At 56.3% G+C, this 56,905-nt stretch carries 54 protein-coding genes and 2 pseudogenes (2 of these 56 cut by a window edge); 22 read left to right on the plus strand and 34 right to left on the minus strand.

Translation table 11 applies throughout. The features are described 5' to 3' along the window. Positions 1 to 787, minus strand: the start of a protein-coding gene (locus JEM67_RS12855; RefSeq protein ID WP_199639195.1) for a ribulokinase. 899 nt of this gene lie to the left of the window's left edge; 787 of the gene's 1,686 nt are visible here — the first part of the coding sequence; it begins with the start codon at positions 785 to 787; its stop codon lies beyond the left edge, outside the window. A 362-nt stretch (positions 788 to 1,149) separates the two neighbouring features. On the opposite strand from JEM67_RS12855, the gene JEM67_RS12860 reads away from it, so the two are divergent. The 4 genes from JEM67_RS12860 to araC all read left to right on the plus strand — a co-directional run bounded on the left by JEM67_RS12860 (position 1,150) and on the right by araC (position 5,744). Next, the gene (locus JEM67_RS12860; RefSeq protein WP_013812725.1) at positions 1,150 to 2,133 is read left to right on the plus strand and encodes an arabinose ABC transporter substrate-binding protein; all 984 of its coding nucleotides are present in this window, start codon (positions 1,150 to 1,152) and stop codon (positions 2,131 to 2,133) included. 60 nt (positions 2,134 to 2,193) lie between these two features. Continuing rightward, on the plus strand, positions 2,194 to 3,729 hold the full coding sequence (gene araG, locus JEM67_RS12865) for an L-arabinose ABC transporter ATP-binding protein AraG (RefSeq protein WP_199639197.1): 1,536 nt from the start codon (positions 2,194 to 2,196) through the stop codon (positions 3,727 to 3,729). Positions 3,730 to 3,746: 17 nt separating this feature from the next. Further along, positions 3,747 to 4,730, plus strand: a complete 984-nt coding sequence (gene araH / locus JEM67_RS12870; RefSeq protein WP_199639199.1) for an L-arabinose ABC transporter permease AraH — start codon at positions 3,747 to 3,749, stop codon at positions 4,728 to 4,730. Positions 4,731 to 4,826: 96 nt separating this feature from the next. Continuing rightward, positions 4,827 to 5,744: an arabinose operon transcriptional regulator AraC gene (gene araC, locus JEM67_RS12875; RefSeq protein WP_013812728.1), complete on the plus strand. Its 918-nt coding sequence runs from the start codon at positions 4,827 to 4,829 to the stop codon at positions 5,742 to 5,744. Between the two features lie 132 nt (positions 5,745 to 5,876). Here araC and sodD read toward each other — a convergent pair whose 3' ends face one another. Genes sodD through idi form a run of 4 tightly spaced genes read right to left on the minus strand, consistent with a single transcriptional unit; the run spans position 5,877 to position 10,451 of the window. Next, on the minus strand, positions 5,877 to 7,031 hold the full coding sequence (gene sodD, locus JEM67_RS12880) for a sodorifen biosynthesis terpene cyclase SodD (RefSeq protein WP_013812729.1): 1,155 nt from the start codon (positions 7,029 to 7,031) through the stop codon (positions 5,877 to 5,879). 41 nt (positions 7,032 to 7,072) lie between these two features. Continuing rightward, a complete protein-coding gene (sodC, locus tag JEM67_RS12885; RefSeq protein ID WP_199639201.1) occupies positions 7,073 to 8,044 on the minus strand; it encodes a sodorifen biosynthesis class I SAM-dependent methyltransferase SodC in 972 nt (323 codons plus the stop codon). Next, positions 8,041 to 9,885, minus strand: coding sequence for a sodorifen biosynthesis 1-deoxy-D-xylulose-5-phosphate synthase SodB (gene sodB, locus JEM67_RS12890; protein WP_199639203.1), 1,845 nt, complete (start codon positions 9,883 to 9,885; stop codon positions 8,041 to 8,043). Before sodB ends, sodC begins: the two co-directional genes overlap by 4 nt. Before the next feature lie 26 nt (positions 9,886 to 9,911). Next, positions 9,912 to 10,451 (minus strand): isopentenyl-diphosphate Delta-isomerase, encoded by a 540-nt coding sequence (gene idi / locus JEM67_RS12895; protein WP_199639205.1) that lies wholly within the window; start codon positions 10,449 to 10,451, stop codon positions 9,912 to 9,914. A 447-nt stretch (positions 10,452 to 10,898) separates the two neighbouring features. On the opposite strand from idi, the gene JEM67_RS12900 reads away from it, so the two are divergent. After that, positions 10,899 to 11,939: an oxidoreductase gene (locus tag JEM67_RS12900; RefSeq protein ID WP_199639207.1), complete on the plus strand. Its 1,041-nt coding sequence runs from the start codon at positions 10,899 to 10,901 to the stop codon at positions 11,937 to 11,939. A 75-nt stretch (positions 11,940 to 12,014) separates the two neighbouring features. Continuing rightward, entirely contained in the window at positions 12,015 to 13,010 is a 996-nt protein-coding gene (locus JEM67_RS12905; RefSeq protein WP_199639209.1) for a bile acid:sodium symporter family protein, read from the plus strand. A 32-nt stretch (positions 13,011 to 13,042) separates the two neighbouring features. Here the strand turns inward: JEM67_RS12905 and add are convergent, their stop codons facing one another. Then, positions 13,043 to 14,041, minus strand: a complete 999-nt coding sequence (gene add, locus JEM67_RS12910; RefSeq protein ID WP_199639211.1) for an adenosine deaminase — start codon at positions 14,039 to 14,041, stop codon at positions 13,043 to 13,045. Between the two features lie 57 nt (positions 14,042 to 14,098). Between add and JEM67_RS12915 the strand changes: the two genes are divergently transcribed. Further along, on the plus strand, positions 14,099 to 14,230 hold the full coding sequence (locus tag JEM67_RS12915; protein ID WP_255520027.1) for a hypothetical protein: 132 nt from the start codon (positions 14,099 to 14,101) through the stop codon (positions 14,228 to 14,230). Here JEM67_RS12915 and JEM67_RS12920 read toward each other — a convergent pair. From JEM67_RS12920 to JEM67_RS12955, 8 genes are all read right to left on the minus strand, one after another. Then, positions 14,227 to 14,805 (minus strand): AAA family ATPase, encoded by a 579-nt coding sequence (locus tag JEM67_RS12920; protein ID WP_199639213.1) that lies wholly within the window; start codon positions 14,803 to 14,805, stop codon positions 14,227 to 14,229. The genes JEM67_RS12915 and JEM67_RS12920 overlap by 4 nt on opposite strands. Further along, a complete protein-coding gene (locus JEM67_RS12925; RefSeq protein ID WP_199639381.1) occupies positions 14,802 to 15,239 on the minus strand; it encodes a PTS sugar transporter subunit IIA in 438 nt (145 codons plus the stop codon). Before JEM67_RS12925 ends, JEM67_RS12920 begins: the two co-directional genes overlap by 4 nt. Positions 15,240 to 15,248: 9 nt before the next feature. Next, the gene (locus JEM67_RS12930) at positions 15,249 to 15,518 is read right to left on the minus strand and encodes a hypothetical protein (RefSeq protein ID WP_199639215.1); all 270 of its coding nucleotides are present in this window, start codon (positions 15,516 to 15,518) and stop codon (positions 15,249 to 15,251) included. 141 nt (positions 15,519 to 15,659) lie between these two features. After that, entirely contained in the window at positions 15,660 to 16,502 is an 843-nt protein-coding gene (locus JEM67_RS12935) for a class II fructose-bisphosphate aldolase (protein WP_199639217.1), read from the minus strand. After that, positions 16,489 to 17,856, minus strand: a complete 1,368-nt coding sequence (locus JEM67_RS12940) for a PTS sugar transporter subunit IIC (protein WP_013812740.1) — start codon at positions 17,854 to 17,856, stop codon at positions 16,489 to 16,491. Before JEM67_RS12940 ends, JEM67_RS12935 begins: the two co-directional genes overlap by 14 nt. Next, positions 17,849 to 18,163 carry a PTS sugar transporter subunit IIB gene (locus JEM67_RS12945; RefSeq protein WP_006324987.1) on the minus strand — a complete coding sequence of 105 codons (315 nt, stop codon included), beginning with the start codon at positions 18,161 to 18,163 and terminating at the stop codon, positions 17,849 to 17,851. Before JEM67_RS12945 ends, JEM67_RS12940 begins: the two co-directional genes overlap by 8 nt. A 10-nt stretch (positions 18,164 to 18,173) precedes the next feature. Continuing rightward, the gene (locus JEM67_RS12950; protein ID WP_199639219.1) at positions 18,174 to 19,154 is read right to left on the minus strand and encodes a 6-phosphofructokinase; all 981 of its coding nucleotides are present in this window, start codon (positions 19,152 to 19,154) and stop codon (positions 18,174 to 18,176) included. 395 nt (positions 19,155 to 19,549) lie between these two features. Next, on the minus strand, positions 19,550 to 20,305 hold the full coding sequence (locus tag JEM67_RS12955; protein ID WP_199639221.1) for a DeoR/GlpR family DNA-binding transcription regulator: 756 nt from the start codon (positions 20,303 to 20,305) through the stop codon (positions 19,550 to 19,552). A gap of 101 nt (positions 20,306 to 20,406) precedes the next feature. Here JEM67_RS12955 and JEM67_RS12960 point away from each other — a divergent pair, with 101 nt between their 5' ends. Both JEM67_RS12960 and JEM67_RS12965 read left to right on the plus strand, forming a co-directional pair. After that, on the plus strand, positions 20,407 to 21,003 hold the full coding sequence (locus JEM67_RS12960; RefSeq protein WP_199639223.1) for an NUDIX domain-containing protein: 597 nt from the start codon (positions 20,407 to 20,409) through the stop codon (positions 21,001 to 21,003). Then, positions 21,000 to 21,365, plus strand: coding sequence for an NUDIX hydrolase (locus JEM67_RS12965; protein WP_126482459.1), 366 nt, complete (start codon positions 21,000 to 21,002; stop codon positions 21,363 to 21,365). The genes JEM67_RS12960 and JEM67_RS12965 overlap by 4 nt, the downstream gene beginning before the upstream one ends. A gap of 96 nt (positions 21,366 to 21,461) precedes the next feature. On the opposite strand, the gene JEM67_RS12970 is transcribed toward JEM67_RS12965, so the two are convergent. The 9 genes and pseudogenes from JEM67_RS12970 to JEM67_RS13010 all read right to left on the minus strand — a co-directional run bounded on the left by JEM67_RS12970 (position 21,462) and on the right by JEM67_RS13010 (position 33,263). Continuing rightward, positions 21,462 to 22,643: a MalY/PatB family protein gene (locus JEM67_RS12970; protein WP_199639225.1), complete on the minus strand. Its 1,182-nt coding sequence runs from the start codon at positions 22,641 to 22,643 to the stop codon at positions 21,462 to 21,464. Then, positions 22,636 to 22,842 (minus strand): annotated as a pseudogene (locus JEM67_RS12975) (PTS sugar transporter subunit IIBC); the annotation flags it as partial. The gene JEM67_RS12970 and the pseudogene JEM67_RS12975, both read right to left, overlap by 8 nt. Before the next feature lie 559 nt (positions 22,843 to 23,401). Further along, complete coding sequence (locus tag JEM67_RS12980) at positions 23,402 to 24,001, minus strand: fucose-binding lectin II (RefSeq protein ID WP_370576193.1); 600 nt, start codon at positions 23,999 to 24,001, stop codon at positions 23,402 to 23,404. Positions 24,002 to 24,265: 264 nt separating this feature from the next. Further along, positions 24,266 to 29,437 carry an RHS repeat domain-containing protein gene (locus JEM67_RS12985; RefSeq protein ID WP_199639227.1) on the minus strand — a complete coding sequence of 1,724 codons (5,172 nt, stop codon included), beginning with the start codon at positions 29,435 to 29,437 and terminating at the stop codon, positions 24,266 to 24,268. Positions 29,438 to 29,601: 164 nt separating this feature from the next. Beyond that, positions 29,602 to 30,585, minus strand: a complete 984-nt coding sequence (locus JEM67_RS12990) for a hypothetical protein (RefSeq protein WP_199639229.1) — start codon at positions 30,583 to 30,585, stop codon at positions 29,602 to 29,604. Positions 30,586 to 30,721: 136 nt separating this feature from the next. Then, positions 30,722 to 31,234: a hypothetical protein gene (locus tag JEM67_RS12995; RefSeq protein WP_199639231.1), complete on the minus strand. Its 513-nt coding sequence runs from the start codon at positions 31,232 to 31,234 to the stop codon at positions 30,722 to 30,724. A gap of 322 nt (positions 31,235 to 31,556) precedes the next feature. Continuing rightward, entirely contained in the window at positions 31,557 to 31,934 is a 378-nt protein-coding gene (locus tag JEM67_RS13000) for an AAA family ATPase (RefSeq protein ID WP_199639233.1), read from the minus strand. 163 nt (positions 31,935 to 32,097) lie between these two features. Then, complete coding sequence (locus tag JEM67_RS13005; RefSeq protein ID WP_199639235.1) at positions 32,098 to 32,418, minus strand: hypothetical protein; 321 nt, start codon at positions 32,416 to 32,418, stop codon at positions 32,098 to 32,100. Between the two features lie 5 nt (positions 32,419 to 32,423). Next, a complete protein-coding gene (locus JEM67_RS13010; protein ID WP_199639237.1) occupies positions 32,424 to 33,263 on the minus strand; it encodes a hypothetical protein in 840 nt (279 codons plus the stop codon). A 37-nt stretch (positions 33,264 to 33,300) separates the two neighbouring features. On the opposite strand from JEM67_RS13010, the pseudogene malI reads away from it, so the two are divergent. Continuing rightward, positions 33,301 to 33,933 (plus strand): annotated as a pseudogene (malI, locus tag JEM67_RS13015) (Mal regulon transcriptional regulator MalI); the annotation flags it as partial. Here malI and JEM67_RS13020 read toward each other — a convergent pair. Then, complete coding sequence (locus tag JEM67_RS13020) at positions 33,930 to 34,805, minus strand: LysR family transcriptional regulator (protein WP_199639239.1); 876 nt, start codon at positions 34,803 to 34,805, stop codon at positions 33,930 to 33,932. The pseudogene malI and the gene JEM67_RS13020 sit on opposite strands and share 4 nt — an antisense overlap. 257 nt (positions 34,806 to 35,062) lie before the next feature. On the opposite strand from JEM67_RS13020, the gene ampC reads away from it, so the two are divergent. Further along, positions 35,063 to 36,199: a class C beta-lactamase gene (gene ampC, locus JEM67_RS13025; protein WP_199639241.1), complete on the plus strand. Its 1,137-nt coding sequence runs from the start codon at positions 35,063 to 35,065 to the stop codon at positions 36,197 to 36,199. Positions 36,200 to 36,208: 9 nt separating this feature from the next. On the opposite strand, the gene JEM67_RS13030 is transcribed toward ampC, so the two are convergent. After that, a complete protein-coding gene (locus JEM67_RS13030) occupies positions 36,209 to 37,138 on the minus strand; it encodes a LysR family transcriptional regulator (protein ID WP_199639243.1) in 930 nt (309 codons plus the stop codon). Between the two features lie 101 nt (positions 37,139 to 37,239). Between JEM67_RS13030 and JEM67_RS13035 the strand changes: the two genes are divergently transcribed. Continuing rightward, entirely contained in the window at positions 37,240 to 38,397 is a 1,158-nt protein-coding gene (locus JEM67_RS13035; protein ID WP_199639245.1) for a serine hydrolase domain-containing protein, read from the plus strand. A 45-nt stretch (positions 38,398 to 38,442) separates the two neighbouring features. Here the strand turns inward: JEM67_RS13035 and JEM67_RS13040 are convergent, their stop codons facing one another. Next, positions 38,443 to 39,966: a YdgA family protein gene (locus tag JEM67_RS13040; RefSeq protein ID WP_199639247.1), complete on the minus strand. Its 1,524-nt coding sequence runs from the start codon at positions 39,964 to 39,966 to the stop codon at positions 38,443 to 38,445. Between the two features lie 143 nt (positions 39,967 to 40,109). Then, positions 40,110 to 41,288 (minus strand): mannose-6-phosphate isomerase, encoded by a 1,179-nt coding sequence (gene manA, locus JEM67_RS13045; protein ID WP_199639249.1) that lies wholly within the window; start codon positions 41,286 to 41,288, stop codon positions 40,110 to 40,112. Positions 41,289 to 41,839: 551 nt separating this feature from the next. On the opposite strand from manA, the gene JEM67_RS13050 reads away from it, so the two are divergent. Together JEM67_RS13050 and fumC are read left to right on the plus strand one after the other, a co-directional pair. Next, on the plus strand, positions 41,840 to 42,160 hold the full coding sequence (locus tag JEM67_RS13050; protein ID WP_199639251.1) for a hypothetical protein: 321 nt from the start codon (positions 41,840 to 41,842) through the stop codon (positions 42,158 to 42,160). 274 nt (positions 42,161 to 42,434) lie between these two features. Next, positions 42,435 to 43,832 carry a class II fumarate hydratase gene (gene fumC / locus JEM67_RS13055; protein WP_199639253.1) on the plus strand — a complete coding sequence of 466 codons (1,398 nt, stop codon included), beginning with the start codon at positions 42,435 to 42,437 and terminating at the stop codon, positions 43,830 to 43,832. Positions 43,833 to 43,892: 60 nt separating this feature from the next. Here fumC and JEM67_RS13060 read toward each other — a convergent pair whose 3' ends face one another. Further along, entirely contained in the window at positions 43,893 to 44,561 is a 669-nt protein-coding gene (locus JEM67_RS13060; RefSeq protein ID WP_233527868.1) for a peroxiredoxin-like family protein, read from the minus strand. A gap of 100 nt (positions 44,562 to 44,661) precedes the next feature. Between JEM67_RS13060 and JEM67_RS13065 the strand changes: the two genes are divergently transcribed. The 3 genes from JEM67_RS13065 to JEM67_RS13075 all read left to right on the plus strand — a co-directional run bounded on the left by JEM67_RS13065 (position 44,662) and on the right by JEM67_RS13075 (position 46,705). Beyond that, on the plus strand, positions 44,662 to 45,552 hold the full coding sequence (locus JEM67_RS13065; RefSeq protein WP_199639255.1) for a LysR family transcriptional regulator: 891 nt from the start codon (positions 44,662 to 44,664) through the stop codon (positions 45,550 to 45,552). A gap of 1 nt (position 45,553) precedes the next feature. Next, the gene (locus JEM67_RS13070) at positions 45,554 to 46,243 is read left to right on the plus strand and encodes a helix-turn-helix transcriptional regulator (RefSeq protein ID WP_013812757.1); all 690 of its coding nucleotides are present in this window, start codon (positions 45,554 to 45,556) and stop codon (positions 46,241 to 46,243) included. A gap of 93 nt (positions 46,244 to 46,336) precedes the next feature. Then, positions 46,337 to 46,705, plus strand: a complete 369-nt coding sequence (locus tag JEM67_RS13075) for a VOC family protein (RefSeq protein WP_199639257.1) — start codon at positions 46,337 to 46,339, stop codon at positions 46,703 to 46,705. Here the strand turns inward: JEM67_RS13075 and tus are convergent. Continuing rightward, entirely contained in the window at positions 46,695 to 47,633 is a 939-nt protein-coding gene (gene tus, locus JEM67_RS13080; RefSeq protein WP_199639385.1) for a DNA replication terminus site-binding protein, read from the minus strand. The two genes, JEM67_RS13075 and tus, sit on opposite strands and share 11 nt — an antisense overlap. 156 nt (positions 47,634 to 47,789) lie before the next feature. Continuing rightward, complete coding sequence (locus tag JEM67_RS13085) at positions 47,790 to 49,055, minus strand: MFS transporter (protein WP_199639387.1); 1,266 nt, start codon at positions 49,053 to 49,055, stop codon at positions 47,790 to 47,792. 149 nt (positions 49,056 to 49,204) lie between these two features. Here JEM67_RS13085 and JEM67_RS13090 point away from each other — a divergent pair, with 149 nt between their 5' ends. From JEM67_RS13090 to bioD, 3 genes are all read left to right on the plus strand, one after another. Then, positions 49,205 to 50,095: a LysR family transcriptional regulator gene (locus JEM67_RS13090; RefSeq protein ID WP_013812761.1), complete on the plus strand. Its 891-nt coding sequence runs from the start codon at positions 49,205 to 49,207 to the stop codon at positions 50,093 to 50,095. A 158-nt stretch (positions 50,096 to 50,253) separates the two neighbouring features. Then, a complete protein-coding gene (gene mlc / locus JEM67_RS13095) occupies positions 50,254 to 51,471 on the plus strand; it encodes a sugar metabolism global transcriptional regulator Mlc (RefSeq protein WP_199639259.1) in 1,218 nt (405 codons plus the stop codon). Between the two features lie 146 nt (positions 51,472 to 51,617). After that, positions 51,618 to 52,289 (plus strand): dethiobiotin synthase, encoded by a 672-nt coding sequence (gene bioD / locus JEM67_RS13100; RefSeq protein ID WP_013812763.1) that lies wholly within the window; start codon positions 51,618 to 51,620, stop codon positions 52,287 to 52,289. Here bioD and clcB read toward each other — a convergent pair. After that, the gene (gene clcB, locus JEM67_RS13105) at positions 52,286 to 53,566 is read right to left on the minus strand and encodes a voltage-gated ClC-type chloride channel ClcB (RefSeq protein ID WP_199639261.1); all 1,281 of its coding nucleotides are present in this window, start codon (positions 53,564 to 53,566) and stop codon (positions 52,286 to 52,288) included. The two genes, bioD and clcB, sit on opposite strands and share 4 nt — an antisense overlap. 274 nt (positions 53,567 to 53,840) lie before the next feature. Here clcB and JEM67_RS13110 point away from each other — a divergent pair, with 274 nt between their 5' ends. Continuing rightward, positions 53,841 to 55,328 carry an MDR family MFS transporter gene (locus JEM67_RS13110; RefSeq protein WP_199639263.1) on the plus strand — a complete coding sequence of 496 codons (1,488 nt, stop codon included), beginning with the start codon at positions 53,841 to 53,843 and terminating at the stop codon, positions 55,326 to 55,328. 36 nt (positions 55,329 to 55,364) lie between these two features. On the opposite strand, the gene JEM67_RS13115 is transcribed toward JEM67_RS13110, so the two are convergent. Both JEM67_RS13115 and JEM67_RS13120 read right to left on the minus strand, forming a co-directional pair. Further along, positions 55,365 to 55,664, minus strand: coding sequence for a DUF1161 domain-containing protein (locus JEM67_RS13115; protein WP_013812766.1), 300 nt, complete (start codon positions 55,662 to 55,664; stop codon positions 55,365 to 55,367). Positions 55,665 to 55,753: 89 nt separating this feature from the next. Then, on the minus strand, positions 55,754 to 56,122 hold the full coding sequence (locus tag JEM67_RS13120) for a DUF1283 family protein (RefSeq protein ID WP_199639265.1): 369 nt from the start codon (positions 56,120 to 56,122) through the stop codon (positions 55,754 to 55,756). A 149-nt stretch (positions 56,123 to 56,271) separates the two neighbouring features. Between JEM67_RS13120 and JEM67_RS13125 the strand changes: the two genes are divergently transcribed. Next, entirely contained in the window at positions 56,272 to 56,601 is a 330-nt protein-coding gene (locus JEM67_RS13125) for a YnfA family protein (protein WP_004944027.1), read from the plus strand. Between the two features lie 19 nt (positions 56,602 to 56,620). On the opposite strand, the gene ydfG is transcribed toward JEM67_RS13125, so the two are convergent. Beyond that, positions 56,621 to 56,905, minus strand: the 3' end of a protein-coding gene (gene ydfG / locus JEM67_RS13130) for a bifunctional NADP-dependent 3-hydroxy acid dehydrogenase/3-hydroxypropionate dehydrogenase YdfG (RefSeq protein WP_006325026.1). The gene runs 465 nt beyond the window's last position; only the last 285 of its 750 coding nucleotides appear in the window; its start codon lies off the right edge, out of view — the gene reads right to left on this strand; it ends in the stop codon at positions 56,621 to 56,623.

Genomic DNA, 56,905 nt, shown 5'->3' on the forward strand with positions numbered 1-56,905 from the left:
GGCGTGCGGCCCACTCGGCGGTGAGCGTGCCGACCGGCAAATCGGCGGTGTGGGAGTCTTCGAACAAAGGCCAGGGCAAGTCTTCGACCAGCAGGGGATCGAGAGCGGCGAAAAACGCCTTCGGCGGCAGGCCGCCCCAGTCGGGGTGCCATAGCGTTTTATGTCCGACGCTACAGCGCCCGCGTTTCAATCGCTGCGGGGCGGTGGTGCCGGACAGCAGCGCCGGCACCCAGTCGCACAGTTCCACCCAAGAGGCGGCGGCCTGGCGCACTCCGGCGTCCTGACGCGAAACGTGCAGGATCTTGGCCCAGAACCATTCGGATGAATAGACGCCGCCGATATAGCGAGAATAGTCGGGGAAGTCGCCGCTGCGGCAAAGCCGGTTGATGGCGTCGGCTTCCTCGATGGCGGTGTGATCTTTCCACAACACAAACATGGCGTTTGGGTTGTCGGCAAACTCCGGCCGCAGCGCCAGCACCTTGCCCTGCGCGTCAATCGGCGCAGGCGTGGAACCGGTCGAATCGACACCGATGCCGATCACCTGCAGCCGTTGCTGCGGGGACATGCGCTGTACCAGGCTGACGATCGCCTGTTCCATGGCTTCTATATAGTCGAGTGGGTGGTGGCGGAATCGGTTCTCTGCAGCGTTGCAGAATTCGCCGCGCTGCCAGCGAGGGTAGTAAACCACTTCGGTATCCAGCTCCTGGCCGTTATGGCAGTCAACCGCCAATACCCGCACCGAATCGCTGCCGAAGTCCAATCCCAGGGCAATAGCGCCTGCCGTCATGATGTTGACTCCTGATGTGTAAATACGCTGTGACAACCATAGGAGCGGGAGCGGTGGGCAGGTGAGGAGCCATTAGCTGGAAGTATGCACTTTTCTGCTTCGCACAGTGATTTTGTGACGGTTGTCATAAGTTAATGTTTGGCGGAATTCGCTAAATATATGCACATATCTGCTGTAATCCACGGATGTGATAGCGCTCCACATTTCGGCAACAAATACCCGCTAAAACTTAATCCGTCTTACAGCTGGTGTTGGGAGATGCCGCGCAAACAAGCGGCGCACCGACAACAGGCACCCTAATGATAACGTTTTCACGGCGAGCGAATTTATTCGCCGAAGAGAACAACACTGCGGAGAGTATCATGCATAAATTCACTAAGGCGCTGGCGGCACTGGGTCTGGCGGCCGTTATGTCACATTCGGCTGTCGCCGAGACCATGAAGCTGGGCTTTTTGGTCAAGCAACCAGAGGAACCCTGGTTCCAGACCGAATGGAAATTTGCCGACAAGGCCGGTAAGGATCTCGGTTTCGACGTGATCAAAATCGCCGTGCCGGACGGGGAAAAAACCCTTAACGCCATCGACAGCCTGGCGGCCAGCGGAGCCAAGGGCTTTGTCATCTGCACGCCGGATCCGAAGCTCGGTTCGGCGATCATGGCCAAGGCGCGCAGTTACAACCTGAAAGTGATCGCCGTGGACGATCAGTTTGTCACCGCCAAGGGCAAACCTATGGACAGCGTGCCGCTGGTGATGATGGCGGCCACCAAAATCGGTGAACGTCAGGGCCAGGAGCTGTGGAAAGAGATGAACAAACGCGGCTGGAAGCCGACGGACACCGCCGTGATGGCGATCACCGCCGATGAGCTGGATACCGCCCGTCGCCGCACCGGCGGTTCGATTGCCGCGCTGAAAGCGGCCGGCTTCCCGGAAAAACAAATCTACTCGGTACCGACCAAGTCCAACGATATCCCGGGGGCGTTCGACGCCGCCAACTCAATGCTGGTGCAGCATCCTGAAGTGAAAAACTGGCTGATTGTCGGCATGAACGACAACACCGTACTGGGCGGCGTGCGCGCCACCGAAGGCCAGGGCTTCAAGGCACCTAACGTGATCGGCATCGGCATCAACGGCGTGGACGCGGTCAGCGAGCTGTCCAAGGCGCAGGCTACCGGTTTCTACGGGTCGCTGCTGCCAAGCCCGGACATTCACGGCTACAAGAGCATTCAGATGCTGCATGACTGGGTAGAAAAGGGTGTGGAGCCGCAGAAATTTACCGAAGTGACCGACGTGGTGCTGATCACCCGCGACAATTTTAAAACCGAACTGCAGAAAAAAGGCCTGATGTAATCACCGAGCCGCCCGCAGCGTAACGCCGGGCGGCATTTTTGACCGCAGGAGGATCGCATTATGACCGCCGCATTGCCGTATCTGACGTTTAAAGGCATCGGTAAAACCTTCCCGGGCGTGAAGGCGCTGGACGATATCAGTTTCAGCTGCCAGGCCGGGCAGATCCACGCGTTGATGGGAGAAAACGGCGCCGGGAAATCCACGCTGCTGAAAATTCTCAGCGGTAACTACGCGCCGACCCAGGGTGAAATTCAGCTGAAAGGCCAGCCGGTTCAGTTCGCCAACACCACCGATGCCTTGAACGCCGGGGTAGCGATTATCTACCAGGAGCTGCATCTGGTGCCGGAAATGACGGTGGCTGAGAACATTTATCTTGGCCAGTTGCCGACCAAACTCGGGCTGGTGGATCGCAAGCTGTTGCGTTACGAATCCCGCTTGCAACTGGAACATCTCGGGCTGGATATCGACCCGGATACGCCGCTGAAATACTTGTCGATCGGCCAGTGGCAGATGGTGGAAATCGCCAAGGCGCTGGCGCGCAACGCTAAGGTGATCGCGTTTGACGAGCCGACCAGTTCGCTGTCCGCCAGAGAGATTGAGCAATTGTTCCGGGTGATCCGCGAACTGCGCGCCGAAGGGCGGGTGATCCTCTACGTTTCGCACCGTATGGAGGAGATCTTTGCCCTCAGCGATGCCATCACGGTATTCAAAGACGGCCGCTATGTGCGCACCTTTGACGACATGAACCAGGTCAATAACGCGCAGTTGGTGCAGGCGATGGTGGGCCGCGATCTCGGTGACGTCTACGGTTATCAGCCGCGTGAGTTGGGGCCGGTGAGATTGGCGCTACAGGGATTGCAGGCACCGGGCGTCAAAACCCCTATCGATCTGAGCGTGCGCGCCGGGGAGATTGTCGGGCTGTTTGGCCTGGTGGGCGCCGGGCGCAGCGAACTGATGAAGGGCATTTTCGGCGCCACGCGGGTCAGCAGCGGACAACTGACGTTGGATGGCCAGCGGTTGGACATCCGTTCGCCGATAGACGCTATCCGCGCAGGCATCATGCTGTGCCCGGAAGACCGCAAGGCGGACGGCATCATTCCGGTGCATTCGGTGCGAGACAACATCAACATCAGCGCGCGGCGTAAGAGCATCCGCGCAGGCTGCCTGATCAATAACGGCTGGGAAGTCAGCAATGCCGACCACCACATTCGCGCGCTGAATATCAAAACCCCAAGTGCCGGTCAGCTGATTATGAATTTATCCGGCGGTAACCAGCAGAAGGCGATTCTGGGCCGCTGGCTGTCGGAAGAAATGAAAGTGATCCTGCTGGATGAGCCGACGCGCGGTATCGACGTCGGCGCCAAGCATGAAATTTACCATGTGATTTACCAACTGGCGCAGCAGGGCATCGCGGTGCTGTTCGCTTCCAGCGATTTGCCCGAAGTGCTGGGGCTGGCGGACCGCATCATCGTGATGCGCGAAGGCGCCATTTCCGGCGAATTATTGCATGACGCTGCCAGCGAGGAAAAAGCCCTCAGCCTGGCGATGCTGCGCACCCCCGATATTGCCCCTGATGCCGCTGTGGCGGTGGCTTGATTGTGAAGGAGAAAGAGATGTCGACCATAACGACCCATTCTGTGAAAAGCCGCAGCGGCCGGGGGCTGGCGCGTATCTGGGACAGCTACGGCATGCTGGTGGTGTTCGCGGTGCTGTTTATCGCCTGCGTAGTGTTTGTGCCTAACTTCGGATCTTTCATCAACATGAAAGGGCTGGGGCTGGCGATATCCATGTCCGGCATGGTGGCCTGCGGCATGCTGTTTTGCCTGGCCTCCGGCGACTTCGATCTGTCTGTCGCTTCGGTTATCGCCTGTGCCGGGGTTGCCACGGCGGTGGTGATCAACCTGACCGAAAGCCTGTGGATCGGCGTAGGCGCCGGCCTGCTGTTGGGCGTGGCGTCGGGGTTGATCAACGGTTTTGTCATCGCCCGACTGAAAATCAACGCCCTGATCACCACGTTGGCCACCATGCAGATCTTGCGCGGGCTGGCCTACATCATTTCCGACGGCAAAGCGGTGGGCATTGAAGACGAGCGCTTCTTCACCCTGGGTTACGCCAACTGGCTGGGGCTGCCTGCGCCGATCTGGATCACCGTCGCCTGTCTGATCCTGTTCGGTTTCCTGCTCAACAAAACCACCTTTGGCCGCAATACGCTGGCGATCGGCGGCAACGAAGAGGCGGCGCGGCTGGCCGGGGTGCCGGTGGTGCGCACGAAAATCATCATCTTTGTGTTGTCCGGGCTGGTTTCGGCCGCCGCCGGCATCATTCTGGCTTCGCGCATGACCAGCGGCCAGCCGATGACCTCGATCGGCTATGAGCTGATCGTGATCTCGGCCTGCGTGCTGGGCGGGGTATCGCTGAAGGGCGGTATCGGCAAGATTTCCTACGTTATCGCCGGCATCTTGATCCTAGGGACGGTAGAGAATGCGATGAATTTGCTGAATATTTCGCCGTTCTCGCAATATGTGGTGCGCGGCGTGATCCTGCTGGCAGCGGTGATTTTCGACCGCTACAAACAGCAGGCCAAACGCACGGCGTAGAAAATCGCTAACCCTGCTCACAGTTCTGCCATCGGTTCAGGCAGTAATCTGCCGGGCCGATACACTGGTAATAGACAAGTTGTTTGAGGAGGACCGATGTATCATCGCATGGCACAGGAACCGCAACCGAACCCGCTGTTACCGGGTTACACCTTCAATGCCTATCTGGTGGCCGGGTTGACGCCGATCATGGCGGACGGCCCGCTGGATTTCTTTATCGACCGCCCTGGCGGCATGAAGGGTTATATTCTCAACCTGACTATCAAGGGCCAGGGAAAAGTGTTCGACGGCGAGGACACCTTTTACTGCAACCCCGGTGATCTGTTGCTGTTTCCTCCCAAGGCATCCCATTACTACGGCCGTTCACCGGACAGCGACTGTTGGTATCACCGCTGGGTCTATTTCCGCCCGCGCGCCTACTGGGCCGATTGGCTGGAATGGCACAGCAAAACCCATGAGGTGGGGCGGCTGACGCTGCCAAACAACAACCTGCTGCTGGAATTCGACCGGCTGTTCGCCAATATCGAACAGACCCAGCGCTCCGGCCGCCGTTTCGCGGAAGAACTGGGCATGAACCTGCTGGAACGCCTGTTGCTGCGCGCGATGGAAGAAGATCCGCTCAGCCCGCAGAAAATCATGGATCCGCGGGTCATCGAAGCCTGTCAGTTCATCACCGGCAACCTGGCGGGCGAGTTGCGCATTGACGAGGTGGCGCGCCATGTCTGCCTGTCGCCGTCGCGGCTGGCGCACCTGTTCCGTGAGCAGGTAGGCATCAATATCCTGCGCTGGCGCGAGGACCAGCGGGTGATCCGCGCCAAGCTGCTGTTGCAAACTACGCAGGAGTCGATCGCCACCATCGGTCGGGTGGTGGGCTATGACGATCAACTCTATTTCTCTCGCGTATTCCGCAAGCGGGTGGGGGTCAGCCCAAGCGATTTCCGCCGCCGCAGCCTGGAGATTAACTACCCGGCGAAAAGCGAGCGCCAAACGCCTTACGCGGCGGTTACCGGTTAACTGCGTTGAGGACATGCGCGGTAACCGGGCTGCCAGGGGGAGAGGGAACCCGGTTACCGCGCATACGACCATTCCCCGATCACGCTCATCGCCGAACAAGCGTCCATGAACAAATTCTGTGTTGAAAGCCGCCTAGCGCCGCCCGTGCTGATCTGCTCTTTCCCCCACCTGCCACCACCAGGCGATGGTCGGGATGTCGATCGGCTCTGACAGCTCGCTTCCCCGAGCTTGCCGAGTAAACCCTGACGCGGTATAAGCCAGCCTGCCTGATGTCGTCCCATCAATAAATCGATAACGTTGGGTTTGTTGACACCACAAGATCCCGCCAATGGTATATTCTTCCAGCGCATCAATATAAATTTCGGCTCCTTTGTCATGCGGCCCATTTAATACTTCATCACGGAGCTCGACAAAACGCATCAGCATACGGTCCTGCATATTGAAAGCCATTGCCATTGCGGCTTCGACAGAAAGGTTATGGGTGTCCATCAGAACATCGATGATGTTATACCCATCGGCAGTACGTTCCGCCTCCTTGAAGTAGGAATAGCAATCACTTGACCAGTTGACCACGGTACGGGCCAGTTCCATCAACGCATTGACGCGTCTGTCGAACAGCAAACCCGGCCCCAACTCCAACCCGTTGGCGATCTGCGTATTGAGCATAAATGTGGGGGTGGCACCAGTATGCATGCGGGTCACCACATAATCACTCAGGTTGGGGCGTATCCCGCGCGCCACGTTAGATGCTTTCTGGATCTCGATGAAAAACCAATGTCGGACCGAATCCACCCACTGGTTGGCAAGATAGTCAGGTGACAATTGGCGAACGCGTTGCAGAATATCCCGCATGGCCACTGCATAGCGGTCATTTTTATCGACAATGATGTCGTGGCATTCCAGTGCGCGAATAGTTCTGAAAGCGCTGTCTGCCATTTCCATCGGCTTGTCACGAGTTGGGCCTTCATCGCAAAATTCATCGTCCCAGGTAAAAGCAATCATCGCCAGATCGGCCCCCAATTGCAGTTGCTCGGCATTGGGGGCCAAGGTATAGACATAGCCTGCAATCCCTCCGCAATCCTGTCCGTACAGACGCTGGCGCTGTTCTTCAGTCCAGTAAAGACGGTAACGCTCCATGAAATCGAGCGCTTTCTTTTCAACTTCGGCTTTCAGGGGGTGCACTTTGTACTGCCGGTTGAAGGGATTATAGTCAGGCACAATATGCATGACGGGTTGGGACGTAAGCGTCGGTTGGGCCTCGGGAGACAAAAAATCATTTGTGTTCATACTGTTCCCCATCATTGAATAGATATGACGTTAACGGATGATTATTTTTTGCAAGCAATCACGCTGTAAGTAGAAACCTTGTTCTTCAGCAGCGCCACCGACCAGTTTTCCGCCAGCACCCGCAGCTCCTCCAGCGCGCCGTCAACCCCGGTGGGGAAATGACGCTCGATATTGGCTTTGGAGTCCATCAGCCAGTGCGCTACGTCGACGTTTGACGGCAATACGCGAAAATCCTTTATGGTGAAACCGCTGTCTTCCAGCACCTGGCTAAAGTAAACCGGCGTTTTTTGATGGCGGCAGGCCAGGCGATCAACAATATCCGGCGTATCGGACTGGTAGCGATCCGGTTCGACGTTGTACAGATTGTCGGAAATGATCACCTTGCCACCGGGCCGCACCCGGCTGAATAACGCGCGCATGGCTTTCTCATACAGCTCGTTGGGGAAGTGAGAGATGACACCGCGGATGATCACCAGATCGTAAAGATCACCCGGATCCGGCAACAGTCCGATGTCCTGCGCGTTGCACAAAAACAGATTGATGCGGCCGCTCAACCCTTGCTCGGCATGGAAGCGGGCGCAGTAGTTGAGCTGCTGGGCGCTGACGTTAACGCCGTCCAACCGTTGGCATTCCGGATAGCGCTCCGCCAGATGCTTGAGGATGTAACCCCAGCCGCAGCCGATATCCAGGATACGGCGCATTGCCGGCCGATCGCTGCCGGTTACCCCGGCCAGAAACAACTGCTGCTCGAAATAACGGACACTGGACTCATCCAGTCCCGCGGTAGGTTTCAGTTTCGACGTCGGCGTCAGGGTAGGAGCCGTATCCTCATACACCCCAAATTGAAACAACAGCGTCTCGCCGATGGCCTTGCGCCAATGTTCCGGTTCTTCGCAGTAGGTCTGTACCACCTTCTCCTCATAGCTGTCGGTATGGCTATCCCGGATCACCTGATACGGCAGGTTTTGCAAATACACCGGGTCGGGTGACATCATTTCAGACAGATTGCTCATGGTCGCTCTCCTCGATAAATGCGCGTGTTTTCGTGCAAAAAAGCTTCACTTTCATCGGTAAAACTCCCCACGTCGGCAACAAACCTCGCCACCGGCGGTGTAACAAAGCTGACAATGGCGTTTTCGATGCCGTCGGCGTCCAGACCGCAAGTTGCCAGCAGCTCTGCCGGCTCGCCGTGCTCGACAAAATTATCCGGAAAGCCCAGCAACAAACTGTTTATCGCGATCCCGGCGGCGGACAGGCATTCCAGGCAGGCGCTACCCGCGCCGCCGGCGATGCAGCCTTCTTCCACCGTGACCAGCGTTTCATGGGTACGCGCCAGGCGTTGCAGCAGCTCAGCGTCGAGCGGTTTGACGAAGCGCATATTGACCACGGTCGCATCCAGTCGGACACCGGCTTCCAGCGCCGGCGCAACCATCGAGCCGAAGGCCAGAATGGCGATCCGCCGCCCAATGCGGCGAACCTGAGCTTTTCCCAACGGCAACGCCGCCATCTCGCGCTGCGGCAGCACGCCGGGGCCACTGCCGCGCGGATAACGCACCGCCGCCGGGCCATGATGATTCAGCGCGGTATGCAGCATTTGCCGGCACTCATTTTCATCCGCCGGGCACATCAGCAGCAGATTGGGAATGCAGCGCAGATAAGCCAGATCGAACATGCCCATATGGGTCGCGCCATCGGCGCCTACCACGCCGGCGCGATCGATGGCGAAGGTTACCGGCAGTTTCTGGATGGCGACGTCGTGGATAAGTTGGTCATAACCGCGCTGCAGGAAGGTGGAGTAAATCGCCACTACCGGCCGCATGCCTTCGGCGGCCAGGCCGCCGGCAAAGGTCACCGCATGCTGTTCGGCGATGCCGACGTCGAAATAGCGATCGGGAAAGCGCTGCTGAAAGGCCACCAGGCCGGAACCTTCACGCATCGCCGGGGTAATGCCGACCACGCGCGCGTCGCACTCTGCCTCGTCGCACAACCAGTCGCCGAATACCCGCGTATAGGTCAGCTTACCGGCGGCGGTGGGCAATATTCCGGCCTGCGGACAAAATTTGGCCGGCGCATGGTAGTTCACGGGGTCGGCTTCCGCGTGCGAAAAGCCTTGGCCCTTACGGGTGATGACATGCAGCAACTGCACCCCGCGCCGATCGCGCAGCCGTTCCAGTGCCGGGATCAGCGTAGCCAGATCGTGGCCGTCAACCGGCCCCGAGTAGTCAAAACCCAGGGTGCTGAACAGTGACGCAGATTCACCGCCTTGCAGAGCGACGAGATGCTGTTGCAGCGCGCCGACCGATGGCGAGATCGACATATCGTTATCGTTGAGGATCACCAGTAGGGGCAGGTCCGGATCGAGCGTGGCGTTGTTCATCGCCTCAAAGGCCAGACCGGCACTGAGCGCGCCGTCGCCAATGACCGCGATGCAGCGCCGGGCCTGCCGCTGCAGCCGGACGGCGTGCGCCATTCCCAACGCGGCGGAGATTGACGTGCTGGAATGGGCGGTGCCGAAGCTGTCATAGGGGGATTCATCCCGTCTTGGAAAGCCGGAAATGCCGCCCTTTTTGCGCAGGTTGCTCATCTGTCCGCGTCTGCCGGTAATCGCTTTGTGCGGGTAGCATTGATGACCGACGTCCCAGACAATGCGATCGTTTGGCGTATCAAAGACATAGTGCAGCGCCAGGGTTAATTCCACCACGCCGAGATTAGAGGCTAAATGGCCACCGCTTTTTGCAATGCTGGATAATAAAAATGCCCGGAGTTCATTTGCTGCCTGTGCTAATTTCTCACGGGATAATTTTCGTAGATCGGCCGGAAAATTAATTAATTCCAATAAGGTATCCATCGCCATTCACCAGTCGTTTAATGTGGATAGCATTAACGGGATGCAAGCTTTTCCCATCGTGTTATTTCATTGGTATCAAAACTGTTTATTATTAACCTGAACCAGGCGGTGAATTTTTCTGGATGTAATTCAACCTCATGCAATAACGGGATCACATCAAACCATCGCCAATTTTCGACTTCGTCAGGATTAATATCAGGTTCACCTTCAAACAAGCCAACATAAATATGGTCGAACTCGTGTTCAGTCAAATTTCCAGGTACTTCAGCATGATAGATAAAGCTGGAGACCTTTTTCAATGGGGTGCAAAACCCCATTTCTTCCTGTAAACGCCGCTGGGCGGCAGCATCGGTAGCCTCGCCCCAGCGCGGATGCCCGCAGCAACTGTTGGTCCACAATCCGGCCGAATGATATTTGCCGAACGCTCTTTGTTGCAGCAGCAATCTTCCTTTGTTATCAAATATAAAGATCGAAAATGCACGATGTAATAGCCCTTGCTGATGAACAGAGAGTTTCCCTTCCGAACGGATAGGATTATCTTTGTCATCAACGAGGATCAGCATTTCTTCCACGAGTGACCCCCGAAATAAATTCGATTGCAGGAAGTATGTTTTTTGATCAATGAGATTTAATTAAAGACGCATTTCTTTCATTGTCAAATTTATTTAATGATGGGTTTGAAAAAATAAATTAATAACGATGATGTATAAGTTGGTGACATATTTTTTACTTATGGATGAGTTCAAGGTTAATTCAATGGTGAGAGGGATTCCGTGGCGAAATATATTTTATGTCAGAGCCAGATGATGAATGATTTTAGCTACAGAAACAAAAGGGTCGGCTAGCCCAATGATGCTAAACCCTCTGTCCCGGACTGTAGTGAAGCGTCTCGGTCATGTTGATTGAAGAGTGGGGTTATTGTGCGTCGCTGCAGTTAACATAACATTTACTTCTTGTTCCCGCCTGCGTCATGGTGTCAAATCGGATAGGTAGATAGCGAGCCAGCAAGAGGAAATACCATGGCAGAAAAAATTCGGGTTGGGCTGGTCGGTTACGGCTATGCCAGCAAAACCTTTCATGCGCCGCTGATTGTCGGCACTCCTGGCGTAGAACTGGCCGCCGTGTCCAGCAGCGATGCCGGCAAAGTGCACGCCGACTGGCCTGCGATGACGGTAGTGAGCGATCCGCAGGCGTTGTTCAACGACCCCTCTATCGATCTGATCGTCATTCCCACCCCCAACGATACCCATTTTCCACTGGCGCAGCAGGCGATGGCCGCCGGCAAGAATGTGGTGGTAGATAAACCCTTTACCGTGACATTGTCACAAGCGCAAGCATTGAAACAGCAGGCGGAACAGAGCGGTACACTGCTGTCTGTGTTCCACAACCGCCGCTGGGACAGCGATTTCCTCACGCTCAAGGCGCTGCTGAAAGAAGGCGCGCTCGGCGAAGTGGTTTACTTTGAGTCGCATTTCGATCGCTTCCGGCCGGAAGTGCGCCAGCGCTGGCGCGAGCAGGCCGGCGCCGGCACCGGTATCTGGTACGATTTGGGGCCGCACCTGATCGATCAGGCGCTGCAACTGTTTGGCAAGCCGCAAACGCTGTTTGTCGATCTGGGCGAACTGCGCCCTGGCTCGCAATCGGTGGATTATTTCCATGCGGTGTTGAACTACGGCAATCGCCGGGTGGTGCTGCATGGCACGGTGCTGGCGGCGGCGGAAACCGCGCGTTATATTGTGCACGGCACCCAGGGCAGCTTTATCAAGTTCGGGCTGGATCCGCAGGAAGATCGCCTGAAAGCCGGTGAGCGCCTGCCGCAGGCCGACTGGGGCTACGATATGCGCGACGGCGTAGTGACATTGTCACGTGATGGCATACTGGCGGAGAAGCCGTTGCTGAGTATTCCCGGCAACTACCCGGCCTATTACGCGGCAATCCGCGATGCGATTAACGGCGAGAGCGAAAACCCCGTGCCGGCCAGCGACGCCATCAACGTGATGGAAATGATCGAACTGGGCATTGAGTCTGCGAAACAGCAAAAGGCGTTGCCGGTGGTCTGATCATCGTCACTTTCGCCATCCACGGTTCCGGGTTCGCTTGTCGAACCCGTTTTACTCTTCGAGGGATCCCGATTCATGTCTTGGTTACAGCGTCTGCGCATTGATAAGTTTTTGTTGGTCCTGATTTTTGTGGTGATCGTCGCCTCGATATTCCCCTGCGAAGGGGTATGGAAAACTTTCTTCGAACGCCTGACTACCGCCGCCATTGCGCTGCTGTTCTTTATGCATGGTGCCAAGCTGTCGCGTGAGGCGATTATCGCCGGCATGAGCCACTGGAAACTGCATCTGGTGGTGTTTCTCAGCACTTTCGCGCTGTTCCCGCTATTGGGGCTAGCGATGAATTGGATGGTACCGGGGCTGATGACGCCGACGGTTTATCTGGGCTTCCTGTATCTGTGTGCGTTGCCGGCGACGGTTCAGTCGGCCATCGCTTTTACTTCTGCGGCGGGCGGTAATGTGGCCGCGGCGATTTGCAGCGCCTCGGCGTCCAGTATCCTCGGCGTTTTCCTGTCGCCGCTGTTGGTGGGAGCCTTGATGCATACTCAGGGCGGGGATACCGACGTACTGCACGCGATTGGTTCGATAATCCTGCAACTGATGGTGCCGTTTGTGGTGGGGCATCTGGCGCGGCCGTTGATTGGCAAATGGGTCGATCGCCACCGTAAACTGATCAACATCACTGACCGTTCATCGATATTGCTGGTGGTGTATACCGCGTTCAGCGCGGCGGTGGTGGAAGGTATCTGGCACCGGATTGACGGCTGGTCGTTGCTGACCATTCTGGTGATGTCGCTGGTGCTGCTGACGGTGGTGTTGATTATCAACACTTACACTGCGCGTTGGCTGGGGTTCGATACCGCCGATGAGATCACCATTGTGTTCTGCGGCTCGAAAAAGAGCTTGGCGAACGGCATTCCGATGGCCAACGTGCTGTTTCCGGCCGCTGCGGTGGGGGCCATGGTGCTGCCGCTGATGATTTTCCATCAGGTGCAACTGATGGTGTGCGCCGTACTGGCGCAGCGCTATGCACGCAAAACCGCCAAACAGCGAGAGGCGTTGGCGGTGAAATAAACCGGGGCGCGTTATACGCGCCCCTTGTTTCATCAGCCTCGCACTTTATCGCACAAAGCCTGCTTTTCCTGCTCGCTGAGGAACGCCATTTTCAGGCCGTTTTCCTGTGCGGTGCGGATTTCAGCCGGCGTCAGCCCGGCCTGTGGTGCCGCTACCCGGTATTCGTGTTCGATCTCGATGCCCTGAACCGCCGGGTCATCGGTGTTGATCGAGGCCAGCACGCCGTGGCGCAGGAATTTCGCCAGTGGATGCTGGGCCAGAGAAGAGACGGTGCTGGTCTGAATATTGGAGGTCAGGCAGGATTCGATGCCGATGCCGTGTTCAGCCAGGAAGTCCATCAGCGCCGGATCCTCAATCGCTTTCACTCCGTGGCCGATACGCTCGGCGCCCAACTCGCGGATCGCCTGCCAGATGCTTTCCGGGCCTGCGGCTTCGCCCGCGTGCACGGTAATGCGCAAGCCGGCGTCGCGGGCACGGTTGAAGTGGCTAAGGAACAGGCTGCCCGGGAAGCCCAGCTCGTCACCGGCCAGATCCAGCGCGGTAATGCCGTCGCGGTGCGCCAACAGACCCTCCAGCTCTTGCAAACAGGCCGCTTCGCCAAAGGTACGGCTCATGATGCCGATCAGGCGGACATCGATGCCCCGATCGCGAACGCCGGAACGAATGCCGTCAATCACCGCTTCGACTACGCCAGCCACCGGCAGTTGGTGTTTCATCGCCATGTAATACGGCGAGAAGCGCAGCTCGGCGTAGTGCAGGCCGGCATTGGCCGCGTCCTCTACGTTTTCGTAGGCAACCCGGCGGCAGGCATCCAGGTCGCCCAGCACCGCCACGCCCCAGTCCAGCTTTTGCAGAAAGCTAATCAGATCCGGTTCGGCATGGGTGATTTGCACGTGCGGGCGCAACGCTTCCAGCTCGTCAGCGGGCAGGGCCAGATTGAACTGACGGCCCAGATCGAGAATGGTTTGCGCACGGATGTTGCCGTCGAGGTGACGGTGAATGTCGGTAAGCGGTAGGCGGGAGTCAATCATGATCTGCACTCGTTATTTTGTTGTAGGTAAAGTGCATATCAGTATAAAAACAAAAGAATGAAAATTGCCATTGTGTTGCATAAAAAAGTGATGAAAATCACATTAATTGCGGGCGGTGTCGCATTTTTGGGTCATGGCGGGCGAGAAGCTCCCGCGTTTGCTCTGACCGGCAGTCGCGGAAAGCATTAACCTGCCATCCGCTTACCGATGTTATCGCCACCGATGCCGTACTCCGCCAACCAATCGACAATCCTGCCTATCACCACCGGCTGGGCCTGTTCAACCCGAAACACCGGGCCGATGGCCATCGGGGTGGCGTGTTCGGCCAGCGCCCGCAATTCAGGCAAATATTCTGCGCCGGGGTGGCCTTTGGGCCGTTGGCCGATGCGCGAACCATAGCGTTCGGCCGCCAGCTCGCCGGAAATCTGGTTCCACACTTCGAGGGGCTGCACTACCCCGGCTTCTCGTAGGTAATGGCGCAACGGCTCCCTGGGCTGAAAGCCGAACCAAGCGTCGATAACGTAAGTACAGCATTCCGGTGCCTGCGCCACGATTGACCAAATGGCGTCATAAGCGGCGCAGCCAAGCCGCCGGTTCAGCGCCCGATCCACGTTGTCCAGCCGCGACATAAACGGCTCCTTGATGCCGTCCAGGGTCAGATACGGCAGGCCGAAATGGTGCGCCAAAGCCTGCGCGACAGTGCTTTTGCCCGAGGCAGGAATGCCATTGACCAGAATGACGGTTTTTCCGCTCGCCAGAGTCATAATATTTCCACCACTTCTTGCCATATTTTCGCGGCGCGGAGTTTGTCGAGCCGCTCTTTATTGTCCAGCAAATCGACAATGGCGCGAATGCCGTCTTCGATATGCCGGTTACTGTCGGTCGCGCCGAACAGGATAACGATATCGGCCTTTTCGCTGTCCTGAAAGGCGATAGGCTCCTCCAGCAACACCATGCTGAAGCAATTTTTAATCACTCCGCACTCCGGCCGTGCATGGGGGATGGCGATCCCTTCGTCAAACACGTAATAAGCGCCGTGGGCCAGCGTATTGCTGATCACCGCCTGATAATAAGAGGCGTGAATATAGCCGTTATCAACCAACGGCTGCGCCGCGAGCGTAATGACCTTTTGCCAGTCCGTTTCCTTGACGCCGACCTGGATGGCGCCGGCCTCAAGCAGCAGTTGTTTAATTGTCATCATGATCCCTCAGAGATTTTTCCTGATAATATTGCGCAGCTCGTCCATTTTGATAAAAACGGCATCGATATAGTGGCGATGGTTCTGGCTTTTGGCGTAAACCTTTACAGCCCGATTATAGGCCAGCATTAATGTCTTATGGATTTCGCCTTCTGCCGGCGTTGCCGACAACCGCTGTTCCAATGCGTTAATTTCGGCTGCAATTTCATTGGCTTCATCATCGTAATTCGTGGTGGGCAGCGTTTCTTTTTCCCGCTGACGTTTCATAAAATTAAACATATATTCTCCAGTCTATACCCGCACGTTTCAAGCCACGGCGTGCAGCACCCCTGCAATAGCTGGGGATCTTGGGATTACGAGTTAACCGCTTGGCCGCGACTTGAAATGCACAGGGTATATATTAAGAACGAATGACAACCGTTATTTAAACAGACCGATCTTTTCCGTTAATACTTCGGTGACGGCATTATTGGCTGGGATCAGGAATTTCCGCACGCTGTCGTTCACTTTGCCTTTTTCAAACGTCTGCTTGCAGCGCCCAACCCACTGCACGTTCATCTCGGTGCCCACGTTGACCTTTTCAATGCCGCCGGCCACCGCGCGCCGCATGTCTTCATCGCTGACCCCCGTGCCGCCGTGCAACACCAGCGGGGTATGGGTGGCCTCGGTGATTTCCGCCAGGCGCTGGTGCTGGATATGCGCCTTGCCGGTGTACAGCCCGTGGACGGTGCCGACCGACACGGCCAGCATATCGACCCCGGTTTCGTCTACAAAGCGCTTGGCGTCTTCTACGGTAGTAAAACAAATGTCCTCTTCCGCGACCGCCTTACCGTCTTCCGAACCGCCGATGGCGCCCAGTTCAGCCTCCACCGAGACGTTACGCTGGCGGGCGATGTCGATCACCTTGCGGGTATTGGCGATATTCTCGTCCATATCAAGATGCGAACCGTCATACATCACCGAACTGAAACCGGCATCAATCGCCGTCTCGATGGAGGTGATGTCCGAGCAGTGATCCAGATGCAGACAGGTGGGCACGTCTTCGCTTGCCGACAGCGAGCGGACCGAATCAACCAGCAGCCGGTAACCCAGATATTCGGCGGTTCCGGTGGAAATCTGGATCATCAGCGGGCTGTGGGTCGCCTTGGCCGCCCTGAAAAAGGCCGGCAGCATCTCCAGGCAATGGAGATTGAATGAGCCGATCGCCTTGAAGTCGCGGGCCTTGGCAACGGACAACAGCTCGTTGAAATTATAGAGTTTCATGGACTTTTCCCTCAGGGTGTTTGGTTGATTTACCGTTAACAAACCACGCAATCAGCGTGATGAAGACAATGAACAGGGCGATGAACAGCCAGTTGCCCTGGAAGGCATGCCCCATCACCAGGCCGCTGCTGATGACGTCGGAATCGCTGAAGGTCACGCCGACAAAGCCGTAACTTTCCAGCATCGGCACCAGAATGGCCGGCAGGAAGGTGATGAACAGACCGTGAACCACGCCACCGATCATCGCGCCGCGTCGCCCGCCAAGGGCGTTACCGAAAATGCCTGCGGTGCCGCCGGCGAAGAAGTTGGTGAGCAGGCCGGGCAGGATCATCGCCAGACCGAACATCGGGAATACGATCATGCCGATGATGGAACCCAGGGTCGTGGCCAAGAAGCCGACAATCACCGCATTGGGCGCATAAGGGAACAACACCGGACAATCCAGCGCCGGGCGGGCATCCGGCACGATGCGCATGGCAATGCCGCGAAACGCCGGCACCAACTCATTCAGCAACAGACGCACGCCGCTGTAGAGGATAAACACGCCGGCGACGAACTGAATGGCCTGCATAAAGGAGTACATCAGGTAGTTCATACCGCCGGCATATTGGGCGATGAACTGTGGCCCGGCCGCCAGTGCGGGGATCAGATACATCGGGATCATCACCACCGCCATCGACAGATAGGTGTCTTGCAGAAACTTGAAGTTGTCGGGTAACTCCAGATCCTCGGTGGAACGCGAGCCTTTGCCGACCACCTTGGCGACCGCCGCCTGCACCAGATAACCGATGGTGCAGAAGTGCCCCAGCGCCACCTCGTCCGAACCGGTGATTTTGCGCACGACCGGCTGCGCCAGTGCCGGCATCAACACCGCCATCACGCCGCCAAAGATCCCTCCGGTCAAAATCAGCGGCATCCCGGTCAGCCCGGCTTTATAGCCGATCACCGCGCCGATGGTGGCCATCCACAACAACGCCTGCCCGGTCAGGAAAATGTATTTGAACGGGGTGATGCGGGCGATGATGATATTCACGGCGAAAATCACCAGCAGCGTCATCGCCACTTCAGAACCCAGTTCACGGTTGGCCAGGCCGGCAATGGCGGCGACATCGGTGATGTAACCGGTCATGCCGAAGCCGTGGGTGAAGATACTGTTCAGGTAGGTCAGGGCGCCGACAATGATGTTGATGCCCGCCATCATGATCAGAAAGCCCAACAGCGTTTTGAACGTGCCTTCGGCGACCTTACCGGTGGATTTTTTCTGCAGCAACAACCCCAACATGGCGATAAAGGCAATCAGGATCGACGCCTGACCCAGCAGATCTTTGACGATAAAATCTATCAGGCTACTCATGATGGGGGCCCTTCATGTCGCGCTCTTTCAAAAAGGCCACAATCTTTTGCTCGATTTCCACTTTATCGGTGAGTCGGTGGAGAACAATGACCCGTTTTTTTTCTTCTTCGCTGGCGTCGGCATTTAAAATATCGGCGAAGGTTTTTTGGGTCAGAATAATATCTGATTTAAAGGCGCTGGCCTCAGAGATCGTGGTGTGATCAATATCGGCTTCAATCTCTAATTTTTTCAGCACCGCTTTTGCGCTCATTTCGATGGCAAAGCTGGAGCCGAGGCCGCAGCCGCAAACACACAGTATTTTAAGCATGGACATCTCCTCAGATTATATTTAACTGCCTGGCGAGTTTGTAATGGTGTCCTTCGGTGTCGACCAAACGTTTTTGCATGCTGATTAAATCAATCGGAATAGGTTGGTTGCCGGCATTAATAATGATTGCCTTGTTTTTCATTCCGGAATGAATACAGCGCACGACTTCGCTGGCCATAAGGGTTCCCTGATAGATTTCTTCGCAGGTGGGATCGCCATTGCGCAGACCGTACCCCACGATGGTTTTGCGAATGCGCAAGCCAATCTTGGGTTCCAGCTGTTTAATCATGGTGTCGATCGCCCCCTGGAAGCCTGGCGAATACTCTTTCGTATACCCCTCTGAACATAAAATGATAACGCTGTTTTGCCGCTCCAGCCGGTGGGTTATTTTTTCCGCCAATGCGTTCAAGGGATGTTGGCATTCTGGAATCAGGGCAAAGTCCGCATTGGACTTTATCGCCGATTGCAGCGTCAGCTCCCCGCAGTAACCGCCCAGCAGCTCAATCATAAATACGCGGCCCGGCAGGGCGCGCCCGGTATTTCTCAGCTTGGAGACTTCTTTTATCACCTGCTCGCAGGCGGTGGAAAAGCCGATGGTGTAGTAGCTGCCAAAAACGTCATTGTCGATGGTCATGCCCACGCCAAAACAGTTAACGCCAAACTCACTGAGCGTATTTAAAAACTGCAGCGAGCCGTCGCCGCCGGCCATAATAAGCACGTCAATGTGCAGAGCTTTAAGTTGCTTGCCGATAGTTTCATATTCACTGGCGACCAGTTTCTTTGCCGTACGACCAGAAGAGATAATGGGCATCGATGAAATAGAGAAATCGACCAGGTCGCGTCTGGCGATGGAATGATGCTGATTAGCCAGTAAGCCCGGTATTCCGCCGTTAAACAGAACGATATCTGCCTGCGCCAGCCTGGCGACCTGGAAAATAAAGTTGTTGATGCCGGTGACATCGCCACCGCTTATTACCACGCCGATTTTCATATGCCTGCTCCCAGCCCATTCCGTTGCAGTCATTGTTATTTTTGGCATCGGTAAAATTTGCAGGTGATATCACAAAACAATCACAAATATTTCCTTCGAAGAGATTGACAGCACTATAGATAGCATGATTTCTGAGAAGCAGATCTCATTTTATTTTTTTGAGACAAAAGAGAAAAGGTGACTATTTATTAATAATCAATATGTTGCAGATATGTTGTTTTTGAACGATGGATAGGGCGAAAAATAGGGAGTCGGGCAGAGGGAAGTTTAATGAAGTGTGATTACTCTCGCATTTTTTACGGTAATAAGAGGGAGGTGAAGAAATTAATAGCGCTCAATACGCGGCCAGGGTTAATAACCGCGTATTGATTGTGTTTTTTATTTGGCCGCGGCACTCAGGCTCTCACTACCGTGACCCCGGCCTGTTCCAGCGGGGCGATCAGCGCGGCGTCGGTCGCGCGTTCGACAATAATGGTCTGTGCCAGCGTGATGTCGCCAATCGCAAATTGTGAGGCGGCGTTCAGCTTGGCGGCGGAGGCCAGCACCACGGTTTCTGCCGCCCGCGCCGCCAGCGCGCGCTTGATATAGGCCTCTTCAAGGTCGCCGGTGCTTAGCCCTGCGGTCGGGTGCACGCCCGTCACCCCCATAAAGTAAATGTCGGCGCGGATGTGCGAGATGGCTTCCACCGCGGCGGCCCCCACGCTGACGATCGAGTGTTTATACAACCGCCCGCCGATCAGGATCACCTCCACTTTGGGGTGTTCAACCAACCCGACCGCCACGCTGGGGCTGTGGGTGACGATAGTCGCCTCCAGCGTGGGCGGCAGCTGTTTCACCAGCTCGGCGGAGGTGGTGCCGCCATCGATGATCACCACTTGCCCTGGAATGATCATCGCCGCTGCGGCTTTGGCTATCGCACGCTTGGCGGCCGATTCCTGCCCGTTTCTGTCGGCAAAGGTGCCAATGGCGGGGGAGACTGGCAGCGCGCCGCCGTGCACCCTTTGCAGCAGCCCTTCGCTGTCCAGTTCACGCAGATCGCGGCGGAGGGTGTCTTCGGACAGCCCGAACATTTCGCTGAGCTGTTTGGCCAGCACCTGTCCGTCCTGTTCCAGTTTTTCCAGAATAATTTTCTTGCGCTGACTGGTGAGCATCGCGTTGTCCCGTTAAATTTGCATTGCACGAAATATCTTGATCATACACGAAACTGCACGATAGTATCCAGTTCCTTTCCTGCGTTGTGGAGTTGACCAACATGATTGCGACTAAAGATCGGGTTCGTATCGTTGAAACCCGGGTGCTGTCCGATGACTGGTATCTGCTGAAAAAAACCACCTTTGATTTTTTGCGCCGTGATGGCGTCTGGCAACGGCAAAGCCGCGAAACTTACGATCGCGGCGACGGCGCGACCATTTTGCTGTTTAACCGGCAGGTGCAAAAAGTGGTGCTGACGCGCCAGTTCCGCTTTCCGGTGTTCGTCAACGGCCACGACGGCATGCTGATAGAGGCCGCCGCCGGCCTGCTGGACAATGCCTCGCCGGAGGAACGCATTCGCGCTGAAGCGGAGGAGGAAACCGGCTATCGGGTGCAAAACGTGCAGAAGGTGTTTGAGGCCTATATGAGCCCCGGTTCGGTGACCGAAAAACTGCATTTCTTTGTTGGGGAATATGATGCCGACAGCCGGGTGAGCGACGGCGGCGGGGTGGAGGCGGAAGGCGAAGACCTCGAGGTGATCGAGATGCCGTTGGCGGACGCTTTGCACGCCATTCGACAAGGAACCCTTGTGGATGCCAAGACCATTATGCTGCTGCAGTTTGTGGCGCTTAACCGTACCCTGGAGAATAACTTATGAGTGCTCAATTGATTCTGATAGCCGGCCCGTACCGCAGCGGCACCGATGGCGATCCGCAGCGCATTGCCGCTAACCTGCACCATTTGGAGCAGGCGGCGCTCGAGGTGTATCAGCGCGGGCATGTGCCGGTGATTGGCGAATGGCTGGCGCTGCCGTTGGCGGCGGCGGCCGGTTCAACCCAATTGGGGGACGCGGTAAGCGAGGCGTTTCTCTATCCGGTGGCCCATCGGCTGATTGCCCAATGCCAGGCTATTTATCGCATTGAAGGCGCATCGGCGGGGGCGGATAACGACGTGCGGCTGGCCAATGAGCGCGGGTTGAATGTCTATTACCGCCTGGACGATATCCCGCAGGCTAAATGAACAGGGGGCGAACAGGTTCGCCCTGAATGACCCAATAGCGGGCGCAGCCTGTAACCGGTGACGGTTTGGTCAATCCGCGGTGGCAGGCCCGGCCGACTAAACTTCGCCCAGAACAAACCTCAACCCGCTAATCAGTTTATCCATGCCGGCTTCCACCTTGCTGCGTGGGCAACCGACGTTCAGCCGCAGGAAGCCGCGGCCCTCTTCGCCGTAAGTGAAACCCGGCATAATCGCGACCTTCTCGTGGTCGATCAGCACCTGTTGCAGTTGGCTGTCATCAACGCCCAGCGGGCGCAGATCGATCCAGGCCAGATAAGTGGCCTGCGGCGGCTGCCAGTCGAGCATAGGAAACGCCTGGTTCAGCCGTTCGGCGACGTAGGTCAGGTTGTCTTGCAGGTAATCGCGCAGTGCATCCAGCCAGGGCTCGCCGTGGCGATAGGCCGCAATGTGCGCCACCACCGCCAACACCGCCGGTGAAGACAGCCCGTCGCGGCTTTTCAGCAGTTGGGTGTAGGCGTCGCGAGCGGCATCGTCGCTGATAAACCCGTAGGCGCCGGTCAGCGCCGGAATATTGAAGGTTTTGGAGCCGGAGGTCAGCAAGGCCCAGGGCGTGGTCGCCACCTGGCTCCATGGCGTGTGCTGCCTCTCGCCCCACACCATGTCCATATGGATCTCATCGCTGATCACCCGTACATCATGGCGTTCGCACAGCTCGGCCATCTGCTGCAACTCCGCCGCGCTCCACACCTTGCCGGTCGGGTTGTGCGGGCTGCACAACAGCAGGATCTTGGTTTGCGGCCGCGCCAGCAGCGCTTCCAGGTGCGCCATATCGCACAGCCATTGGTCGCCGTTTTTGTGCAACGGGCAGGCCAACAGTTGACGCTGATTACCGAGGATCACCTTATAAAAGGCGTCATAGGCCGGCGTGTGAGTGACCACGAATTCCCCCGGCGCTGACCACAGGCGGATCATCTGCGCCGCCATGTAGATCACCGACGGACCGTAAACCGCCATCCCGGTGTCGATCGGCGTACTGAAGCGCTGCTGATACCAGTGGCGCACCGCGCCGAGAAAATCCTCATGCTGCCAGCGGCTGTAGCCCAGCACACCGTGCTGCAGGCGTTGTTGCAGCGCCTCGATAATGCAGGGGGCGGTCGCGAAATCCATATCGGAGATGGTGAACGGCAGCAGGTCATCGCTGCCAAAGCGATCGGCAATGTAATCCCACTGCGTGCACCAGGTGCCGTGTCGATCGACCGGAGTAGAAAAATCAAACATGTGACGCTCCCTGCAGGGCGGCAGCAGGAAGCGCCGCCGCTATCAGTGAGTCTAATTCATCTTTTACCGATTGTACCTGCGGGCCGATCACCACTTGCAGATTATGGTCATTAAGGTGCACGACGCCAATGGCGCGGTTGGCCTTCAGCGCCGCGTCATCCACCTGGCTCATGCCGCTGACCGACAGGCGCAGGCGGGTGAACGTGCAGCCAGCACGCTGGAAGGACATATATATAAAACATACAAGCAACCAGACGGTAATGTGATCAAGACTTCTGCCGCAGGCCGATATCAGATCACCAGCAGCTCATGGGATGATGTTCAGAAGGCATTAATCTTCCCGATTTTTCGAAACACAGCCAGGATATTGCTGCGCTCTATCTGATTCAGCGCGCGGGGCAACTGAAAAATGTGGTGGCTGGTCGTTATGAGGATGCAACTGCCGGACTTGGTGGGGTATGGGCCTTACCCATTCCCGGCAGGCACAGGACATGCTGGCTTCGGATCTTTTCTGATATGGCAATTACCGGACTGTTCAGCCGTAATCGGCCCAAGATTGGTGATCTGTATTTTGATGCTCTACTGGAGGAGTCCAGCGAACTGCGCACCGATGTGAGGTAAGTGAGTTTCCGCTTGAAGATGCCTCTACATCGCAGGAGTGCGGCACTACCCAGATAGCACTAATGCCGCACCGTTGGTCCTCTGAGAGCAAGGCGAATGTACGGACGGGGGACTTGGTGAGTCATAGGGCGGTGGTTTCAGGGGGTAACGGTTGGTTGCGGGCAAAGAAAACCCGGCGCGATGGTCGGGCGGGAGTCAAGCACCAAATCCCAAGATGTTGAGGACAACGGCCAGTTCAGAACGACAACGCTGTCATTGTAATCATTATCCGTTCCGCTCTCAGCACCGATAGTTATGAAACCAGGCTTCCCATCCAGCGTGTTATCTGAATAACGCAGTTTGCATGGTTTACCATCGCCCTCAATCTGAACACAAACATTGCCCGTGCCCGAATGATAAACTTTGGTATTTTTACCATCGCTATTATTCATTGGCGTATTGTTCAAACCTTTGCCGTTATAGGTATCAACCAGATTATCGTCGATATACAGTTTGACAGTTTGTTTATGGGCGTCAGTATTAGCGTAAGCCGTCAGGCCGAATGCCGTGTTGGGTGGTAATTTGAAGCACTGCTTGCCAGAATCATTCTCACCACACGAACCTTTACAGCCATAATTTCCGTCATCTTTGTGGTACGGGTCAGGCTGCGGTGAAACGGTCTGGCACGGATTCTGCGTACACTTTATTTGCCACAGGCCCGTGGTGTCTTTTCTGCGATCATCCTCTGACGTGAACACAAAGTATCCCTCTCCTCATAAACTCAGTGAACATCAGTGTTTATGGCCTTTGATTTATGGAATGATTTATTGCACTTACTGGGCCAACGCCGGCTCTAATGGAATGGACGCCCCCAGTTATTAAATGGCCGTGTTTGACACACTTCCATTTTGGCATACTGATGCCGTTTAAGTTGGGGCGTCCATTCCATTAGAGCCCCCTGACTTCGGGTTTCATAGCGACGATAGTTAACTCTTTCAGCTTTCAGGTTGCGAAGGTCATACTCATGCCCAGCCGTACCAAGTGTGGAATGTCGACGCGCCCAGAGATCTCAGATGACGCTTGAGGCTATCAGCATCGGTGAACGTCGAAAGCACTCCTGTTTGACGATCGAGGATTTCCAGAGAAGTGCCGTTGCGGCGTGCTGCAACCAAGTGGCCAATGCCAGTATCGCGCTGAATGCCGAGCGCGATTTTGCCCTGGTCCGGTAATTTATGCAGCTCCGTCACGAGTCCGTCGAGGGAGTGTTGGGTGTGGTACACGGCGTTACCATTGTGGACAATCTTCAACGCCTCGGTCATATCATCGAGCTTCATGCCGTCCCTGCTGATGCTTTCCACCCCCTCTGGGGACAACCCGAGCCTGCTCACCGTTTCGGACTCTGACAAGCCGGACAGGGCAGCGACAGTATGCAGGCCGCAATCGTTCCGCGTGCCAGCATTAAACGGGGTAGTATCGCCCCCCATGTTCCCCATTATTACCTCCTTGGTCGGTGCCGACGGTTGCGGCGCTTCTTCGGCGGGCGGTGCCGCTGGATGAAGCGCATCTTCCGGTAGCGGTGCAGACGCTTCTGGTGTGGGTTCTGCCGGGGGGGCAGAGGGTACCGATGGAGCCGTATCGGCGGTATCGCCGATGGCATCGGAAGCCGCATCTTCGGCCCCATGTGCGAGCGCCTTTTCACCTGCTCTTGCCGCCTCATCCACACCAATGGCCGGATCTTCAATCGCCTCACCGATCTGAATAGCAGTATTAATAATTGGCATTACAGGTTTGAGTACTCTTTCAACGGGTGCAAGTACGGCATGGACTGCACCATCTATCGCATGCTTGATCTTGCGATCGGCTCTCAACAGTGACCGGATCGGATGGAAGTGATGACCGGTCGGATCGATGTGATTGATCGGATCGCCGACGCAATAGCTGTAGGGATTGATCCCGCCAGCCCCGAAGGGGGAAAGGATATCCGGGGCCATGAAACGCTTCAACCCCGGATGATACAACCGATAGCCATTGCCAAGGTGATAACCGGCAAGGTTATTGCTCTTGCGCTCCCCATTATAGCCCAACGTGCTCACCGAGCCGTCAAGGCTCGCGTTTTCACCGTAAGGACCATAGGTGAGCGTTTCATGATGGCTTGTGCTTTCAACGCTGAGGATCGATCCGCTGGCATCCGTGCCGCTGAGATAGATGCCGGCATTTTCTCCGGACCGTACTTGCGCGGCATTGCCGCCGATACCGTTAACAAAACGCACATTGCCATCGGACGCCAGTTGATTAAGAAGCGTGGCGCCGCGATAGAACAACGCCGTGCCATCATCGCTGATCAACCGATCGAGCGCATCATAACCGTAGTCACTGGAAACTCCATTCGTCCCTTTTTTTGCCGAGAGCAAACGACCGGGATTGATGTTCTGATCATAGGTGAATGTACTTCCTTCGCCATCATCCACCAGGCATCCCGCATTATCGTAATGCAGGGCGATATCGGCCGGATATGCCGGATGCGTATGGGTAACCCCTTTCAGTTGGCACGGATCTTTTGCCTCATAAGAGCAGGTCATATCATCGGAAGAGCCATCCTGATAATCGGTGCGAACTGATTGCAGATTATCAAAAGCGTCAAACGAGAATGTCTGGTGCCTGATTGCCAGGCCTTTCGCATCGGTCACAGGCTCCGCACCGCTGCAATTGTAGGTCTTGAGTCGATTGCGTTCGTCATAAACAAAGTCTTCTGTGCAAACCTGTTTCCCTTTCCGCACCAGAGAGCGACTTTTCAGCAAATGGTTCGGGAAATAATCCAGCGTCTGTGACCATGTGTTGCCATTGCTGCTGACAACGGTACGGGTATGTTCGCGATCCTCCTTATCCCAGCTGACTGTCGTGGTAAGGGTCAGATTGGGAGCGGTCTTCAGATCCGTTGCCTCCCAGCTGTGGATACGGCCGAGTTCGTCATAACTGACGTTGAGCCGAACGTCACTGTCGATTATGGAAGTCGCCCGGCCGTAGCCGTCCGTCTCATTTACCTTGCGCATGACACCGGTCACATCGGTGTAGCTTTTCAGCTTACCCAGCACCGTATATTCATACTGCGTGGGTTTTCCGCCCTGAGAGAAGGTCTCGCTGAGGAGGCGTCCCGTCCTGGCATCTGCCGTGTTCTGAATGGACGAAGTGCCGGACACACCTGTGCTGGCAGCAGATTTAAGCCTGCCGGTCTTCGGATAATAGGCATAACTGGCATGGTCAGCCACATCCTCCATGGACCGTGAAGTCAGTTTGCCTTTCAGTTCTTTCAGGTAGGTTAGTTTGACCGTTGTGCCGTAGGGCGATGTAACGGTTGCCGGACGTGAGAGGCTGCCCGATACAATGTCATAGGTCGAGGACCATTCGCGCCCGCCCGCACTCTGGCTCCTGATGCGGCCCAATCCATCAAAGTCCCGGGTCCCTATCGAATGGCCGTTCACCTTCAGTTCCTTCACCAGGGACGACGGTGACGCCGCGAAATACCGCCGGCTTACCACCGTTGCCTTATTATCCTCACCGGTGACTTTGGGCAATGTCGTGGCCGTGACCCGCCCGAAGGCATCGTAGACGTAGGTGGTGATACGGCCCCGTTCGTCTGTAAACTGCCGGAGACGATTCAGCCCGTCGTATTTGCCGATAGTCTGACTGTATGGCTTGGCGCCAGTCTGACTGCCGGCGGAAAACAGCGCCGCTGTCACCGATCGGTGACGAATATCCTTGGTCACCACAGTCTTGCTCGACTGAATTGTAGGTTTTCCTTTGCTGGCGCTGTAGGTTGTCGTTGTCAGCGTGATGGGATCGTTGACGGTAAAACTCTGGATATCGTTGAGGGTCGTGACACTATCGTTCTGTCCCCAATCATCGAAAGTCATGGTCGTCGCGACCTTGGCGTAGGGAAGCTCATCGGCCCCGGTCAGAAAATCCTGGCTGATCGCAGTGATAACGCGGCCAGCATTGTCATAGGTTCTCGATTGTATGGGTTGCCATTTTTGCCCGCCTGCCAGTTTGACCTGTCCCTCCACCGGAGCACCTGCCGCATCGAAACGGACGCATGTCTGGTTGCCGAGTGCATCCGTACCCACAATCACGAAGGGAGATGTCGTGCCTATCTCATAGTCAAATTTGCGCTGATTAGCATATGCGGTTCCCACGGCCGACGTGGCTGACTTAACGCGACCGATCGGGTCGTAGCTGGCCGCCGCCTGAACACCCAGCGCGTCCACGACCGTGTTTATGCGACCGCTGAACCGCGATGCATTTTGCGTCTGGCTGACAGGCGGCACTTTCTCGTCATAGGTGCTGAGTGTGATGGTGCGGATCAGGGTCTTGCCGACGACATCCGTGTCCATCATCGCGTGCCGTGTGAAATAGACATCCGGTGTTGCGTCAGCGTCGGGATAGTGCGTATCGGTTGTTGATATCAGCCGTCCGAACTCATTTGTTTTCGACGTTTTGGTTGTCTTGGTGGCGTCTGCGTAATCGTAGGCGCTCTTCGCTAGCAATTGCGTTCCGTAGGAATGGCATTCCTCGACTTTAAAGACCGCTGTCATGTCCAGCGGCAGCGAACTTTTAGGACGGCTGAAGCTGTCATAACGATACTGCACGGTACTTGTCTGGAGATCGTCATAGTCGGAATCGGCAGGCGTCGTCGTTATCGATTTGATGAAACGCCGGATGCCGTTGGCGATATTAAAGGTATTGGGATCCCCCGGACAACCGACGCCTGTTCTCGGGTCGTGCGTCTCGCCGACAGGTGGGTAATACGTCCAGATCGTCGATCCGAGGAAAGTCTTATCGTTATTGACATCAATGCAATGACTTTCCTGCAAGGTCTGGTTTCCGTCGTTGTCATAAACCGTCCGGGTCACTTCGCTGCGGGTTTTTTTGACGGATTTGCCGTTCTCTTGCAGTGTTTGTTCCCAGCTCGTGGTGCTGAGGCTCGGGAACTGCACCGTCGGATCCTGATCGCCGTATCCCTTGTTCTTCTTCAGATTGTATTCGATGGTTTTACTGACCGTCGTCGCAACCTTACCGCCCCGAGTTTTCTGCGTCACTTCCCCGGTCAGGGAGTGGAAACGATTATAGGTGCGGGAAACGGTGGTCAGTACGCCTTGCTTGTCGTCATGCGTTTCGGTGGACGTGTAGACGTAATTGTCGTCCGTACAATCGTAGAGACAATCCGCATTTTTGCGCCATTTGGCATTGGAATTAAAGCCCAGGAAGTTTTTGGCGCTGTAGTCATACGTCAGTTCCATATCGGGCTGTCCGGCGCCCGGCTTTGTAACGAAGGAGCGAACGTATGGCAGCCGAGCGGACTTCAACGGCTCGGGTGCCGATTGCGGAAAACTGTGTCCCTTCCCGGACGCGTAATTTGCCAGCACCTTGAAACCACCGGGCGAAGTCAGCGCATTCGCCCATTTCCCCCAAATCTTTTTGTCCGGCAGTGCGGCGTCATATTCTATCTGCCACCGCAGAACCAGGTCAGTAGAGGTCAGTGTCTTCTTCGACTCGATCTTTTGCAGGTACCCCGTCGAGAAAAATAACTGGACCAGATAACGCTCGTCATCGCCCTCCGGCAACACCGTGATGCGAGTCGTGCTGTTCGTATTGTCCGGATAGGCGATCGAGACCAGCGTGGTTCCCTGTTCGTCGGCGATGGACTGCAGCCGGCTGTAGGACGCGTTCCATACCAGGTTAATCAGGCGCCCTTCCGCTGAAATGATCCGGGTCGGCACCTTGGGCTGGCTGCCGTTCGGGATCTGGCCGAGACCCTCAAGGATCTCGATCCTGCCATCCTTATAGGTCAGCTTATACCGGTTTTCCTGTTGCTCTATGCTGACGTGCCTGAGTTTTTGTTGCTGGATCTTCAGCTTGCCGTCGACCTGATACTGCTCCCCGGTCGCCAGGACCAGTTGCCCAGAAAGGGAATCGAACGTGGTCAGGCCGAGCGAAAAACCCACGCCGAAGCCCACATTGGCGGCGTTCATCGGTGAATAGCTCAGCATCAGCGGAATGGCCGGGCCCAGCAGGTTGTTCGCGATCAACTTGCCGATCGTGATATTGATGCCGAACTGGCCTGTGCGGGGGTCGACACCGCCGGACACGGCGCTGGAAAAATTAAAGGCCTGCGAGAAAAACAGCGTCTCATTACTCATGATGTCACCTCGGTGCTGAACAACCATCTGAAAAGAAGGAATAAAAGGGCTGTTGCTATTGCGGAGTCCCGACGGGCGCCGTAAACAGAAATCTCCCGCCCTCGCTTGCGAGCGGGGGCGCCGGTATCTTTTACCGGGAAACGATCTGCGCTATCGCAGGGCGCTCAGGAAAAAACGAGCCGCCAGACCATACCGCTGTCTTTGGGAGGGACAGGTGAGGGGTCGGATGGGGCATAGTACCCGGTATACACCAGATGGATTGATGTCTGATCAATGGGTTTTGTATTCGCCATAAGGTATTTACCGCTCGCCTGGTTGACCAGAACGAACGCCTGCGTTTTCCATAAGGGTTGCAGCAAGAACGTAGATGGTTTGTTGGGCGGATATGCATGAATGTCCTGGCTCTTGAACGAAACCGGATTGCCGGGGTCACCGCTGCCGGCATTATTTTGCGTAATCGCCAGGTTGCTTTCACTATTGAAGAGGTAGCTGTCGTTAACCCAGCTCGTAAAACCACGCGACATCTGATAATGAGAGGCGGGATATGGGAGCCGTTCATCGGGATTTTCCTGTGTCGCCGCCCGCCCTTCGTAGCCCTGACCGTCGGCAGAAGACATCTGGAACAATGGACCGTACAGACTATTGATCAGCTGGAAAGTGCCAGCCGGCTTGCTCTGGGCTCCAGTGCTACTCGGTGGGACGATGGGCGACCACGGTTCCTGAGATGAAGGATAATGCAGATCTGCGTAATTCGGCAGCTGTGAGTTCAGGGAAAACTGGCCGACATTGCCGAATTCATCATAAAAGGTAACCGTGATCGGTGTAAAAGAATAACAGTAAGTATTATCACTTCTTGCATATAGCGAAAATATCAATGAATATCGAATCGAATAATCATCTTTTGCGCCGATATCAATGTAGTTAACATCAATTACGCTATATTTAACTATCTGTTCTTTTTCATCGGATGCCAACCAAATATAAGCGTCGGTGTTGAACCCGTTTTGTATTGAATTTGCGTAGGGCTTCGTTCCGTTTGGAAAGCCGCCACCAAAGTAGACTTGCCCCGTTTGGACTGGTGAGGTTCTGTAATAGAGTTTTCCGGTATAATTATTAACGGATACTCTCCCATTATACTGACGCCACATGTAACCGATTGGTTTATTATAGCCTGAAATGAAATCGTCGCTATCATCTGGATGGGGGACATAGGCCAGGCCACAGGTGACGTCCTTGTCACTGTAGTGTGGCGAGGACAGCGAAGAAAAACTGAAATAGTTATCGTCACCCCCCCCCGTCGGTGGATGGCCGAGTTATCGCGTAGGTCCAGGTGTTTCCCGAACCGGTGGTGATCCTGAAACCTATCTTGAAATTCTGCAGGACTGAGCGGCTCAGAACATAGAACGTAACAGCGCTGACGCCACTGTAAGCCATGGCTGTTTCAGTCCCGGTGCTCAGAAAATCATTCGGCTCGCTGCAGTACGCCCAACCAGTAAAACTGGGTAGGTTGTCGATCGTCGGTGCATGGGGAAGATGAGTGAGTGCCTGCTCGTAATTATTGTAATCTATCAGCGTTACAGCATTCTGCAAAACACTCTGTGGAATATCAAGAGCCGCTCCTGCATCGTCCATTGGGGTAAAACCGATGACGATCCTGACCATATTCAGCCCGTTGTCATAAACGGATGCCGGCTCGCCGGTTGTATTATCGGGCTCAAGATATTTCAGTGTAATGTCAGTCCAGTTACTATATGCACTGTCGTTATTTGACGTGGCATCCGTAATTTTTCCGCACATAAGATGATTCTCCTTATTATTGGAAATTGAATAATTAAAATTCATTAGCTATATTGAATAGCGATGCGCTTTATTAGCGTAGATTAAATATTCCGCATCTCTAAAATTCAGCTTCGTTTTGCGGGGAGAGGTCACAAACTTAGGAAAAATAGTATATTAATAACAACCGACGTACATCACTACTTTTGCAGTGAGATACAGGAAGTCCCGGGGGGGACAAAATTTTCGGCGGTTCCGGCGTAGCCCGATGGAAGTGAAGCTGCGATTTGCTACACTTGTTTTATAGTACGAGGCTGAGGCCTGCTGACGAAATATAATCCCGCTACCTGTCCCGAAGTCCACCGAACTCGAACACCGTCGTGCGATCGCCTACCTCTTCCATGCTGGGGCGCCGTAAATCATTTTTGAGCCTGGGGTGCCCAATCAAGACGATAGAAATATTTCCTTTCGCATCGGTCGCAAGTTCAAACAGGCGTTTCAGTGAGGTCAGGGTTTTCGGGTGTAGATCGTGGGCATCATCGATAAACAAGGCCACCGGCTTCTTTGCCTTGCGAAACAAGGCCTGTAGCTCACGCGCCCGTTTCTCTGAATCGCCGGGAATCTTGACCGTTTTCTCTGTCGAGAGATCATAGAACAGCGTGGCATCAAGTAACGATGCGGTGAGTTTGGTCTTGTCCAGACTGAGAGAGCGGGCCACCATGACCTTGCCCTCCTTTTCCAGGGTCGGCGCATAAGCAAAGTTTTTCCTGAGCCGATAACCGCCTTGAGATCCCGGTGAATTTACTCATGGTAGTCGGTCTCGAAATACCCGGCATCAACCGGTTCACACTGTAGGCCATAGTAGTGCATAACTTCGGTAAGCATCAGCCAATCCTTCCTTTTCGCCCCGCTGGAAAGCGGCCGCGAATTGCCGCAATAATCGCGGGTCTGAACAAGATTTCGTCCAACAGTTGCCCAATGAATGTTTGATCTTCTGTCTTGAGTTTTGCCAGCGGCAAACGCAGCTCATCGGCAATGGCCTGACGCGCCGCAAACTGGGTCGGGTACGCCAGTTCGCAAAAGGGATCAGGTCCCACAAATGGCCGTGGCGATATCGTCGATGATGTTGAACTCGCATTATCCAGCACCACAATGTCCGCTTCACCGCTGACGGCGGCCAAAGGGATTATGAGTTTGTTGGCCAATGAACTTATCTGCTCCGCACGGGATTCCCGGCGGCTTTTGCGGTGTTTACGATACCGGTGGAGAGGGATGGGACCGCCAACCGGCAGAAAGGGGCCAAACTGCTCATCATCCCGTTCGGCAAACAACGCCTGATCGAAAAGTCCCCACCAGACCACCACGGTTTCACCTGCCAGTTCGGCATCAAGTTGTAGGTGACCCCCGCCACGGTCAGCCGGCAGTCGATACCGACAGTGCTGCGTTCAGGCTCTCTGGCAAATGAACAAAAACGTTCCCAGGAACACATCGAACGCAGGCCACTGATTTGCTGCCTGGATTGCCAGTCCTCAAGACGGCTGTGAGGTTCGTAACGATGTTCCCTGGCGTTATAGGTTGCAAGATAGTTTGCCAGCCAGCGATTGGCTTCGGTTTCAGTAGCCGGTTTGTGGAAATGATAAGGTGTTTCATGGGCTTCCTTCACGGTGCGAAACGGCTGCTCAACCTTGCCTTTGCTTCTCGCTGTTGTGCGTCGTCCATCCGTCCCACGGGGTTTATGAAAAATCACCGTCACGCCAAGGCAATCCATGACACGTTTGAATACCGCCGATTTCCCCACCGGTCCGTTGTCGAGCTGAAGGGCCTCCGGTATGCCCTGCAAGGGAATATCCAGCTCCGGTTTTTCGCTCATGGCATTAAACAAAAACCGCAGTGCCGACTCCACGTCCTCACCATAGACACAGCGATATTCCTGGTAGCTCACACCGCTGCGATCATCAACCACGCTAAACAGCATCAGCGTAGGAGCACCTTGCCGGTCAGGATCGATCCAGCCCGGCGTTTCCAGCTCTTTGAGAGCAGAGGGGCTCATATCAAAGTGCCATAACGCATTTGCATGTTCGGCGGCGGGCCTGAAGGAAAAGGCTGCAGAGCAGGGCGTTCCTCTGGTGTGCGCCGCGCGTTCGAACGGGCTGGAAGGCGTCGACGTGGTGCGCCCGGACAACATGCAGGCCGCCAAGATGGCCACAGAATTCCTGATCAAACGCGGCCACAGCCAAATTGCCTATCTGGGCGGCCAGAGCAGCTCGCTGACCCGCGCGGAACGGCTGGGGGGCTTTTGCGCCACGCTGGTGCAGTATGGCCTGCCTTTCCGCTCCGAATGGATTGTCGAATGCGATGACCATCAGCGGGCAGCGGCGGAGGCGGCGGAAAACCTGCTGCGCCAATACCCGAACATCAGCGCACTGGTGCGTCACAAGGCTTCGGTGGCGTTGGGCGCTTATTTCGGCATTGTGCGCAGCGGGCGCAGCATAGGTTCGGAAGGCGTGGACACCTATTATGGCCAACAGGTGGCGCTGATTGGCTTTGGCGACGTGCCTGAAGCCGAACTGACCGAACCGCCGCTGCCCCTGGTGTTCGGCTCGGCATTGGAGGTTGGGCGCAGCGCGGCTTCACGCTTGTTGCAGCGGATTGGCGACGCCAGGCTGCCGGCGCAAAACGTCATGCTGCCGCCGCAACTGATCGAGCGCGGTTCTGCCTAAGCCTGTTCTTGCCGGGCCTGCTGTTGCAGCCAGCCTTCGAAGGTTTTCATCGCCGGGGTCATTACGCGGGATTTCAGGCGGGTCAGCCAATAGCCGCCTAGGTTCGCTTCGGCGGCAAAAGGGCGCACCAGCAGCCCTCCCTGCAACTCTCTGGTGAACATACTGGCGGGAGCCAGCGCCACACCGCCGCAGTTTATCGCGCCCTCGACCATCAATCTCGACGCATCGAACACCGGGCCGTTAATGCGCCAGGGGGCGATCTGCGCGGCGGCAAACCAGCGTTCCCATTCATCCTTGCGATAACTGCGCATCAACAGCTCGTTTTTAAGATCTTCCGGTGAACGCAGCCGCACGGCGACTGCCGGCGGGCACAACACCGTCAACGGGGCGTCAAACAGCTTGATATTGCAGGTCGCGGGCCACAGTCCCTCGCCGAAGCGAATGGCGAAATCCATGCCGTCCGCCGACAGATTAACCAGGTTGTTGTTGGTCAAGATGCGCAGATCGATAAACGGATGGGCCTCCCTGAACGATGCCAGCCGCGGCATCAGCCAGCCGACCGCAAAGGTACCGACCACCGCAATCGTCAGTACCTCATGAAAATGGCCGCCTTCAAACTGCTGCAGTACCGACTCGATGCGGTCAAAGGATTCGGTTAACACCGGCAGCAGCGCCTGGCCTTCTTCGGTAAGATCCAGACCGCGCGGCAGGCGCTTGAACAGCACAATGCCCAGTTGTTCTTCCAGCATTCGCACCTGCTGGCTGACGGCAGCCTGAGTCACGCTCAGTTCCAGCCCGGCGTGGGTAAAGTTAAGGTGGCGGGCGGAGGATTCAAAAGCACGCAGTGCATTCAGCGGCAGTCGGTTACGCATAACAACCTATAAGTTTTTCTTTTGGCTAGGTGAAATTATTATCGCTTGTCAGGTGAGGGATAAACACCGATATTTTGCGCACTCGTTGCGGTTATCCTGCAACGAGCCAAGGAATAATCGATGCCCATGCCTTTCAGGCCGCAGCGTTGTTGGCTGCAACGTGAAATTCACCGGGTATAATCACTCAAGGATAGGGTTACGCCGACTGACAAAAAAATCTATTGGCGGCGGCCCTTCAACACAATGAGCTTGTTATCATGAAGAGAACCCATAAGCTGGCGGTAGCGTTGCTGACCGCACTGGCGATACCGGCAGGCCATGCCGCAGATAAAGCCGACATCGATGCCATCATTCAACCGCTGATGCAGCAATACGGCGTGCCGGGCATGGCGATCGCGGTATCGGTGGAAGGAAAACAGCAGTTTTATCATTATGGCGTGGCGTCCAAACAAACCGGCAAACCTATCACCAACCAGACGCTGTTTGAAATCGGCTCACTGAGCAAAACCTTCACCGCCACGCTGGCGGCCTACGCCAACGATGAGGGCAAACTGTCGTTCGCCGAACCGGCCAGCCGTTACCTGCCGGAGCTGCGCGGCAGCGCGTTTGACCATGTCAGCCTGCTGAATCTGGCGACTCACACCTCCGGACTGCCGCTGTTTGTGCCGGACGAGGTGACCAACGTCGCGCAGCTGATGGCCTATTACAAGCAGTGGCAGCCGCCACAACCGGCAGTCAGTACCCGCGTTTATTCCAATCTGGGTATCGGCATGCTGGGGATGATCACGGCGAAAAGCCTGAACCAACCCTTTGCCCAAGCGATGGAGCAACGCTTGTTCCCGGCGCTGGGGATGACGCACAGCTACATTAACGTGCCGACCGGCCAAATGGCGAATTACGCCCAGGGCTACAACAAAAAAGACCAGCCGGTGCGGGTCACTCCGGGACCTCTGGATGCCGAATCCTACGGCGTCAAATCCAATGCGCAGGATCTGATCCGTTACCTCGAAGCCAATATGCAGGTCACGAAGGTAGGGGATAAATGGCGCAAGGCGCTGGACGAAACCCATACCGGCTATTACCGGGCGGGGGTATTCACCCAGGATCTGATGTGGGAAAGCTACCCTTATCCGGTGGAGCTGGCGCGCCTGACGGAGGGCAACAATGCCGGGATGATCATGAACGGTACTCCGGCGACTGCCATTACACCGCCGCAACGGGAGCAGGGCGCAGCCTGGTTCAATAAAACCGGCTCGACCGGCGGCTTCTCTACCTACGCGATGTTTTTACCCAAGCAAAAGATTGCCGTGGTGATGCTGGCCAACAAATGGTTCCCGAATGACGATCGGGTTGCGGCCACCTACCGTATCGTGCAGGCGCTGGAAAAACCTTAATTCGCCGCCTCAGGGCGCCGCAATGGCGCTCTGGGGCATATCCTGCAACGCCTGTTTCTCACGCATAAAATCAATAAATACCCGCAGCTTGAGCGGCATATGACGGCTGGCGGGGAAATAGATGAAAAAACCGGGCGAATCGCCGGCGTAATCCGCCAATACTTCCACCAACTGACCGCTTTCCAGTTCGCGCTGCACCGTACCGCGAAAGCGCTGGGTCATGCCTAGCCCCGCCAGCGCGGCGTCTTTTATCAGCCGATCCTCATTGAAAATCAGGCTGCCGCCGACCTCCAGCGTCAGATGCCCGTCATTCTGCCTGAAATACCAGGGCTCAAATTTGCCGCTGCCGGGGAAACGGTAACGCAGGCAATTATGCTCGCTCAGTGCCGCCGGCGTAAGCGGGACGCCGCGCTGCATCAGATAGCCGGGAGAGGCGATCACCACCCGCCGTTGACCGTTATCGATCGGCACCGCAATCATGTCTTTCTGCAACATCGCGTGCATACGGATGCCGGCATCGAAGCTGCCGAGCACCAAATCGGAAAAATGGTCGTCGGTAAACAGCTCAAGCTGGACTTCGGGATAACGTGCCTGAAACTCCGCCAGATAGGGCATCACCAACAGGGAAGCGGCCAGTTGCGGCAAGGTTATGCGCAGCAGGCCGGAAGGTTGCCCGCGCAGGGTGTGGAGATCGTCCGCCGCCACGTCGATTTGGCTCATGGCCGGTGCCACCCGCTGGTAAAAAATCTTCCCTTCATCACTCAGCCGTACCGAGCGGCTGGTGCGGTTGAACAGCCTGACGCCCAGCCGCGCCTCCAGTGCGTGAATGTTTTGCGACACCGCCGGTGGCGTAACGCCCAACTGGTTGGCCGCCTGGGTAAAGCTGCCCAGCCGGGCGACGGCTTCGAAGAACGGCAGCAACTGCAACAGTGAGCTCATCGATGAATAATCCCTGCTTAATGATTCGTTAAGTAATGTGGCATTTAATTTTATGATAGACGCAGTAGACTGATTTTATTACCCCTGATAGAGCAGAAAAAATGTCGACAGTGAATCAGTTATTAGCGAAAAGGGTGCAGGCGGTCAGCCAGCGGGCGATCGACGAAGGGCGCATCGTGGGTAGCGTAGTGCTGGTGGCGCAACGGGGCGAATTGGTTTATGCCGGAGCCGCCGGCTACGCCGACCGCGAGTTACAGCGGCCAATGCGGCGTGAAACGCAGTTTCGTCTGTCGTCGGTGTCCAAGCCTTATATCACGCTGGCGGCGATGCGCATGATCGAACAACAGATGCTGAGCCTGGACGATGCGGTAAGCCGCTGGTTGCCGTGGTTCACCCCGGCGCTGGCCGACGGTAGCCGCCCGGAGATTAAAATCCGCCATCTGCTGAGCCACACCGCCGGATTGGATTACCGCTTTAATCAGCCCGCAGAGGGATCATACCAGCGGCTGGGTGTTCAAGACGGCATGGAGCTGTCGTCACTGACGCTGGAACAGAATTTGCGGTTGCTGGCGCAGGCGGAGCTGTTGGCCGCACCTGGCAGCATATTTAATTACTCACTGGCGATCGACGTGCTGGGAGCGGTGCTGGAGCAGGTGGCGGGCGTTCCGTTGTCGCAGCTGTTCGGCGAGTGGGTAGCGCAGCCGCTGGGCTTGGGTAATACCGGTTTTTACACCGCCGATGCCGATAATCTGGCGAAGGCCTATTACAACGCTGCCGTACGGCCCGAACCTATGTACGACGGCATGGTGTTGGCGCTGCCGGAAGGGTTTGGTTTTGATATAGAACTGGCGCCATCGCGGGTGCTTGATCCGCAGGCCTTTGCATCAGCCGGTGCCGGCATGGTCGGTGACGCCGACGACGTACTGCGGCTGGTGGAGACGCTGCGTACTGGCGGTGAGGGCATTTTGCAGCCGGAGACCGTGGCGCTGATGCGCCAGCCGCACGTTGGGGCTGAAGCCGAGGTTCAGGGGCCGGGCTGGGGATTTGGTTTCGGCGGCGCGGTTCTTGCGGATGCGCAACTGGCGGCCACGCCGCAGCATAACGGCACCCTGCAATGGGGCGGCGTGTATGGTCACAGTTGGTTTTACGATCCGCAGGCGGCGTTAAGCGTGGTGGCGTTGACCAACACGGCGTTCGAAGGCATGAGCGGATTGTATCCGCAGCAGATCCGCGATGCAGTGTACGGGAGAGGGGAATAAAACCGGGGCTCCGTACAGGAGCCCCGGCGAACAACGATTTATTGCTTACTGTGCCGGTGCAGGAACTGCGTCCTGAGCCGGCGCTTCATCTTGTGCCGGCGCACCCAGCAGGCCAAACATGCCGATGAACTCTTGCAGCGTCATTTTATTGCCGTTCAGATCAACCTGGTTGTCGGCGTAGTGGAAGCTGCTGCCAATCACGTCGTCTTTCAGGGTGGTCAGTTTGAACATCTGGCCCATCGCCGCCAGCCCCTGCACCTGTTGCTGTGCCAGTTTTTGCGCTTCTTCCGCGCTATAGCCTTGCAGCAATGCCGTCTGTGAGGTGGTTTCGGTGGCCATCGCGACCGGAATGCTCAGGCTGGCGTCCAGTTTTTTCACCGAACGGGCAATCAGCTGGTCCGGAGATTGTGCCGGGGAGCCGGCCTGCGCCGGATCGGTCAGGTCCAGATTCAGGGTAAAGGTACTTTCACCCTTGCTGTTTTTCCAGCTCAGCGGGGCGATGCTGATGTTCGGGTTGCCTTTCAGCAGCAGCGGCAGGTTTTGCAGCAAGATATCGGTGGTTTGCTGCTGGTAAGCGACCGGATCGACAGGTTGACCCTGTTGCAGCATCGCCAGCGCTTGCTGGTTGTAACGGTCAGCAAACTCTTTCAGCGACTTGGCGTCCAGTTTGTCGATTTTCAGCGACAGTTTGCCGGAGCCGAAGTCGCTGTTCTGGATTTTCAGCGCATCCATGGTGTAATCGATCTGGCCGTTCAGGTTGCTGTCTTTCTCGCCGAACTTGCTTGCCAGATTAAAGCCGTCCAGCGTCAGGGTATCTTTACCGTCAACGGCAACCTTGATCTGCTTCACCGCCATGTTCTGGTCACCCAGGCTGAGATCGAACTGGCCGGCATGAGTTTGGCTCTTCAGCGTGGCGCCCTGCAAGGTAACCTGTTCGATTTGGCCGAACTGGTTAGGGCCGCTGATCACGGCGCTGTCGCTGCCGGCGTCCAGGGTGAAGGCCTTCATATCGCGAGAGACATCGGCATTGATGGTGGCACCGCTGAACTTCAGCGCCGATTTGTCTTTGGTGTATTCCAGCGGGATCACGTCAATGGCCGACGAGGTGTCGCCGCTGTATGAAATGCGCGAGTCGGCAGTGAACAGCGACTTGCCTTTGGTAATGTCAAACAGGCCCTTGGTTGCCGGGGTATTTTCCAGCTCGGTATGCACCGAGGCCATGCTTGGCAACAGATTGAATTTTTTCAGTTGGGCGAACGGGAAAGGGCCGTGATCGATGGTTTCCAGGAACGCCACTTCGTCGCCGGGTTTCAGTGCGGCATCGTCGGTGGTGACGCTGCCGTCGGCGCGCAGCACATAACGGATTTTACTGCTGAAAATGCCGCGCTGGTAATTTTCATACCCCAGTTTGACACCGGCTTTCGGCAGGTAGGCTTTCAGTTGGCTGTTGGCATTATCAACCACTTCACCCATCCGTTGCTCGATCAGTTTGCCGGTGTACCAGGAAGCCCCGGTCCATGCCGCGCCAAGAACCACAATGACGCTGACAGCGACTAACGATTTTTTCATAGTTCTGTTCATCCTTTATTAAGCCATCTGTTGCAAACAGATGGATGGGCAAGTTTGGGCCAACAAAAAAACGCCCGCAGGCGTTTAATTGTGAAGGTAACCCACTCTTTTTAGCAACTAATTTGCTGAAATTTACCGAGTGACTACGGCAACAGATTATAAACGCGCGCGATTCGGCCTGAACCGCTAACGCTGATCGGGGACTCGAAAGCACCGATAAAGCAGGACTCACCCGGCTTCAGCGCCAGTTGCTGACCCTGTTTTTCCAGCACCGCTTCGCCTTCGACGCAGAACACGATGGCCGCGCTGTTTTGCGCCAGCGTCTGCGGTGTAGCGGAGAGGTCGTGCAGCGAGAAGGCAAAATCCTCTACCGGGATCGGGAAGAACAACTCATCGCCGCGTTTTTCCGGTTGGGTCAGCAGGCCGGAAACCGGCTGCGGACGGAACTGCAGGTTGGCCAGCAATTCAGGAATATCGATAAATTTAGGCGTCAGACCTGCGCGCAGCACGTTGTCCGAGTTGGCCATGACTTCCAGCGCCACGCCTTTCAGGTACGCATGCGGTGTTTCGGCATACAGGAACATCGCTTCGCCCGGTTTGAGTTGTACCACATTCAACAGCAGCGGCGAGAACAGGCCGCTGTCGTCCGGGTAGAAACCGGCGATAAAGCGCAAAGTATCCCAGGGTTCGCCCTGTTGGTTGTTCAGCGCGGCTTTCAGCACCCCTAGCGCCAGCGACTTCTGCTCGCCGCTCATCGCCAGCAAGCTGGCAAACAGCGTTGACAGGTGCGCGACGTCCGGTTGTTGCAGGAAGGCGGCGATATCATGGTGCGCACCGGCAATAGGCTGCAGCAGAGAAACGATGTCTGACAGCTCGCGGAAGCCGTTCATCGCCAGGAACGGGGTCAGCGCAAACACCAGCTCCGGTTTGTGGTTTGGGTCCTTATAATTGCGCTCGGCCGCATCCAGCGGAACGCCGGCGGCGTTTTCTTTGGCAAAACCCACAACGGCGGCGGACTTGCTGGGGTGCACCTGGATCGACAGCGGCTGATCGGCGCACAGTACTTTGAACAGGAACGGCAGTTCGCCGAAGCGGTGGGCAACGTCGGTACCTAGCTGTTTGGATTGGTCTTCATCAATGAGGTCGCGCAGCGATCGCAAATTACCGTTGGCATCCGCCACGCGGGAGCTGCTCTTCGGGTGAGCGCCCATCCACAGCTCCGCCATCGGTTGCCTCTGCGGATTGGCGATGCCATACAGCCGGGTTAAGGCGTCGTGACTGCCCCATGCATAGTTTTGCACTGCGTTGGTCATTTTTTGCATCTTGATAAACATCCTTTGCGTTCGCCGCCAAAGTGGCGGGAGTAGCTAACTGATATAGGGCTAAAACAAGCAGACTCTGCGCACCCATCATACGCTCATCCGATGGCGCTTAATCAGGTGCGCGATCAAACAAGGGGTGCACTTGCGTCCTTCAGACGGTAAATAACATTTGCAGCGCGCTGCTGTTCGGTATTGGCAAAGTATAACGTGATAACAATAAGCGTCACAAATGCCTCTGGCGGTTCGACGGGGTTGCGGTTGGGTAAAAAAACGCCGGTAAAAAGGGATTGTGAAGAGGGTGTTGCACCGGCAGGTTTTGCTCTGGCTATTAATGGAAACGCAAAATGCCATTTTGGCGTTATTTTACACCGTTATATTTCAATGTGTGAATTCTGACGTGAATTATTACTCACTGAATATTTATATCATCATTATAGGTTTTTTTTATTGGCAATCACACAAAGGGCTTAAATCGGAAAACAGTACAGCTATACAGTGCACGTAATTAAATGGACTCTTTGAGTATCTGCTATTTAAACGCTGAGGCGCTGATGAAAAAATTATTACTGGTTTTAATTATGTGTACTTCTGGCGCCCATGCGGCTGTCGTTGTTACTCATGCTTATGGTTATGCTGTTCGTCGTCCGGTCGTGGTGATGTCGCGCCCGGCGATCGTTGTTCCAGCGCCGGTTATCGTGGCACCGGCGCCGGTTGTAGTGACTGTGGCACCGACGGTAACTCACCCCGTCGCGGCTGCCGCCACGGCGGTCGGCGTAGGGTTATATCGCCATAACGAACGGCAGGATGCTTATGATGAAATCAATCATCTGCAAGATGAAAGGATTAATGCCTACAATCAGCATCATCATTAAATCAATCGCGACAGGTTAGCGAAAATAACTGAACCAAGCGTCCGATGGCGCTTTTTATTGTATTGGCGCATTAATGACGAGCGGACGGGGCGCAGGGGGGAAGCGGCAACGAAATAATAGCCATGCATTAAAAAAGGCAATGAAGAAAAAATGCTGTGAGGTAACTCTCTTAATGCGAATAGTTATTATGTCACTATACTGAATGGGCGTGTCGACGGGCTTGAGCGCGTTGGCGTAATCGTACATTTTTAGGAATTGTACTAAGGAGACAGTGATGGCAGCCGTTCGTATTGAAAAAGACTCCATGGGGCCCATCGAAGTGCCGGCCGATCGGCTATGGGGCGCGCAAACGCAGCGTTCTCTGGCGCATTTTCGCATTTCTTCCGAAAAGATGCCGACGGCATTGATTCATGCACTGGCGCTGACCAAACGCGCCGCCGCCGGGGTAAATCGGGATCTGGGGCTGCTGCCTGCGGAACGCGCCGATGCCATTATCAACGCCGCCGATGAGGTGTTGGCGGACAAACACCCGGACGAATTCCCTCTGTCGATCTGGCAAACCGGTTCCGGCACCCAAACCAACATGAACATGAACGAAGTGCTGGCCAATCGCGCCAGCGAGCTATTGGGTGGGGTTCGCGGCGAAGAGCGGCGCGTGCACCCGAACGATGACGTCAACAAGAGCCAGAGCTCCAACGACGTGTTCCCGACCGCGATGCACGTGGCGGCGGTGATAGCGGTGCGCGAGCATCTGATCCCCGAACTGAAAGTGCTGCACAAAACGCTGAGCGACAAAGCGGAAGCCTTCCGCGATATCGTCAAAATCGGCCGCACCCATCTGCAGGACGCCACACCGCTGACGCTAGGCCAGGAAATTTCCGGCTGGGCGGCGATGCTGCAACATAATTTGCAGCACATCGAAGCCAGCATTCCGCACATTTGCGAGCTGGCGCTGGGCGGCACGGCGGTGGGTACCGGGCTGAACACCCATCCTGAATATGCGGTGCGCGTCGCCAGGGCGCTGGCTGACCTGACCCGGCAGCCGTTCGTTACCGCGCCCAACAAATTTGAAGCGTTGGCGACCTGCGATGCGTTGGTGCATGGGCACGGCGCGCTGAAAGGGCTGGCGGCCTCATTAATGAAAATCGCCAACGATGTGCGTTGGTTGTCCTCCGGCCCGCGTTGCGGCATCGGCGAAATTTCCATCCCGGAAAACGAACCGGGCAGCTCCATCATGCCGGGCAAGGTCAACCCGACCCAGTGCGAGGCGATGACCATGCTGTGCGCTCAGGTGCTGGGCAACGACGTGGCGGTGAATATCGGCGGCGCCTCCGGCAACTTTGAACTGAACGTGTTCCGCCCGATGGTGATCCACAACTATCTGCAGTCTATCCGGCTGCTGGCCGACGGCATGCAGGGCTTTAATGAGCACTGCGCGGTGGGCATCGAACCCAACCGCGATCGCATTAGCCAGCTGTTGAACGAATCTTTGATGCTGGTTACCGCCTTGAATACCCATATCGGCTATGACAAAGCGGCGGAAATCGCCAAGAAAGCGCATAAAGAAGGGCTGACGCTAAAAGCCGCAGCGCTGAAACTGGGTTACCTGACCGAGCAGCAATTCGATCAATGGGTGCGCCCGGAAGAAATGGTAGGCAGCATGAAGAAGTAACCTCCCACCGTTGATCGTCACCGGGGGCGCAGTTCATTCATGACTGCGCCCCTTTTGGTATCAGCGTAAAGCGTCGAGTATCGGCAACAGGCTCAGCGGGTCTGGCCGCCGGGTGTAATCGGCATTCACTTCGGCATAAAGGATTCGGCCATCTTGGGCGATGACATAGCGTGCCGGCATCGGGAGCGTGCCGCTGTCGTCCTGATTTAACGTGGTTAAATCGAGATTGAGTCGGTTGCGATACAGCTCGCGCAGGCTGTCCGGCAGCGTATAACGTAGCCCGAAAAGTGCGGCCAGTTGATTGCCATGATCGCTAAGCAAAGGAAAGGTGAGCGCATTGTCGCGGATTGATTGGCGGTTGCCGCGCGTCGTCTGGGGGGAAATTGCCACCAGTTGCGCCTGGCGGGATCTCAATTCCGGCTGAGCGGCTTCCAGTGCCTGTAGCTCGATGTTGCAGTAAGGGCACCACGCACCGCGAAAGAAGTTGATAATCAACGGCCCATTCGCCAGAAGATCGTGGGAAGACAAGCGCGTATTTTCCGCATTCGGTAACTCAAACGCGGGGGCTTTATCGCCGCATTTCAACGCTCGTGCAGCGGCGCCGGTGGCGTTAAGTTCATTTATTGCACGGCGCATCAGCTCATGATCCTGTGCCTCCAGCGTAAAGGGCAATTTACCGGCTTCAAATTCAGCCTTGAAGGCGTCGAGTTTGTCCTGAAGTTTCATCATGGCTCCTGTTGGGGGGACGTTATTATCGCCATCTTGCCCATTCCTTAACGGCCAGTGTAGACTGCCAAAATAGCTAATGGTTATTCCCTTAAGGAATGATGTGGGCAAATTTTCTGATTTGGAAACCTTTATCTGCGTGTGCGAAACGGAGTCTTTCACCGCCGCCGCCCGCAGATTGAACGTAGGGCAACCGGCGGTTTCAAAAACCGTGGCCCGGCTCGAACAACAGTTGAATACGCGATTGATGCTGCGCTCTACGCACGGGCTGCGGCCCACGGATGCCGGCCAACAACTTTATCAACGGGCGAAACGTATCCTGAATGAACTGGCGGAAACGGAATCCTTGGTTCGGGAAGGCGGAGCGGGATTAAGCGGCAGGCTACGGGTTTCCTCCGCGGCGGTATTTGCCCGAATAGTTGCCTTGCCCGATTTAACCGCCTTTCTGCAAGCCAACCCTCGTTTGGGCATCGATCTGTTGCTGGATGACGGCAATCTGTCACTGATAGAGGAAGGTGTGGATATCGCGCTTTGCACCGGCAGCCTGGACGACTCGACCTTTACCGCTCGCAAATTGGGTGAAATAGAACAATGCGTAATGGGGACCGCAGCTTACTTTTCCTCCGCAGGCGTTCCTCTGCGACCCGAAGATTTGGCGCAGCATGAAATGGTGGTCTATCAACGCCGTAGCGGCGCTGAAAATTGGTCATTCAGCCGGCATGGGGAAACCCGGTCGCTGCGTTTACAGGGGCGAATGCGGGTCAATGCCGCCGAATGCTTGCGTGAGTTGGTGCTGTCTGGATTTGGCGCCACTGTGGCCGGCGAAGGGTTGTTTCGCAGTGAATTGCAAAGTGGGGCCGTTATGAAGGTCATGACCGATTGGCAATTGCCGCCGTTAGAACTCTGGGCCGTATTTCCTGGCGGCCATTTCGCCCCCGCCAAAGCCAGGGCATTCGCCGATGTTGTCCAGCAAGCCTTGCGCAAGGAGTCATGACATGTCACGTACCGAACGTTTACTGGATCTGATGCAGATCCTGCGGCGTCATCGTTATCCGGTCGCCGGCCATGCGCTGGCGCAGGAAATGAACATCAGCATGCGTACGCTGTACCGCGATATCGCCACGTTGCAACAGCAGGGGGCGGAGATCGTCGGGGAAGCGGGGGTGGGTTATGTGTTGCGGCCTGGCTTTATGCTGCCGCCGCTGATGTTCTCGCCGCAGGAAATTGAAGCGCTGGTACTGGGAATGCGCTGGGTGGGGCGGCGTGGCGACACTCAACTGGCCGGCGCGGCGAATAATGCGCTGGCGAAAATTGCCGACGTTTTGCCCGCCGCGCTGCGCGATGAGTTGGAAGCCAACACCCTGCTGATTGGGCCGATAGACGTGGCGCAGGTGGCGGACGAAACGGTGATGTTGATCCGCGATGTTATCCGCCAGGAGCGCAAGCTCGCCGTAAATTATTGCGATCTTGCCGGTAAAGTCAGCGAACGCATTCTGTGGCCGTTCGCGCTTGGCTATTTTGAACAGGCTCGCATGCTGGTCGCCTGGTGCGAGCTGCGCCAGGAGTTCCGTCATTTCCGCCTCGATCGTATCCGTCTGGCGACGCCGCTGGCGCAGCGTTACCCACGCGGCCGCCGCGGGCTGTTGAAAGAGTGGTATGAAACTCAAGGAATTACTCCCCAGTAAACAATAATCACTACTGCCAAAAACTGTCAGCAGGGCGGGCTAATTTATCGCTATCGGGAGCCGCCGGTTCCCTTCAGCCATGAGGACAGTCTGATGACAACCCCAAACATGACTCTGCTTTACGTCGATAGCCCGGAAAAAAGCGTCGTTTTTTATCGCCGGTTACTGGGGCGGGAGCCGGTGGAGTTTTCACCCACTTTCGCGCTGTTTGTACTGAGTAACGGCTTCAAACTGGCGATGTGGTCGAAGCATACCGTAGAACCGACCGCAACGGCTGCCGGTGGTGGCGGTGAGATTGGTTTTCTGTGCGAGCAACCGCAGCAAGTAGACGCGCTTTGTCAGCAGTGGCGTGAGCTGGGGGTGGAGATTATCCAGCAACCGGTGTCGCTCGATTTCGGTTATACCTTCGTCGCCACCGATCCGGACGGCCACCGTCTGCGGGGCTACGCGCTCAACCTGTAGGCGCGTCGGTATACAGATGTAGCCGTTTGACCAGTAGCCGCAGCGGTTTGGCATCCGGTTTGTACTTGTGCTTGACCGTTGCGGCGTCGTAATTGAGCAGTTCGCCAATCTTCGGCACCTGTGCGCCGCTTTCCTCCTGGCACAGGGCGATCAGCGGCAGCGGACAGGGGTGTTGCACCTGTTTTTGCTGCTCCTGATACCACACACGGGCGATCGGCTGTACCTTCACCGGGCGTTTGATTTTCAGCACCGCCTGTTGCGGCAGGCGGCTGACATCATCGATCTCGCGGCTAACCAATTCTGCCCACTGCTCGCGATTATGTGGCGGCACTGCGCGCCCGGCCTTTAGGCTCTTTTCCAACTGAGCCAAAATATCGTCGCGTTTCACGTTTTTGATAATGTGTTTATTGGCCCAGCCGAAGCGGACCGAATCAGGGTTGCTCAGGGGGGTGATGGCGCGATAGGCGCTGAGGGTGATCAGGCCATGCAGGTGAGTGTGGACGAAATCAAACCGCTGCTCCGGCGCCAGGCCCGAATCGACGGTGATAATCTGCTCCAATTCGGCCTTAAGCCGATTAATCAGGGCGATCTGCGCCTGCAATGCCCGGTATTGCGGCAGTTCCACGGCCAGACAGATCACGCCGGGTAAGCGTACCGCAGCCTTGCTGCTGACGTTGTGTTTATTGTGATGGATAAACAGCCGCTGGTAGTGCTCCAGTGCGAGGTCGCGCGCCGCCTGGCTGAGATGCTGCTCGACGGCGATCTGTTCCACCGCCGCGTGCTCTTTGCCTTTCTCGATTTCCGGCAGGCTGAACACCCGTGCCGCCAGCAGCCGCAGCGGGAGGATCTGCTGGTGGAGCGCGGCCAGAGCCTGCTCCAGCTCGGTGAAACACGCATTCATCCTGCCGATTAGACCGTATTTATCCATCATTCACCTCGTATTTTAGTTACAACATACAATAAGAGAACGGCAAACGAAAGGGCAACCTCAGCCACAGTGATAACACCAGGCTCCCAGCGGACCAGCCTGGCAGGGGGATTTAGGTTGTCGCCTGTTTCTGCGCACAGGCGGTAAGGATAGGGGTCAGACGCGCGCCGCTTCCGGCAGTTTCTTCAGATAATGCACTACCAGCAGAGCCAGCAGCAGCATTACGCTGATAAACGCCACTACACCGCTCCAGCCGAAGCTGTGCCAGAACACGCCGCCGAGCGTACCGGCGACGCTGGAACCGACGTAATAGCAAAACAGATAAAGCGAGGACGCCTGGCCTTTGGCGCGCCGCGCCCGGCGGCCGATCCAACTGCTGGCAACCGAATGGGCGGCAAAGAAACCGGCGGTAAACAGCATCATGCCGATAAAAATAACCGCTACCGGCGCCAGTGCGGTAATCAGGATACCGATCAGCATAATCAGGATCGAAGTCAGCAGAACCGGGCCACGACCGAAACGAGAGGTCATTGCGCCAGCTTTCGGTGAGCTGTAAGAGCCGGTCAGATACACCACCGACAGCAGGCCGACAATCGCCTGGCTGAGGTAATAAGGATCGGACAGCAGGCGGTAACCAATGTAGTTGAACATAGTGACAAAGCTGCCCATCAGCAGAAAACCTTCGGCAAACAGCAGCGGCAGGCCCTTGTCGTGCCAATGCAGCCTGAAGTTAATCAGCAAGGTACGCGGGCGTAGCGAACTGGCGCGGAAATGCGTAGAGGCGGGCAAAATGCGCCAGAACATGCAGGCGGCGGCCAGCGCGAACAACCCGATCACCGCCAGCGACACACGCCAGGAGAAGAAATCGGTCAGCACCCCGGTTACCAGGCGGCCGCTCATGCCGCCGATGGAGTTACCGCTGATATAAAGCCCCATCGAAAAGGCGACAAAGCTGGGGTGGATTTCTTCGCTGAGGTAAGTCATGCCAACGGCGGCCACGCCGCTCAGCGACAGCCCAATCAGCGCACGCATCAGCAAGATACCGTGCCAACTGGTCATAAAGGCGCAAATCAGGGTGCATATTGCCGCCAGCAACAGCGCCACCACCATCACCGATTTACGACCGATGGCATCGGACAGCGGGCCGGTAAACATCAGACCGAGTGCCAGCAGGCCGGTGGATGCCGACAGTGACAGGCTGCTTTCCGCCGGCGAGATGCCAAAGTCTTGCGACAGAACCGGCAGGATCGGCTGCACGCAGTACAGCAGGGCGAAAGTAGCCAACCCGGCAGAAAACAGCGCCAGGGTAACGCGCATAAACTGCGGCGTTCCGCGTTCGATGTAAGGGAGTTTATTCAGGGTGGAGCGTTTGGCTTTTGGCGCAGCAGCCGCATCGTCGTTGGCGGCCAGCGTCGACGGCATGCTAGCCGCAGAACGCACAGGGGTTGTCACAGTCTTTCCTTACCGAACGTCGGGAGATTTAAACCAGCACATCATGGGTTAACAAAATGATAGGGAGAGCTCAGTTTTTTGTCTAATATATTAATAATTCAAATTAAGACGTTTAAAGTATGAATATCGAACTGAGACACCTGCGCTATTTTGTCGCCGTGGCGGAAGAACTGCATTTCGGTCGTGCGGCGGAACGTCTGCGCATTTCGCAACCGCCGCTCAGTCAGCAAATCCAGGCGTTGGAGGAAATGGTCGGCGCACGTTTGTTGGCACGTAACAACCGCAATGTCAGCCTGACGCAGGCAGGGGAAATGTTCCTGAAAGAGGCTTATCAGGTGCTCGATCAGGTCAGCCGTGCGGCGGAGAAGGCCGCGCGACTGGAGCGTGGCGAATTGGGCGAGTTGACCATTGGTTTCACCTCTTCGGCGCCGTTTATCAGCGTGGTATCGCGCAGTTTGCGTGCTTACCGTCAACAGCACCCGCATGTGCATATAAAAATGCGTGAAGTGAACACCAAGCAACAGATCGAACCGCTGCTCAACGGCGAGTTGGATCTGGGCGTGATGCGCAATACGCGCTTGCCGGAGGTGCTGAAACATCAACTGTTGCTGTGCGAGCCACTGGTCGCGGTGGTGCCGGAAGGGCATCCGCTAACCCATGTTGCGCCCGGCACCTTGCGTTTCCAGCATCTGGCGGAAGAACCCTTTGTGTTTTTCTCGAGAGAGGTAGGCACGGCGCTGCATGACGAAATCCTGTCGCTGTTGGCCAAAGCGGGGATCACGCCTTATATCACCCAGGAAGTCGGTGAAGCGATGACCATCATCGGCCTGGTGTCTTCCGGGCTGGGTATCTCTATTTTGCCGGCGTCCTTTGGCCGGGTGAAAGTCGATGGGGTGAAATACCTGCCGCTGGCGGAACCGGAGGCGATGACCGAAGTCTGGTTGGTGCATCACCGCCAAAGGGCGCTGACCGCAGCGGCCAAATCGCTGATGACGCTATTGCTGCCGTGACGGAATGCTGCGCAAATAAAACGCAATTCACGACGAAAGCAGGGAGAATTTGTGCGGTAAATCACATAACGAATCAAATAGTTGACGCTGTATTACAAAAGCCCCACCATAGCCTCTAGTCTTTATTTAGAAGCGCGAAAAATAGTAGGAGCAGGTTTGTGATTGCTGTTGGGCAGCCTGGGCATATCGATCAAATCAAACAAACAAATGCTGGGGCAGTTTATCGGTTAATCGATCAACTGGGCCCAATTTCGCGCATCGAACTGTCAAAACGCGCGCAGCTCGCCCCCGCCAGCATCACCAAAATCGTGCGTGAGCTGCTGGAAGCGCATCTGGTCAAAGAAAACGAATATCAGGACGTCGTCAGCCGTGGGCGCCCTGCGGTCGGGCTGGTGCTGGACACCGAAGCCTGGCATTACCTTTCCGCTCGCATCAGCCGTGGCACCATTACGCTTGCGCTGCGCGATCTCAGCAGTAAACTGGTGGTGGAAGAGCTGTTGCCGCTGGACGCCGAACACCCTGAACCACTGCTAAAACGCATTCTCAGTGAAGTTGACCAATTTTTTATCCGCCATCAAAGCAAACTTGAGCGGCTGACGGCGATCGCCATTACGCTGCCAGGCATGATTGATGTGGCCTCCGGCGTGGTGCACCGTATGCCGTTTTACGATGTCGTGGACATGCCGCTGGGCCCCGCGCTGGAAACCCGCACCGGGCTGCCGGTCTATCTGCAGCACGATATCAGCGCCTGGACCATGGCCGAAGCGCTGTATGGCGCCTCGCGCGGCAGCCAGAACGTGATTCAGGTGGTGATCGACCACAACGTCGGGGCGGGTGTGATCACCGGCGGGCGGGTGCTGCACGGCGGCAGCCACAGCGTGGTAGAGATTGGTCATACGCAGGTCGATCCTTACGGTAAACGCTGTTACTGCGGCAACCACGGTTGTCTGGAAACCGTCGCCAGTATTGAAAACATCCTGGAGATCGCCCAGCAGCGTCTCGCGACCTCCATGAGCTCCAGCCTGCACGGCGCGCCGCTGACGGCTGAATCCCTGTGCGATGCGGCGCTGGCGGGCGATCAACTGGCCAAAGATATCATCCTCGGTGTGGGTCACAGCGTGGGGCGTATCCTGGCGATCATGGTCAACTTGTTCAACCCTGAAAAAATCCTGGTCGGTTCACCGCTGAATCGCGCGGCGGAAATCCTGCATCCGGCCATCGCCTCTTGTATTCGTCAGCAGTCGTTGCCGGCTTACAGCGACCATGTACAGGTAGAATCTACTCAGTTCTTCAACAAGGGCACCATGCCCGGTGCCGCACTGGTGAAGGAAGCCTTGTACAACGGTTCGCTGTTGGTGCAACTGTTGCAAGGGTAGCATCAGTAATACTTATCGTTTAACGACAAAAGATTGCGCTACCTCAAGCCCTGTGCGCTCAGCATCCCCTAGAATTTTCCCGTTCGTCTCCTTCGCCTTAATGCGGCGATATTTGGATTAATGGAGCATTTCGGGGCAATTAAGACATGTTAAAGCGTTTATTTGTAACAGGCACGGATACCGACGTCGGTAAAACCGTGGTTTCCCGCGCCTTGCTGCAGGCGCTCGCCGCGCAGGGCCGTTCGGTAGCCGGCTATAAGCCGATCGCGGCGCATTGTCAGGAAACCAGCGAAGGCATTCGCAATAAAGACGCTTTGGTTTTACAAGCGTCTTCGACTTTGCCGCTGTCGTACGAAGAAATTAATCCCATCACCTGTCTGGATGAGGTGTTTCACGCTAATGCCACCGAGGATATCAACTACGGCGTGATGAGCAGCGGGTTGCAGAGTTTGTCCGCCAGAGCCGACACCGTGGTCGTGGAGGGCAGCGGCGGTTGGCGTGTGCTGATGAACGATCTGCGTCCCTACGCCGAGTGGGTGATCCAGGAACAATTGCCGGTGGTGTTGGTGGTGGGAATCAAGCTGGGTTGCGTCAGCCACGCCTTGTTAACCGCACAGTCGATCATTAATGACGGCTTACCTTTGTTGGGATGGGTAGCGAACCGGATTAACCCGGGGCTGGCGCATTACGCAGAAACTATTGAAGCCTTGCGTCAACGCATTCCTGCGCCGCTGTTGGGCGAAATCCCTTATCTGCCGCGCGCCGAGCAGCGCGAACTGGCGCACTATCTCGATATCTCCGCGCTGCTGAACCGTTAGGCGTTGTGATAGACCGACACTGAACGCAAGCCGCGCGACACGGTGGTGGCTATCACGCAGGCCAGCAGAATGCCGGGCAGCAAGGTGTATTCGCCGGTCATCTCAAACACCATCAACGCGGCCATGATCGGCGCGTGAGTGGTGGCGGCCAACAGGGTCGCCATGCCGGTCAACGCCATCAGCAACGGTACGGCCGCGCCCAGTTCGGGCCAGGTGGCGCACAGTTGCCCAACCAGCGAGCCCAGCGCAGCCCCGACAAACAGCGTTGGGGTGAACACGCCGCCAGGCGCGCCGGAACCACTGCTGGCAAGCACCGCCAACAGTTTGCAGATCAAAATGGCGCCGACCAGCAATACGCCGGGCGGCGCGCTGAGCAGAGACTGCACCACGCTGTAGCCATTGCCCCACACTTCAGGAAACAGCAGCGACAGCAAACCAACAATGAATCCGCCCAACGCCAGCTGTAGCGGCGGCGTCAGGCGCAGCGAGCGGAACGCATGGCCGGAAGCCGACATCGTCCACAGGAACAGCGGGCCGCAGATACCGGCCAGTATCCCGAGCAGCGCCATCAACAGATATTGCACCGGCCAGGGCGCAGGCAGCGGCTCTACCAGATACAGCGGCGCCTGGCCACCGTTGAGCAAATTAGTCACCAGCAGCGCGCTGACGGCGGCAATCACCACCGGGCCGAGCGAAGCCAGCATCAGAGTGCCAAACAGAATTTCGGCGATAAACAGGCTGCCCGCCAGCGGCGCGTGATAGGCGCTGGCCATACCGGCGGCCGCACCGCAGGCCACCCACAGTTTCCACTCTTTCTCATGGGTGAAACGCTGGGCAAATACCGATCCCACCAGCGCCGCCAGCAGGATCATTGCACCTTCGCGGCCGATAGCGCTGCCGCTGGACACCACCAGCAATGAAGCCAGGCATTTAATCAGGCTGGCGCTGACATCAAGCCGCCCGTCGCCGGTTTCTATCGCTTCCATATAATCGGTGGGCGCTATTTGCCGCTGATGCTGATAACGCTGATAAACCCACAGCAACAAACCTGCAACCAGGCCGCCCAGAGCCGGAGTCAAGGCTCTGCGCCAGCCCGGTAATGCCGCGGCGGCGGCCACCAGGCTGCCATCTTCGTGATCGAGCAATGCCCACTCCAACCCGAGCATGGCGCGGTGAAACAGCCAAACAACCAACGCGGCGGCAATGCCCAGAAAGATGGCGGTAAACAGGCGGCGCAGCAGGGCGCGATAGTGATGCAAGTGGACCCATCGTTTCATGAGGCGGTAAAATCGTGAGAAAAATGAAAGGTTCAGTTGGGCATTGTGCTTGCCGGTCCGGCCGAAGGCCAGAGAATCTTTTTAGATTCGCCGCTGGGATCGTGGTTTCAACAGGGAAGCGATAAATTCCGTTGATTTACAGTTACGTTGTCACCAAATGTTCAAATGATGCGTTTTTCGCCATTGAAAACAGGGAAGTAGACACAGCTTACGGCAGCGTTTAACCCGGCGGGTATAATTTGATGACAATAAAAATCCAGAGCCAAACAACGCTATGACAAATAACGACTCATCTGCACCCCTCGCTCATCGTCCGCTGATTCTGATCGCCTGCATGCTGGCAATGTTCATGTCAGCCATCGAGGCGACCATTGTCGCTACGGCAATGCCGACCATCATTGGCGATCTCGGCGGTTTCTCGCTGCTGGGCTGGGTCTTTGCGGTCTATTTGCTGGCACAGGCCATCACCATTCCGATCTATGGCCGGCTGGCGGATCTATTGGGCCGCAAACGGGTATTTTTCTTTGGCGCATCGCTGTTTTTACTGGGATCGGTGTTGTGCGGTTTTTCGCCCAACATGTACTGGCTGATTGGTTTTCGGCTGTTGCAGGGGCTGGGTGCCGGGGCGATTATGCCGATTGCGACCACCATTATCGGCGATATCTACAGTGCGACCGAGCGGCCGAAGGTCATGGGCTATCTGTCCAGCGTGTGGGGTGTGTCGGCAATCATCGGTCCGCTGCTGGGGGCGTTTATCGTCCAGCATTTGCCTTGGGCGCTGGTGTTCTGGGTCAACTTGCCAATCGGCCTGCTGGCGATGTTTTTCCTCGGCCGCTATCTGCCTTCCAGTAAACAGGTGCGGAAACACGTGTTGGATCTGGCGGGCACGGCGTGGCTGACGCTGTTTGTCGCGGCGCTGCTAATGTCGCTGCTGCAGGCGGAAAGTCTGGGGTGGTGGGTGTTGCCGCTGTTGTCGCTGGCGGCGATTTCGCTGATGCTGCTGATCCGCCAGGAACGCCGCGCGCCAGAGCCGCTGTTCCCGTTGGCATTATGGCAAAGCCGGGTGATTGTGGCCGGCAATATTGGCGGGGTGGTGATCGGTGCGGCGATGATGGGGATCAGCGCTTTTCTGCCGACCTTTATTCAGGGCGTGATGGGCGGAACGCCGCTGGAAGCCGGAACCACGCTGGCGCTGATGTCGATCGGTTGGCCGCTGGCTAGCACCCTGAGCGGGCGACTGATGCTGATGACGTCTTACCGTACCACCGCCTTGCTGGGGGCGCTATTGTTGGTCGCTGGCGGGTTGATCTTATTGCTGCTGCAGCCGAACGGCGGTCTGTTGTGGGGGCGGTTGGCGGCCTTTATGGTGGGTGCCGGCATGGGGCTGTGCAACACCACGTTTCTGGTTTCAGTGCAAAACGCCGCGCATCACAGCATTCGCGGCATAGCCACCGCCTGTACGGTCTTCACCCGGATGATGGGGTCGGCCATCGGCACCGCTATTCTGGGCGCAACGTTGAACCTTAACTTGCAGTATCGTCTGCCGCAAACCGCCGATCCGGTGCAGCAACTGATGGAGCCGGCGGTACGTGGCGCAATGACGCCGGAAAAGCTGGCCGATGTCATTCAACAGGTGGCCGCTTCTTTACATTGGGTGTTTTTGGTTTCCGCACTGATTTCGTTGCTGGCGCTGGCGGCGGCGATGTTGATTCCCGCACGGCATCGGCCGCAGGGTGAGGGTGAAGAGGCGGAACAGGCATAAAGAAAGGAAAGGGCGCGGTTGCGCCCTGAGCTGCAGTTATTGTGCGGTTTTGGTGTCCTGGCTGGTGCCGGTCTGAGCCGCGTCACCGTTGTCATCGCCGTTGCTCAGGCGGGTATAGACAATTTTCTGGGTGTCGTTCTCGCAGTGACCAACGACCAATCCGCCAGCCTGTTGAGCCTGGTCATTGGGCACGATGTCCAGCTTGAAGCCGGATTCCGGTACGCCGTTTTTGACAATTTTCTGTGAAATATCCGCCTTCACGCTTTCGCATGAAGCCAAGGCTGCCAAGGGGGCTGCGGTTAGCAGCAGTGCACCGAGGATAAGCGCTTTTTTCATCAATTCGTCCTTATTTGAGCATGAGCTTCCGTTGTCACAATAGCAGCAATGGCGGCTGAGGTTAACGTTCGCCGCTTGCTGCAGCGTGATTAAGGATTAATCTGACGGCCGGTCTGGCGATCCAGACACTTGCGGGTGTTCGGTTCCCAGTAGGCGTTCACGTTCAGGCTGTCGTCGCAGCGGTCTTCGCTATCAATCGCCTTGTCTACCTTGTCGAACTCTTTCTCCACGCGGGTGTTGACCTTATGGCGCAGGGACTTGGTGTCGTTAAACTGTTCTTTGCTCTGGCGTGCCGCTTCGGTGCTCATGGCGCCGCTGTTGCTGCCATCGACGGTTACGCAGGTGCTGCCCTGAGTGCAGGTAGCAGCCAACGCCGGAGCCTGCCAGGCACCCATCAACATCAGCATGGCGACCGGCAGCATCCTGCGCAGCAGTCGTTGAGTAGAAAGTGTTTTCATCGTTTCATCCTTATGAGTTAGTGTTGCCGAAGGAAGGTAACACTGGCTTAATCGCGCCCGCGGGCGTGGCAATAAATATACCACCGAGCCCTGATGCTGCACCAGTCAAGCACCGCTTCGTTTACTTTATAGAGAGAAAATCAGTACCCATGTTAAAGACTACCCTGCTATTTTTCGCCACCGCGTTAGCCGAAATTATAGGCTGCTTCTTGCCCTACCTGTGGCTGAAAAAAAACGCCGGCGTTTGGTTGTTGCTGCCGGCAGCGGCCAGTTTGATGCTGTTTGTCTGGCTGTTGACGCTGCACCCGGCCGCCAGCGGGCGAGTCTATGCGGCTTATGGCGGTGTCTATGTGGCAACGGCGCTGCTGTGGTTGCGGGTGGTGGACGGGGTTAAGCTGTCGGCGTTGGATTGGCTGGGCGCCGGGGTGGCGTTGGCGGGGATGTTGATTATCGTTTCAGGCTGGCGTGCCGCCGGATAACTCGGCGGCACGGGAAAAATCAGGACTCGCGGTGGATGTTCAACCCGGCGAAGGACTGGCTGACCGGCATGATTTCCAGCGTATTGATATTGACGTGGGCCGGCAGGGTCGCCACCCAGAACACCGATTCGGCGATATCTTCCGGCGTTAGCGCATTGGCGCCGTCGTAGATCTTGTCAACTTTGCCATCATCGCCTTTGAAGCGCACGTTGGAGAACTCGGTTCCCCCCACCAGCCCAGGCTCAATGTCGGTGACGCGGATGCGCGTGCCGTGCAGATCGGCCCGCAGACCCAGGCTGAACTG

This window comes from Serratia sp. PAMC26656 (assembly GCF_016469055.2).
Lineage (GTDB): Bacteria > Pseudomonadota > Gammaproteobacteria > Enterobacterales > Enterobacteriaceae > Serratia > Serratia plymuthica.

Coding starts and splice junctions, on each gene's coding strand:
- JEM67_RS12860 (WP_013812725.1), top strand. CDS start 1,150: ATGCATAAATTCACTAAGGCGCTGGCGGCACTGGGTCTGGCGGCCGTT.
- araG (WP_199639197.1), top strand. CDS start 2,194: ATGACCGCCGCATTGCCGTATCTGACGTTTAAAGGCATCGGTAAAACC.
- araH (WP_199639199.1), top strand. CDS start 3,747: ATGTCGACCATAACGACCCATTCTGTGAAAAGCCGCAGCGGCCGGGGG.
- araC (WP_013812728.1), top strand. CDS start 4,827: ATGTATCATCGCATGGCACAGGAACCGCAACCGAACCCGCTGTTACCG.
- sodD (WP_013812729.1), bottom strand. CDS start 7,031: ATGAACACAAATGATTTTTTGTCTCCCGAGGCCCAACCGACGCTTACG.
- sodC (WP_199639201.1), bottom strand. CDS start 8,044: ATGAGCAATCTGTCTGAAATGATGTCACCCGACCCGGTGTATTTGCAA.
- sodB (WP_199639203.1), bottom strand. CDS start 9,885: ATGGCGATGGATACCTTATTGGAATTAATTAATTTTCCGGCCGATCTA.
- JEM67_RS12900 (WP_199639207.1), top strand. CDS start 10,899: ATGGCAGAAAAAATTCGGGTTGGGCTGGTCGGTTACGGCTATGCCAGC.
- JEM67_RS12905 (WP_199639209.1), top strand. CDS start 12,015: ATGTCTTGGTTACAGCGTCTGCGCATTGATAAGTTTTTGTTGGTCCTG.
- add (WP_199639211.1), bottom strand. CDS start 14,041: ATGATTGACTCCCGCCTACCGCTTACCGACATTCACCGTCACCTCGAC.
- JEM67_RS12915 (WP_255520027.1), top strand. CDS start 14,099: ATGAAAATTGCCATTGTGTTGCATAAAAAAGTGATGAAAATCACATTA.
- JEM67_RS12920 (WP_199639213.1), bottom strand. CDS start 14,805: ATGACTCTGGCGAGCGGAAAAACCGTCATTCTGGTCAATGGCATTCCT.
- JEM67_RS12925 (WP_199639381.1), bottom strand. CDS start 15,239: ATGACAATTAAACAACTGCTGCTTGAGGCCGGCGCCATCCAGGTCGGC.
- JEM67_RS12930 (WP_199639215.1), bottom strand. CDS start 15,518: ATGTTTAATTTTATGAAACGTCAGCGGGAAAAAGAAACGCTGCCCACC.
- JEM67_RS12935 (WP_199639217.1), bottom strand. CDS start 16,502: ATGAAACTCTATAATTTCAACGAGCTGTTGTCCGTTGCCAAGGCCCGC.
- JEM67_RS12940 (WP_013812740.1), bottom strand. CDS start 17,856: ATGAGTAGCCTGATAGATTTTATCGTCAAAGATCTGCTGGGTCAGGCG.
- JEM67_RS12945 (WP_006324987.1), bottom strand. CDS start 18,163: ATGCTTAAAATACTGTGTGTTTGCGGCTGCGGCCTCGGCTCCAGCTTT.
- JEM67_RS12950 (WP_199639219.1), bottom strand. CDS start 19,154: ATGAAAATCGGCGTGGTAATAAGCGGTGGCGATGTCACCGGCATCAAC.
- JEM67_RS12955 (WP_199639221.1), bottom strand. CDS start 20,305: ATGCTCACCAGTCAGCGCAAGAAAATTATTCTGGAAAAACTGGAACAG.
- JEM67_RS12960 (WP_199639223.1), top strand. CDS start 20,407: ATGATTGCGACTAAAGATCGGGTTCGTATCGTTGAAACCCGGGTGCTG.
- JEM67_RS12965 (WP_126482459.1), top strand. CDS start 21,000: ATGAGTGCTCAATTGATTCTGATAGCCGGCCCGTACCGCAGCGGCACC.
- JEM67_RS12970 (WP_199639225.1), bottom strand. CDS start 22,643: ATGTTTGATTTTTCTACTCCGGTCGATCGACACGGCACCTGGTGCACG.
- JEM67_RS12985 (WP_199639227.1), bottom strand. CDS start 29,437: ATGAGTAATGAGACGCTGTTTTTCTCGCAGGCCTTTAATTTTTCCAGC.
- JEM67_RS12990 (WP_199639229.1), bottom strand. CDS start 30,585: ATGTGGCGTCAGTATAATGGGAGAGTATCCGTTAATAATTATACCGGA.
- JEM67_RS12995 (WP_199639231.1), bottom strand. CDS start 31,234: ATGTGCGGAAAAATTACGGATGCCACGTCAAATAACGACAGTGCATAT.
- JEM67_RS13000 (WP_199639233.1), bottom strand. CDS start 31,934: ATGGTGGCCCGCTCTCTCAGTCTGGACAAGACCAAACTCACCGCATCG.
- JEM67_RS13010 (WP_199639237.1), bottom strand. CDS start 33,263: ATGAGCCCCTCTGCTCTCAAAGAGCTGGAAACGCCGGGCTGGATCGAT.
- JEM67_RS13020 (WP_199639239.1), bottom strand. CDS start 34,805: ATGCGTAACCGACTGCCGCTGAATGCACTGCGTGCTTTTGAATCCTCC.
- ampC (WP_199639241.1), top strand. CDS start 35,063: ATGAAGAGAACCCATAAGCTGGCGGTAGCGTTGCTGACCGCACTGGCG.
- JEM67_RS13030 (WP_199639243.1), bottom strand. CDS start 37,138: ATGAGCTCACTGTTGCAGTTGCTGCCGTTCTTCGAAGCCGTCGCCCGG.
- JEM67_RS13035 (WP_199639245.1), top strand. CDS start 37,240: ATGTCGACAGTGAATCAGTTATTAGCGAAAAGGGTGCAGGCGGTCAGC.
- JEM67_RS13040 (WP_199639247.1), bottom strand. CDS start 39,966: ATGAAAAAATCGTTAGTCGCTGTCAGCGTCATTGTGGTTCTTGGCGCG.
- manA (WP_199639249.1), bottom strand. CDS start 41,288: ATGCAAAAAATGACCAACGCAGTGCAAAACTATGCATGGGGCAGTCAC.
- JEM67_RS13050 (WP_199639251.1), top strand. CDS start 41,840: ATGAAAAAATTATTACTGGTTTTAATTATGTGTACTTCTGGCGCCCAT.
- fumC (WP_199639253.1), top strand. CDS start 42,435: ATGGCAGCCGTTCGTATTGAAAAAGACTCCATGGGGCCCATCGAAGTG.
- JEM67_RS13060 (WP_233527868.1), bottom strand. CDS start 44,561: ATGATGAAACTTCAGGACAAACTCGACGCCTTCAAGGCTGAATTTGAA.
- JEM67_RS13070 (WP_013812757.1), top strand. CDS start 45,554: ATGTCACGTACCGAACGTTTACTGGATCTGATGCAGATCCTGCGGCGT.
- JEM67_RS13075 (WP_199639257.1), top strand. CDS start 46,337: ATGACAACCCCAAACATGACTCTGCTTTACGTCGATAGCCCGGAAAAA.
- tus (WP_199639385.1), bottom strand. CDS start 47,633: ATGGATAAATACGGTCTAATCGGCAGGATGAATGCGTGTTTCACCGAG.
- JEM67_RS13085 (WP_199639387.1), bottom strand. CDS start 49,055: ATGCCGTCGACGCTGGCCGCCAACGACGATGCGGCTGCTGCGCCAAAA.
- JEM67_RS13090 (WP_013812761.1), top strand. CDS start 49,205: ATGAATATCGAACTGAGACACCTGCGCTATTTTGTCGCCGTGGCGGAA.
- bioD (WP_013812763.1), top strand. CDS start 51,618: ATGTTAAAGCGTTTATTTGTAACAGGCACGGATACCGACGTCGGTAAA.
- clcB (WP_199639261.1), bottom strand. CDS start 53,566: ATGAAACGATGGGTCCACTTGCATCACTATCGCGCCCTGCTGCGCCGC.
- JEM67_RS13110 (WP_199639263.1), top strand. CDS start 53,841: ATGACAAATAACGACTCATCTGCACCCCTCGCTCATCGTCCGCTGATT.
- JEM67_RS13115 (WP_013812766.1), bottom strand. CDS start 55,664: ATGAAAAAAGCGCTTATCCTCGGTGCACTGCTGCTAACCGCAGCCCCC.
- JEM67_RS13120 (WP_199639265.1), bottom strand. CDS start 56,122: ATGAAAACACTTTCTACTCAACGACTGCTGCGCAGGATGCTGCCGGTC.
- JEM67_RS13125 (WP_004944027.1), top strand. CDS start 56,272: ATGTTAAAGACTACCCTGCTATTTTTCGCCACCGCGTTAGCCGAAATT.